Origin of the sequence: Janthinobacterium sp. CG_23.3 (assembly GCF_046115965.1) — a bacterium.
GTDB lineage: Bacteria > Pseudomonadota > Gammaproteobacteria > Burkholderiales > Burkholderiaceae_D > Janthinobacterium.
Genome location: NZ_JBJXIB010000007.1, coordinates 1 through 54,927, shown reverse-complemented (window position 1 = coordinate 54,927; position 54,927 = coordinate 1). Strand labels below are relative to the sequence as shown.

Sequence of the window (54,927 nt, the reverse complement as noted above, 5' to 3'; positions counted from 1 at the left end):
GACCAGGCCGATGTAGATCACGGCGATCAGCGACAGCGTGATCATGAAGCCCGACAGGTTGCGGCTGGCGTCGGGGGCGATCGGCAGCGAGAAGCGCAGGAAGCCGTAGGCGCCCAGTTTCAGCATGATCGCCGCCAGCACGGCCGAGCCGCCGGTTGGCGCCTCGACGTGGACGTCCGGCAGCCAGGTGTGGACCGGGAACATCGGCACCTTGACGGCAAACGCCATCAGGAAGGCCAGGAAGATGAAGGTTTGCTCTTTCATCGTCAACGGCAGTTTGTGCCAGGTCTGGATGTCGAAGCTGCCGCCGGAGACGTTGTACAGGTAGATGATGGCGACCAGCGTCAGCAGCGAGCCGAAGAAGGTGTACAGGAAGAACTTGAACGAGGCGTACACGCGGTTCTCGCCGCCCCACACGCCGATGATGATGAACATCGGGATCAGGGTCGCTTCGAAGAAAAAGTAGAACAGCAGGCCGTCCATCGCGGCGAACACGCCGATCATCAGGCCGGACAGGATCAGGAAGGCGCCCATGTACTGCGCGACGCGCTTCTCGATGACCTGCCAGGCCGAGATCACGACGATCACGGTGATGAAGGCCGTCAGCGGCACGAACCACAGCGACAGGCCGTCGATGCCGAGCGAGTACAGGATGTTGAAGCGGCCGATCCACGGCGTTTTTTCGACGAACTGCATGCCGTGGGCGGCGTTGTCGAAGTGCTGGACCAGCGGCAGCGTGACGAGGAAGCTGACGCCGGCGCCGATCAGCGACAGCACGCGGGTGAAGCCGGCTTTTTCATCGCGGCCCAGCGCCAGGACCAGGATCCCGAACAGGACCGGAACCCAGATAGCCAGGCTCAGGTATGGAGGAAGTGTAGAAATCGTAGACTGCATCATGGTTCTCAGTATTCTTTTATCAGGTCAGCTTACTTAGCGGGCCAGAATGGCAGGAAGTAGATCAAGGCACCCAGCACGCCAAGAATCATCACGAACGCGTAGTGGTAGATGTAACCGGTCTGCAGCAAGCGCGACAAGCCCGATATCCATCCCACCAGTTTGGCGCTGCCGTTGACGACGAGGCCGTCGATCAGGGTCTTGTCGCCGACATTCCACAAACCGTTGCCCAACACGCGGGCGCCGCCGGCGAAGACGACTTCGTTGAACTTGTCCAGGTAGTACTTGTTGTCGAGCAGCGTGTGCACGGCGTGGAACTTCTGGAAGAACCAGGCCGGAACCCGCGGGTTGATCATGTAGCAGTAGTAAGCCGCCGCCACGCCAGCGGCCGCCAGCATCAGCGGCAAGGTGCTGATCGAGTGCAACGCCATCGCCAGCGCGCCGTGGAACTCTTCCTTCAGTTCGTGCATCGCGTGGTGGTGTTCGCCGACCGCGATGACGCCCTTGAAGAAGTCGCCGTGCAGCATCGGCTCGATCGTCAGGTAGCCGATGATGACCGAAGGGATCGCCAGCATGACCAGCGGGAACCACACCACGAACGGGGATTCGTGCGGTTTCTGTCCCGGCTCCAGGCCGTGGTGGTGCTCTTCCTCGTCGTGCTCGTCGTGGGCGGCGTGGCCGTCGTCGTGGGCGCCGTGGGCGGCCTTCGGTGCGTGGTGGGCGTCATGGGCGTCGTGGGCGTGGGCCTTGCCGAAACGCTCTTCGCCGTGGAACACCAGGAAGTACATGCGGAAGGAGTAGAACGCCGTGACGAACACGCCGGCCAGCACCGCGAAGTTGGCGAAGCCGGCGCCCCAGATATGCGTGGCGTGGACCGCTTCGATGATGCTGTCCTTCGAATAGAAACCAGAGAAGAACGGCGTGCCGATCAGCGCCAGGGAACCGAGCAGCGAGGTGATCCAGGTGATCGGCATGTACTTGCGCAGGCCGCCCATGTTGCGGATGTCCTGGTCGTGGTGCATGCCGATGATGACCGAACCGGCGCCAAGGAACAGCAGCGCTTTGAAGAAGGCGTGGGTCATCAGGTGGAACACGGCGACCGAGTAGGCCGAGCAACCCAGCGCCACCGTCATGTAGCCCAGTTGCGACAGGGTCGAATAGGCGACGACGCGCTTGATGTCGGTCTGGATGATGCCGAGGAAACCCATGAACAGCGCCGTGATCGAACCGATCACCAGCATGAAGGACAAGGCGGTGTCGGTCAGCTCGAACAGCGGCGACATGCGGGTGACCATGAAGATACCGGCGGTGACCATCGTCGCGGCGTGGATCAGCGCGGAAATCGGGGTCGGGCCTTCCATCGAATCGGGCAGCCAGACGTGCAGCGGGAACTGCGCCGATTTACCCATCGCGCCGATGAACAGGCAGATGCAGGCGACGCTGAGCAGCGCCCAGTCGGTGCCCGGCAGCGTCAGCAGGGCCAGCGCCTCTTTCTTGGCGAACACTTCCTGGTAGTTCATCGTGCCGCCGTAGGCCAGCAATAGGCCGATACCGAGGATGAAGCCGAAGTCGCCGACCCGGTTCACCAGGAAGGCCTTCATGTTGGCGACGATCGCGGTCGGGCGGGTGTACCAGAAACCAATCAGCAGGTAGGAGACCAGGCCGACCGCTTCCCAACCGAAGAACAGTTGCAGGAAGTTGTTGGCCATGACCAGCATCAGCATCGAGAACGTGAACAGCGAAATGTAGGCGAAGAAGCGGTTGTAGCCCTCGTCGTCCTTCATGTAGCCGATCGTGTAGATGTGCACCATCAGCGAGACGAACGTCACCACGCACATCATCATCGCCGACAGGCTGTCGATCTGGAACCCGACTTCGAGTTTCAGTGTGCCGACCGTCATCCAGTTGTAGACGGTGCCGTTGTAGCTGGCGCCGTCGAGTACGCCCATGAGCGTCTGGACCGACAAAATGAATGCAATCAGTACGCCCAAAATCGTCGCGGTATGCGACGTTTTGCGTCCGACCAAATTACCCAGGAACTGGGTGCCAAGCAAGCCCGCAATCGCAGCGCCAGCCAGCGGCGCCAGAGGTACGGCAAGAAGGAGGTTAGGGTTAAGAAGTTGCCCCGCCATGATGAACCTTAATCGTTATTATTCGAGTGTTTCGAGATGAACCGCTTAGCCTTTGAGGCTGTCGAGGTCTTCAACGTTGATGGTGTCCAGATTGCGGAACATGACCACCAAAATAGCCAGGCCGATCGCCGATTCGGCGGCCGCCACTGTCAGGATGAAGAAGACAAAGATCTGCCCGGCCGCATTGTCCAAGTAGTGCGAGAACGCGATGAAGTTCATGTTCACCGCCAACAGCATCAACTCGATGGCCATCAGCAGGACGATGACGTTCTTGCGGTTCAGGAAAATCCCGATGATCGAAATCGCGAACAGGATCGCGCCCAGGACCAGGTAGTGTGCGAGCGATAATGTCATGGTGCCTCCTTGGCTTCTGGCGTTGCCGCCGGACGCTCGACCACCGCGTCCATTTTGACGATGCGCAGACGGTCGTTGCGCTTGACCCGCACCGCTTGGCCCGGATCGAAGTGTTTGGTGTCCTTGCGCTTGCGCAAGGTCAGCGCGACGGCGGCGACGATGGCCACCAGCAGGATGGCGGCGGCGACCTCGAAGGCGAACACATATTGCGTGTAGATCAGCATGCCCAGTTCCTTGGTGCCGCCGATGTTCTTGGTCGGATCGGACGGCAGCTTCGGCTCGACGTTCAGGTAGGCGCGCCACAGCACGGCGGCCATTTCCAGCACGATCACCGCGCCGATGGTGCTGGCCAGCGGCAGGTAGCCCCAGAACCCCTCGCGCATTTTATCCAGGTTAATGTCGAGCATCATCACGACGAACAGGAACAGCACCATCACGGCGCCGACATACACCAGCACCAGCACGATGGCCAGGAACTCGGCCTTCAACAGCATCCACAGGCCGGCGGCCGAAAAGAACGACAGCACCAGGAACAGCGCGGCGTGGACCGGATTGCGGGCCGTGATAACGCGGGTCGCGGCCAATATCAATATGGCCGAGAACGCGTAAAACAAAGCAGTTTTAAATTCCATAACAAACCCAGGAGACGTAGAGATTAACGATCATCGCGCCCTTGCCGTCGGCAGGGGCGCGTGCATCAGCGATATGGTGCATCGGCGGCGCGCGCGGCGGCGATTTCGTCTTCGTAACGATCGCCCACGGCCAGCAACATCTCTTTGGTGTAGTACAGATCGCCGCGTTTCTCGCCGTGGTATTCCAGCACGTGGGTCTCGACGATCGAATCGACCGGGCAAGACTCTTCGCAGAAACCGCAGAAAATGCACTTGGTCAGATCGATGTCGTAACGCGTGGTGCGGCGCGAACCGTCCTCGCGCTGCTCCGATTCGATCGTGATGGCCATGGCCGGGCACACCGCTTCGCACAACTTACAGGCGATGCAACGCTCTTCGCCGTTCGGATAGCGGCGCAGCGCGTGCAGGCCGCGGAAACGCGGCGACATCGGCGTCTTCTCTTCCGGGAATTGCACGGTGATCTTGCGGGCGAACATATATTTGCCCGTCAGCGCCATCCCTTTGAATAACTCGGTCAGCATCAGGCTGCCGAAAAAATCTTTTACTCTGTCCATTTGAATTTCGCTCTCTTACTTCCAAATATTCCAGGATGTCTGCATCCAGGCGGCAACGAAGACCAAATAAGCCAATGTCAGCGGGATAAACACTTTCCAGCCCAGGCGCATGATCTGGTCATAGCGATAGCGCGGGAAGGTGCCGCGGGTCCAGATAAACAGGGACACCACCAGGAACGCCTTGCCGAACAACCAGCACCAGCCGGGAATGAAGTTCAGCGCTTCGATCGGCGAAGCCCAGCCGCCCATGAACATCAACGCAGCCAGCACGCCGATCAGTATCATGTTGGCGTATTCGGCCAGGAAGAACATCGCGTACGACATGCCGGAGTATTCGACCATGTGGCCGCCGACGATTTCCGACTCGCCCTCGACGACGTCGAATGGATGGCGGTTGCACTCGGCCAGGCCGGACACCAGGTAGACCACGAACACCGGCAGCAGCGGCAGCCAGTTCCACGACAGGAAGTTGACGCCCTTGGAGGCGAAGTAACCCTGGTTTTGGCCGTTAACGATGTCGATGAAGTTCAGGCTGCCCGAGACCATCAGCACGATGACCAGCACGAAGCCCATGGCGATTTCGTAGGAAACCATCTGCGCCGAGGCGCGCATGGCGCCCATGAACGAGTACTTCGAGTTCGAGGCCCAACCGGCGATGATAATGCCGTAGACTTCCATCGAGGTGATCGCCAGCAGCAGCAGCAAGCCGGCGTTGACGTTGGCCAACACCACTTCCGGGCCGAAGGGGATCACCGACCAGGCCGCCAGCGCTGGCATGATGGTCATGATCGGACCGATCACGAACAGCGCCTTGCTCGACTTCGCCGGGATGATGATTTCCTTGAACAGCAACTTGAGCGCGTCGGCGATCGGTTGCAGCAAGCCCATCGGACCGACCCGGTTCGGGCCGATACGGATCTGGATCCAGCCCAGCAATTTACGTTCCCACAGCGTCAGGTAGGCAACCGCGCCCATCAAAGGCAGGGTCACGCACAAGATCTTCGCCAGCGTCCAGAAGAACGGCCAGGCGCCGCCGACCAGGTGCTGGCCGGTGGTATTGATGGTGGTGATGATTTCAGGCAGAGCCATTAGATACCCTCTCCTGCTTTTTCAACGGTGATGGGACCGAACATGCCGCCCAGGGTGGCCGTCGACGGGTGGGCCGCCGAAACGCGCACCACATTGGCCGGCAGGCCGGCTTGGATGGCCGCGACCAGGATGGCGCTGCCGGAGCCTTGCGCAACCTTGACCTTGTCGCCGGACTTGACGCCCAGTTGCCGCGCCAGCGCGGCCGACAGGCCGGCTTGCGGCGCGGCCGCGTCGGTCGTGCGTTGCAGCGGCTCGGAGCGGCGCACCAGCGCGTCGGCGAAGTAAATCGGCACGTCGGTAACGCGTTCCAGCGCGCCGGACGCCGGCGCGAAGGTGGCGCCCTGCAAGGCTTGCTTGCTGACGTTGCTCAGCTTGGCCGACAGGTCGGTGACGCCCTTGCCGAAAGCTTCGTCGCGGATCGCTTCGGCGGTGTCGTAGTCGAAACCGGACAGGCCGAGGATGTTGCCGAGTACGCGCAACACTTTCCAGCCCGGACGGGTTTCGCCCAGCGGCTTGACGGTGCCGTTGAAACTTTGCGCGCGGCCTTCGCAATTGACGAAGGTGCCGGCGGTTTCGGCGAACGGCGCGATCGGCAGCAAGACGTCGGCGTAGTCCATGCCGTGCTGGAAGGCCGACAAGGCGATGACCATCTCGGCCTTGCCCAGGGCGGCCGTGGCCGCCTGCGGGTTAAAGCTGTCGAGTTCCGGTTCGGCGTTCAACAGGATGTAGGCTTTTTTCGGCGCGGCAAAAGCCGGCGCCGCGTTTTTCGCCGTGGCGTTGACCAAATAAGCGCCGACGGTGTTGGCGGCCTCGGTCAGGTAGCCCAGCTTGGCGCCGGTTTGCGCGGCGATCCACTGCGCGGCGGCGTGCAGCGCGGCCGCTTGCGGGTGCTGCGTCGCCGCGTTGCCCAGCAAGACGGCGCCATGGTCGCCGGCCATCAACGACGCCGCGATGCTGCTGGCGACGGCCGATGGTTCGATGTGTTCAAAGCCCGCCGGCGCCGCGACTTCCTTGGCTTTCGCCACCGCGGCAACCACTTCGGACAAGGCCGCCAGCCAGTCGGACGGCGCGGCGATCATTTTGTTGGCGATCTTGATCAGTTGCTCGTCGTCGGAGGCGTGCAGGATCGACAGCTTGGCGCCGGCCTTGACGGAGGCGCGCAGGCGCGTCGCCAGCAATGGATGGTCCTTGCGCAGGAACGAGCCGATGACGAAGGCGCGCTTGATCTGGCCGAATTCGGCGATCGACATGCCCAGCCACGGCTTGACGTCGGCGTCCAGCGCGAAGTCGGTCTGGCGCAGGCGGAAGTCGACGTTCTCGGAACCGAGGCCGCGCACCAGCTTTTGCAGCAGCACCAGTTCTTCCACCGTCGAATGCGGCGTGGCCAGGGCGGCGATGGCGTCGGCGCCGTGTTCGTGCTTGATGTTTTTCAGGCCGTGGGCGACGTATTCCAGCGCCGTCTGCCAGTCGACTTCCTTCCACTCGTTGCCCTGCTTGAGCATCGGATTGGTCAGGCGCTGGGCGCTGTCGAGGCCGTTGTACGAGAAGCGGTCCTTGTCGGAAATCCAGCATTCGTTGATGTCGTCGTTTTCCAGCGGCAGCACGCGCTTGACCTTGCCACCCTTGACCTGAACGATCAGGTTGGTGCCCAGGCCGTCATGCGGGCTGACCGATTTGCGGCGCGACAGTTCCCAGGTACGGGCGCTGTAGCGGAACGGTTTCGAGGTCAGCGCGCCGACCGGGCACAGGTCGATCATGTTGCCCGACAGTTCGGAGTCGACCGACTGGCCGACGAAGGACACGATTTCCGAGTGTTCGCCGCGGCCGATCATGCCCAGCTCCATCACGCCGGCCACTTCCTGGCCGAAACGCACGCAGCGGGTGCACTGGATGCAGCGCGACATCTCTTGCATCGACACCAGCGGACCGGCTTCCTTCGGCGTGACGACGCGCTTGTCTTCCTGGTAGCGCGACTCGCCCTGGCCGTAGCCGACCGCCAGATCCTGCAACTGGCATTCGCCGCCCTGATCGCAGATCGGGCAGTCGAGCGGGTGGTTAATCAACAGGAATTCCATCACGCTCTTCTGTGCCTGGACCGCCTTGTCGCTGTTCGAGCGCACGATCATGCCGGCCGAAACCGGTGTCGCGCACGCTGGCAAAGGCTTCGGCGCCTTTTCCACTTCAACCAGACACATGCGGCAGTTCGCGGCGATCGACAATTTCTTGTGATAGCAGAAGTGCGGGATGTAGGTCCCTAATTTATTGGCGGCGTCCATCACCATGCTACCAGCAGGGACTTCGACTTTTTTGCCGTCTATTTCGATTTCAACCATGGTGATCGTTACCTGACGCAGCTTAGATGTAAGCGGGCACTAAGCAATGCTTGTGCTCGATGTGATATTCAAATTCTTCACGGAAATTCTTAATGAAGGCCCGTACCGGCATCGCCGCCGCGTCGCCCAGCGCGCAAATGGTGCGGCCTTGGATGTTGTCGGCGATCGAGTTCAGCATGTCCAGATCGTCAGGCCGGCCCTGGCCCTGCTCGATACGGTGGACCATGCGGTACATCCAACCCGTGCCTTCGCGGCAAGGGGTGCACTGGCCGCAGGACTCTTCAAAATAGAAGTAGGACAGACGCTCAAGCGCCTTGACCATGCAGCGGGTTTCGTCCATGACGATAACGGCGCCCGAACCGAGCATCGAACCGGCCTTGGCGATCGAGTCGTAGTCCAGGTCGGTGTTCATCATGACGTCGCCGCGGATCACCGGGGCGGACGAGCCGCCCGGGATCACGGCCTTGATCTTTTTGCCGCCGCGCATGCCGCCGGCCAGCTCCAGCAGCTTGGCAAACGGCGTGCCGAGCGGCACTTCGTAATTGCCCGGCAGTTCGACGTCGCCGGAGATCGAGAAGATCTTGCTGCCGCCGTTGTTCGGCCGGCCCATCGCCAGGTATTTCTCCGGGCCGATGTTGAGCACGAACGGCACCGCCGCGAAGGTCTCGGTGTTGTTGATCGTGGTGGGCTTGCCGTACAGGCCGAACGAGGCCGGGAACGGCGGCTTGAAGCGCGGCTGGCCTTTTTTGCCTTCCAGCGATTCGAGCAGCGCGGTTTCTTCGCCGCAGATGTAGGCGCCGTAGCCGTGGTGGGCGTGCAACTGGAACGAGAATTCGCTGCCCATGATCTTGTCGCCAAGGAAACCGGCGGCGCGCGCCTCTTCCAGCGCTTCCTCGAAGCGGTCGTACTCGGCGAAGATTTCACCGTGGATATAGTTGTAGCCGACCGTGATGCCCATCGCGTAGGCGCCAATCGCCATGCCTTCGATCAAGGCGTGCGGATTGTAACGAATGATGTCGCGGTCCTTGAAAGTGCCGGGTTCGCCTTCATCTGTATTGCAGACCAGGTATTTCTGGCCCGGGAACTGGCGCGGCATGAAGCTCCACTTCAAGCCGGTCGGGAAACCCGCGCCGCCGCGGCCGCGCAACGACGACGCCTTCAAGTCGGCGATGATCTGCTCGGGCGTGATTTTCTCGTCGAGGATGCGGCGCAGCGCGCTGTAGCCGCCGCGGGCGACGTAGTCTTCCAGGTGCCAGTTCTTGCCGTCCAGACCCTTCAGGATCAATGGATCGATATGCCGATTATGGAGTGACGTCATTTCTTAAGTTCCTCGACCAAAGCGTCGATCTTGTCGTTCGACATCCAGCTGCACATGCGCTTGTTATTCACCAGCATGACCGGTGCGTCGCCGCACGCGCCCATGCACTCGCCTTCGACCAGCGTGAACTGGCCGTCGGCCGAGGTTTCGCGGTAGTCGATGCCGAGCTTGGCTTTCAGGTGCTGGGCGGCGCGCTCGCCGCCCGACAAGGCGCACGGCAGGTTGGTGCAGACCGAGATCTTGTACTTGCCGACCGGCTTGGTGTTGTACATATTGTAAAACGTGGCGACTTCTTGCACGGCAATGGCCGGCATGCCGATGTAATCGGCCAGGACCTGCATGGTTTCCGGCGCCAGCCAGCCCAGTTCGTCCTGGGCAATGGCGAGCGCGGCCATGACGGCCGACTGACGCTGGTCGGCCGGATACTTGGCCAACTCGCGGTCGATTTTTTTGTATGACTGCTCTGATAACAACATGTGTATGCCTCTAGGACTTATCTGTCGATTTCGCCGAAGACGATATCTTGTGTACCAATAATCGTGACCGCGTCGGCAATCATGTGCCCGCGCGCCATTTCATCCAGACCCTGCAGATGCGCATAGCCGGGGGCACGAATCTTCATCCGGTACGGCTTGTTGGCGCCGTCCGAGACCAGGTAGATACCGAATTCGCCCTTCGGATGCTCCACCGCGCTGTACGCTTCGCCAGGCGGCACGTGGAAGCCTTCGGTGAACAGTTTGAAGTGGTGAATCAGCGATTCCATATTGGTTTTCATGTCGACGCGGCCCGGAGGCGCCACCTTGCGGTTGTCGGTCATAACCGGACCCGGGTTGTTGCGCAGCCATTCCACGCATTGTTTGATGATGCGGTTGGACTGGCGCATTTCCTCGATGCGCACCAGGTAGCGGTCGTAGCAATCGCCGTTGGTGCCGACCGGAATATCGAAATCCATCAGGTCGTAGACTTCGTAGGGTTGCTTCTTGCGCAGATCCCATTCGACGCCCGAACCGCGCAACATGGCGCCGGTGAAGCCCATCGCCAGCGCCGCTTCCGGCGAGACCACGCCGATGCCGACGGTGCGCTGTTTCCAGATGCGGTTGTCGGTCAGCAGCGTTTCGTATTCGTCGACATAGGTCGGGAAACGGCGGGTGAAGTCTTCGATGAAGTCCAGCAGCGAGCCCTGGCGGTTCTCGTTCAACTGCGAAATCGCCTTGGCGTTGCGGATGATCGAGGCCTTGTGCTGCGGCATCGCGTCCGGCAGGTCGCGGTAGACCCCGCCCGGGCGGTAATAGGCGGCGTGCATACGGGCGCCGGAGACAGCCTCGTAGCAATCCATCAAGTCTTCGCGGTCGCGGAAGGCGTACAGGAACGGCCCCATCGCGCCGACGTCGAGCGCGTGCGCGCCCAGCCACAGCAGGTGGTTCAGCAGGCGCGTGATCTCGTCGAACATGACGCGGATGTATTGCGCGCGCAGCGGCACGTCCAGCTGCAGCAGCTTTTCAATCGCCATCACGTAGGCGTGCTCGTTGCACATCATCGACACGTAGTCGAGACGGTCCATGTACGGCACCGATTGCAGATAGGTCTTTTGCTCCGCCAGCTTTTCGGTGGCGCGGTGCAGCAGACCGATATGCGGGTCGGCGCGCTGGATCACTTCGCCGTCCAGCTCCAGCACCAGGCGCAACACACCATGGGCCGCGGGATGCTGGGGACCAAAGTTGAGGGTGTAATTCTTAATTTCAGCCATTATTTCATCCCGTAATGTTCTTCGCGGATCACACGCGGCACGTTTTCCCGCGGCTCGATCGTCACGGGCTGGTAGATCACGCGCTTCTGCTCGGGATCGTAGCGCATCTCGACATAGCCGGAGACCGGGAAGTCCTTGCGGAACGGATGGCCGATGAAACCGTAGTCGGTCAGCAGGCGGCGCAAGTCGTTGTGGCCGTCGAACAGGATGCCGTACAGGTCGAACGCTTCGCGCTCGAACCAGTTGGCGGCGCGCCAGACGCCGACGATCGAGGCCACCAGCGGCATGTCGTCGTCGGGCGCGAACACGCGCACGCGCAGGCGCCAGTTGTGCTTGACCGACATCAGGTGGGTAACGGCGGCGAAACGCAAACCATCCCATGTGCCTTCGCCATAGGTTTGGTAGTCGACGCCGCACAAGTCAATCAACTGCTCAAAATGCAAAGCTGCGTCGTCGCGCAGCGTTTGCATCGCTTCCAGGTAATCAGCCGACTTCAGCACCAGGGTAACTTCACCCAGCGCGACGGTGATGCTTGCGCGCTCGCCCAGCGCAGCGCGCAAAGCGATTTCCAAGGCTTCTAATTTTGTTGTCATAGTAAAAAGCTGCCGGTTAGCGTGCGATCGTGTTGGTGCGTTTGATCTTGTTATGCAGTTGCAAGATGCCGTACAGCAGCGCTTCCGCCGTCGGCGGGCAGCCTGGCACATAGACGTCGACCGGTACGATGCGGTCGCAACCGCGCACCACAGAGTAGGAATAGTGATAGTAGCCGCCGCCGTTGGCGCACGAGCCCATCGAAATCACCCAGCGCGGCTCCGGCATCTGGTCGTAGACCTTACGCAGCGCCGGCGCCATCTTGTTGCACAGCGTGCCGGCCACGATCATCACGTCGGACTGACGCGGCGACGGGCGGAACATGAAACCGAAACGTTCGAGATCGTAACGTGCGGCACCTGCATGCATCATCTCCACCGCGCAGCAAGCCAGACCGAACGACATCGGGTACATGGACCCGGTGCGTGCCCAGTTGATCAGCTTGTCGGCTGTGGTGGTGATGAAACCTTCGTTTAATACGCCTTCAATAGACATGGCTTATTCCCAATCAAGGGCACCTTTCTTCCAGATATACCAAAATCCGACCACGAATTCAGCGATGAACACCATCATCGTAACGAAACCGGCCCAACCGAGGTCGCGCATTGCCACGCCCCACGGGAAGAAGAACGCCGTTTCCAGATCGAACAAAATAAAGAGAATTGCGACCAGATAGTAGCGGACGTCGAACTTCATGCGCGCATCTTCGAAAGCTTCGAAGCCGCACTCATACGGGGACAGTTTAGCTACATCAGGATTGTTGGGAGCCAAGAGGCGACCCAGCACTTGCGGGACGATACCCACGCCGAGACCGACGAGGATAAACAACAGGACGGGGAAATAATTTTCGAGGTTCACGATTGATGAGCTTATGTTGAACGATCGGTTAAATGAGGAAACCGCGTTGGACTGCGGGACACTTAACGTTGCGACCCTAATCTAAGCTTGGACCAGGATCGAACGACAATTATCCTCGTAAAAAAGCCAGCTCAGGCACAGCCCTTGCTGGCTTCTAATTTCTGGTGCCGACGACGAGACTCGAACTCGTACAGCTTTCGCCACTACCCCCTCAAGATAGCGTGTCTACCAATTTCACCACGTCGGCGGTAAGGCCCGTATTCTACAGCGACTTGCGCATTTTGTTAATACTCAATTTCAGCAAAACAAGAAGAAATACGATAAATCTCTACACCCGCTTCCGCCACACCGTCTTTTCAGCCTGGGCTGCCAAAACAATGGGCAGATTGCCGCTCGCATACTGCGCTGGCTCGCGGGCTCGCTACTGTTTGCTACGCTGTTACTGCCGGCCACAGCCGATTACCGCCCGCCACTGCCCGCCACTGCTTGCGAGCGGCGGTATTACTTCGGAATCTGCGCCGCTGGCGCGCTCGACGGTGCGACGGGAGCCGGCGCCGGGACCGCCGCGGCGGGCGCTGGCGCGACCGGAGCGGTGGTCGGGATCGCTGCCGAACCCGAGACCGGCGCGGTCTTCACGGCCCGCTCCATGACGCTGTTGCCGACCGCCGCGGTGCGGTTGCTCGACATGTACGACAAGCCCAGGGTGGCGCTGAAGAAAATCGCCGCCGCCACACCCGTCGACTTGGACATGAAGTTCGACGAGCCGGTGGCGCCGAACAAACTACCCGAAGCACCGGAACCGAAGGCGGCGCCCATATCGGCACCCTTACCATGTTGCAGCAACACCAAAGCGATAATGGCCAAAGCCGACAACACCTGCACAACTACAACCAAATTGAACAACATGTTTATTCCATTCTCTGTTTAAATTTAACTCAATCGGCGGCGCGAATAATAGCCAGGAAATCTGCCGCCTTCAATGCCGCCCCGCCGATCAAACCGCCATCGATATCCGGCATCGCCATCAATTCTTTCGCGTTGTCCGGCTTCATGCTGCCGCCGTACAGAATCTGTACGCCGGCCGCCGCTACTGCATTCTTTTTCGCCACCTGCGCGCGCAACACCTGGTGCACCTCTTGCGCCATCTGCGGGGTGGCGGTCTTGCCGGTGCCAATCGCCCAGACCGGCTCGTAAGCGAGCACGATCCTGGCGACGTCGTCGGCGCCGATCGCGTCGAGCACGGTGCCCAGTTGCTGGCCAACCACGGCGTCGGTCTGGCCGGCTTCGCGCTGCTCCAGCGTTTCGCCGATGCAAACGATCGGGGTCAGGCCAGCGGCCAGCGCGGCCACGGTTTTCCGCGCCACCAACTGGTCGCTTTCGGCGTGGTAGGCGCGCCGCTCGGAGTGGCCGAGGATGACGTAGCTGCAAGCGAAATCGAGCAGCATGCCGGCGGCCACTTCGCCGGTGTAGGCGCCATTGGCGTGGGCCGACATGTCTTGCGCCCCCCAAGCCAGCGGCGAGCCGGACAGCTCGGCTTCGCACTGCGCCAGGTACGGCGCCGGCACGCACACGGCGCACGCGGCGCCAGCCGGCGTCAAGCCAGCGACCACCCCCGACAGCAACACCGAATTTGCGGTGCGGGTGCCGTTCATCTTCCAGTTTCCGACAACGAGTTTGCGACGCATATTAGCCTAAATTCTATTAACCCGCTATTTTAACGCGCCCCGCCAACGGCGGTCAAACAAGCGGGCGCGAAAGCTTAGATAACTTGCAACATGATTTTGCCGACGTGGGCGCTGCTCTCCATCAGCGCGTGCGCCTGGGCCGCCTGCGCCAGCGGGAACGTCTGGTAAATCACCGGCTTAATCCTGCCCGCCTCCAGCAAAGGCCAGACCGTGGCGCGCAACTGCGCCGCGATGGCGGCCTTGAAGGCGACCGGGCGCGGCCGCAGCGTCGAGCCGCTGATGGTCAGGCGCCGGCGCAGCACCTGGCCCAGGTCGATGTTCGCCTTGGCGCCGCCCAGCAAAGCGATCAGGGCGATGCGGCCATCGTCGGCCAGGCAACTGATTTCGCGCTGCAAATAGTCGCCGCCGACCATGTCGAGGATCACGTCGACGCCGCGCCCGCCCGTCAGCGCCTTGGCCGACTCGGCAAAATCCTCGGCGCGGTAATTGATGGCGCGCTCGGCGCCCAGCGCTTCGCAGGCGCGGCATTTGTCGTCGCTGCCGGCGGTCGCGAAGACGCGGTGGCCGAGCGCCGCGGCGATCTGGATCGCCGTCACGCCGATGCCGGACGAGCCGCCCTGCACCAGCAGCGTTTCGCCGGCGGTCAAACCGGCGCGGTCGAAGACATTGCTCCAGACCGTGAAATAATTCTCCGGCAACGCGGCCGCCTCCAGCGCGCTCAAGCCCTCCGGCATCGGCAGGCACTGCTGGTACGGCGCGGCGCAATATTCGGCGTAACCGCCGCCCTGCACCAAGGCGCACACCATGTCGCCCAGCTGGAACGGCGTGCCCGCCAGGTCGCCGCCGACGACTTCGCCTGCCACCTCCAGGCCCGGCAAATCGGAGGCGCCCGGCGGCGGCGCGTACTGGCCCAGGCGCTGGAACACGTCGGGCCGGTTGATGCCGGCCGCGTGCACTTTGATCAGCAGCTCGCCCGGCTTGAGTGTCGGAACTGGCCGCTCGGCAAGTCGTAAAACATCGGCTGGGCCGGGCTGGCTGATTTCGATTGCGCGCATGGCTGGAGTCCCTCGGATTGAAAGGGCGATTGTACGACAGCGGCGCCGGGCGCGTAGCGCGCCGCGGCGACGGGGTACTTACTTCCAGCTTACCTTGCCCAGGCCGTCGACGCTGACATTGCGTCCCTGCGGCCGGCCAAACACCGTGACCGAACCGAGTCCGCTCAAGCTCAGCGTGGCGTTTTGCCTGGCGTTCACGGTGGCGTTGCCCAGGCCGCTCAATTCCAACGTCACGTTTTCAACTTGAAACTGCTGGGCGTTCAAGCTACCCAGGCCGCCCATGCTCGCCTTCAGCGCCTTGCTGCGACCGCCCAAGGTAACGTAACCGGCACCACGCAAATCCACGTCGGCGCGGTCGTTGTCGTTGACCCAGATCTGCATGCTGCCGACGCCGCCCAGACTGGCGCTCAGCTTCTTGTAATCACCCACGACCTTCATCGTGCCGGCGCCGTCCAGCGACAGGCTCAGCTCGTCCCCGGTGAAGCCGCTCACATCGCTGGTGCCCAAGCCCTCCGAACTCAGCTGGCGCAGCGCCGGCAGGACCACGTCGACGCGCACCAAGTTGTTGCCGCTGAATTTGAAACCGCCGCCCTCGCTGGCGATATGCAGCGTGTCGCCGGCTTGCACGGTGGTGACTTTTGACAGCAGACGCTTCTCGGCGAAGATGGTCAGCGACGCCGCACTGCCCTGGCGCAGCCGGATGCTGACAGCGCCGTCGAGCTTGACTCGCTCGACGCGCGCGCTCACCGGCCGCGACTCACTGAGCAACTCGTCGGCGCCGGCGCCGCGCGCGATGGCAATGGCGGCCACCACGGCCAGTCCAAGCTGAAGTATTTTCCTCATCCGATCCCTGTTATGGTTTTATTTTCCGCTGGCAGCTACCGGCCAAGCCGCTCGCGCCATCGGCCAGCGTGGCCACTTTAGCATTTTAATGTGCTTTTGAGCAACTCATGCATGCGCCTTACTATGTCCCCACTCTAAGCTCGGGTGGCGCCCGGTCCCGTCCGAATGCGACGAACTGCGGTTTTCGCCTGCCAGCCGAGCTATGTCGAGGGCTGGGCGAGCTGGATTCATCAAGACGTCATATTCCTGCGGCACCATACCGGACGATCCAATCTGTCGCCTGAAGAACGAATCTCGTCGCTTGAAGAACGGCCGGGCCGCAGGGCGATGTTATCTTTTAAATAAAACCAATATTACCCTGTGCTTCCGGCTTCCCGCCAGAGCCAGGCCGCCCCCCCCCCCCCCCTCTAGAAAGCCGCACATTTATGACCGCTCGAAAAATCGACATCGCCCTCATCATTGCCGCAAGCTTCGGCCTGGCCGCCTGCGGCGACAACGCCGTCGAAACGCCGCTGCCAACCCTGGACGGCAAGGCGCCGCTGGTGATCGGGCATCGCGGTCTGCCGGGGCTGTATCCGGAACAAACCCGCCCTTCCTACGAGGGCGCGGCCGACGCCGGCGCCGATTCCTTGGAACTGGATGTGCACCTATCGAAAGACTGCGTGCTGGTGGCGCGCCACAATCCCTGGCTGAGCGACAACACCGACATCGCCACCGTCGCCCTGAGCAACCCCGCCGTCGCCGCGCGCAAACGCACCGTGCCGGGCGTGCTGGTCAACGTCGGCTATTCGCTCGCCACCTACGGCGGGCCGGCGCAATACCTGAGCGACCGCGGCAACCCGGCCGACCCGGCTTCGGTCCTGAAATCGCTGGTGGTCGACGGCGAGGACCACACCGGCGACTGGTCGATCAGCGACTTCACCGCCGCCGAATTGCAGCAGTGGATACACGGCACCACCTACGACGCCCGTAATGAACGCCCGACTGCGCTCAACGGCAAGCATCCGGTGTTGACGATGCAGCAAGTGCTCGACATCGCCAAAGCCAAGAGCGCGGCGACCGGACGCAACATCTCGGTCTACCCGGAGGCCAAAAATCCATACTGGAACAACGCCCAGGCCATCGCCAACGGCTGCGGCAGCGGCAGCCACCCCTTTGAAGACGCCATCATCAAGATCATCAAAGACAACAATCTGAACAGCAAAAGCGCCCCGGTCTTCGTGCAAAGCTTCGACCCGGCCAGCTTGAAATACATGCGCGCGGCCGGCCTCGCCGCCAAGCTGGTGCAACTGGTCGACGGCAACGACGTCAACTACAAGACGGGCGAGATGGTCTACAAGACCGACGACGCCTACAACTTCGTCAGCGCGCGTCCCTACAGCTGGACCCTGGCCGGCGACGGCCGCTATTTCGGCACGATGCTGACGCCGGCCGGACTGGCTGAAATCAAGACCTACGCGGACGGCATCGGCCCGTGGAAACCGCAAGTGGTAAAGCTGACGATCGCGCCGTTCAAGGCCAGCAACGCCGACGGCACGCCCTACACCGGCTCGCTGGCCGAGGTGAACAGCGTCGTGCCGACCAGCCTGATCGCCGACGCCCACAAGGCCGGGCTGCTGGTGCACACCTTCACCTTCCGCAACGAACAGAAATATCTGGCCGGTTTTTACAAGGGTGATCCGGGCGCCGAATACCTGACGTTCTTCCGCGCCGGCATTGACGGTGTGTTCAGCGACTTCGCCGGCAGCGGCGTCGCCGCGCGCGCCGCCTACCTGAAGGAAACCGGGCGCTGATTGCCGGTCCGATGGATGCCGGGCGGCGCGGTCATATGACGTTCCGTGCGGCGCCGGCATCGGATGATCGGCGCGCCTGACTGTAGGAGTGCTTCGGAAGCGTTACTGCCCTGCTTGGTATTCACGGTAACGCTACCGCGTTAATCGCTCGCTCAAGCGCTGCGCGCGCAAGCAGGCGCGTTGAGTCCAGCGTTGGCAGCGGCGAATTGGCGTCGTTCACGATCAGCGGGATCTCAGTGCAGCCGAGTATGACCGCCTGGCAGCCCTGCTCCCCGAAGTTTTGAATGAGCGATTGAAAGTAAGCAAGGCCGTCAGGCGTCGCCACACCGCCAACAAGCTCATCCATGATAATACGGTTGATGTCATCGCGTTCGCGCGGACCGGGCCGGACACATTGGATACCCCGCGCAAGCAGTTTCTGGGGATAGACCTCGCTATCGACAAGCCAACGGGTGCCCGTGAGCCCCACGCGCCGGTAGCCGCGCCTTGCCGCCTCGGCGGCGACTACCTCGGCGATGTGGAGCCAGGGCAGCGGGGATTTAGCCTGAACGTACGAGAACGCCCGGTGGATCGTGTTGTCCGGGCAAATCAAGAAGTCGGCGCCAATGCTGGCCAGCTTACGCGCCGAGGTGAGCATCAACTCGCCAACGCCCGCCAGGTCGCCACGATCCAGGCATTGGACGTACTCGGCCAACGAAGGGGTGTGCATCGAAATTTCCGGATGCGCGTGCTTGCCTAGCAGGGTAGCCGCTTCCGCGCAGATGGTGCGATAGCAGAGCGACGCGCCCTCGGCCGAACAGCCGACGATTCCAATATGTAATGGCATAGATGACAAGAGCGTCCTTGTGTGATGTGGAGGTTGGCAACGAGCGCCGGCAATTCGCCACAAGTATAGCAATTTAGTCAAGTTTGGTTCAGCTCACTTGAGCACGTTGGCGCGCCCTCCGCGCCAACAAAAAACCGCCAGGCTTGCGCGCTGGCGGTGTCGATGGCTGGCTATGACCAATCCAAGGGGTAGACCTTAAAACTCTTCCCAATCGTCGTTGCCGCCTTGAGCGGGGGTGGCGATCTTCTTCGGCGCCGCGGCCGCTCTGGCCGGTGTGGCCGGGCGCGCCGGCGCGCTGCGCGGTGCCAACGGGCGGACGGCGACGGCAGCGTGCTGGCGCGCCGCCGGCGCCGCCGGGGCGTCCTCGCCCAGGCGGAACACGCCGACCATCTGCGCCAGCGTCACGGCCTGCTCCTGCAGGCTCTCGGCGGCCGCGGCGGCCTGCTCCACCAGCGCGGCGTTCTGCTGCGTCATTTCGTCCATGTGGGTGATGGCGGTGTTGACTTCCTCGATGCCGGCGCTCTGCTCCTGGCTGGCGACGGTGATCTCGCCCATGATGGTGGCGACCTGCTTGACCGAGTCGACGATCAAGCCCATGGTTTGGCCGGCCTCGTCGACCAGCTTGCCGCCGGCGTCGACTTTGTCGACCGAATCGCCGATCAATTCCTTGATTTCCCTGGCGGCGCCGGCCGAGCGCTGCGCCAGGTTGCGCACTTCGGAGGCGACCACGGCGAAGCCGCGGCCCTGCTCGCCGGCCCGTGCCGCTTCCACCGCCGCGTTCAGCGCCAGGATGTTGGTCTGGAAGGCGATGCTGTCGATGACGCCGATAATGTCGACGATCTTGCGCGAGCTTTCCTTGATCGACGCCATGGTGCCGACCACTTGGCCGACGACGTCGCCGCCCTTGACCGCGACGACCGAGGCCGATACCGCCAGTTGGTTGGCGATGCGCGCGTTGTCGGCGTTTTGCTTGACGGTCGAGGTCAACTCTTCCATCGAGCTGGCGGTCTCTTCCAGCGAGCCGGCCTGCGCTTCGGTGCGCGCCGACAGGTCGGCGTTGCCGGCGGCGATTTCGCTCGAGGCGATCCGCACCGAACCGCTGATCTGGCGGATTTCCACCAGCACCGAGGCGATCTTGTCGACGAACAGGTTGAAGGCGCTGGCGATCTGCGCCAACTCGTCGCCGCCGTCGGCGTCAAGGCGGCGCGTCAGGTCGCCGTCGCCGGTGGCGATGTCGGCCATGGCGTCGCGCACCACGCTGAGGCGGCGCAGCGCGCGCGCCACCAACAGCGTCAGCGTGAAGGCCGCCAGCGCGATCACCAGCGCCGCCGTCACCGCCGAGCTGGCCAGCATCGCGCTCAGCGCCTCGGTCGCCTCTGCGCGGTCCAGCACGGTGGCCAGCAGCCAGTCGCTACCCTCGACCTTGGTCACGTGCAGCATGCCGTCGCGGCCGTTCAGGCGGATCGCCCCGCTTTGCTTGGAGCGCTCGATCTCTTCCAGCACTTGCTGCGTCAAACCGGCGTCGAGTTGCGTCACCGGCTTCAGGGTCAGGCTCTGGTCGGGATGGGCGATGATCTTGCCGCTGCCGTCAAGCAGGAAGGCAAAGCTGCTGGGAGTTGGCTTGATCGAGGCGACGTTGCGCACCACCACGTCGACCATGACGTCGGCGGCCGCCACGGCGGTCGGACTGCCTTTGGGGCCGATCGGCTCGGCGAACGTCACCAGCATCTTGCCGCTGCTGGCGCCGATGTAGGGCGCGGTGATGATCGGGCCGCCGACCTGGCTGGCCTTGGCGTACCACGGACGGGCCGTGGGGTCGTAGTCGGCGGCGCGCTTGCGCTCCTGCGAAAAGACGGCGTGCTTGTCGGCGTAGCCGATATAGGCCATGTCGAAGCTACCGGCCTGCTCGGCCGCCTTCAGGCTGGCCAGCGGCTCGGGCAACTCGGCCGACTGCTTGATCGACGCCACCACCGCCTGCTTCGAACGCATCCAGTCGGCGATCGCCGCGGAATGGCTCTGCGACAGTTGCAACATCTGGCTGTTGAGCGACTCCAGCGTGCGCGAGCGGGTGGTCAGGAAGTTGGCGACGACCACCGCCAGCATGGCCAGCACGATGATCGATACGGAAATGGCAATAAGGCGCCTGCGAAGCGATGAAAACATGGCGATATTCCCCAAATGAAACATAAATTTTACCATGCGGCAATATGTCATGGGTAGTAAGCCAGCGGGAAGACCGCGGACTGTCAAATTGAAGCGCAGCGGATAGGGAACGGGCGCGCGGCGCGTATCGCACCAGAAACGCTCTCGGTTCCCGCTTTTTTTAACTGGCAGCTTCCTGCCAATTTCTTAAAAAAAAACCGCCGGGCTTGCGCACCGGCGGTTTTTTATTTAGCCGAAGCTAAGGGAATTACTGTGCGGCTGCCGCTTCGTTGCCTTCGGCGGCTTTCATCGACAACTTCAAACGACCGCGGTCGTCGGTTTCCAGCACTTTGACGCGCACGACCTGGCCTTCTTTCAGGTAGTCGGCAACGGCGTTGACGCGCTCGTTGGCGATCTGGCTGATGTGCAGCAAGCCGTCTTTGCCTGGCATGACTTGGACGATGGCGCCGAAGTCCAGCAATTTCAGCACGGTGCCTTCGTAGGTCTTGCCCACTTCAACCGAAGCGGTCAATTCCTCGATGCGACGCTTGGCTTCCTGGCCGGCGGCGGCGTCGACGGAAGCGATGGTGACCACGCCTTCGTCGCTGATGTCGATCTGGGTGCCGGTCTCTTCGGTCAGCGCGCGGATGACGGCGCCGCCCTTGCCGATGACGTCACGGATCTTTTCCGGGTTGATCTTGATGCTGATCAGACGCGGCGCGAAATCGGACAATTCGGTTTTGACGTGCGGCATGGCTTTTTGCATTTCGCCCAGGATATGGTCGCGGCCCTCTTTGGCTTGCGCCAGTGCCACTTGCATAATTTCCTTGGTGATGCCCATGATCTTGATGTCCATCTGCAAAGCGGTGATACCGACTGCGGTACCGGCCACTTTGAAGTCCATGTCGCCGAGATGGTCTTCGTCGCCCAGGATGTCGGACAGAACGGCGAACTTGCCGCCTTCTTTGATCAGGCCCATGGCGATACCGGCCACGTGCGATTTCATCGGCACGCCGGCGTCCATCAGCGCCAGGCAACCGCCGCAGACCGAAGCCATCGACGAGGAACCGTTCGACTCAGTTATTTCCGATACCAGGCGTACCGAGTAGCTGAAATCTTCCGGTGCGGGCAGCGCAGCCAGCAGCGCGCGCTTGGCCAGGCGGCCATGGCCGATTTCGCGGCGTTTAGGCGTACCGACACGGCCGGTTTCGCCGGTGGCGAACGGAGGCATGTTGTAATGCAGCATGAAGCTGTCGGTGAACTCGCCCATCAGCGCGTCGATCTTCTGGCTGTCGCGCGCGGTGCCCAGGGTGGCAACAACCAAAGCCTGGGTTTCGCCGCGGGTGAACAGGGCCGAACCGTGGGTGCGTGGCAGCACGCTGGTGCGGATCGAGATCGGGCGCACGGTGCGGGTGTCGCGGCCATCGATACGTGGCTCGCCGTCGAGGATCTGCGAACGGACGATCTTCGCTTCCATGTCGAACAGGATGTTGTTGACTTCGGCCGAATCGACCGAACCGTTGCCGGCGGCGGCGGACTCGGCGTTCAGGTCGGCCAGCACGGCGGCGGTGGCCGACTTCAGCTTGGCGGTACGCTCCTGCTTGTCTTTGGTCTGGTAGGCATCGCGCACTTTGGCGCCGCCGAAATGCTCAACGCGGGCGATCAGCGCTTCGTTTTTCGGCGCAGGCGCCCATTCCACTTCCGGCTTGCCGCCGTCGCGCACCAGTTCGTGGATCGCGTCGATGACTGCTTTCATCTGATCGTGGCCGAACACGACCGCGCCCAGCATGATTTCTTCGGACAGTTGCTTGGCTTCCGATTCGACCATCAGCACGGCGGTTTCGGTACCGGCGACAACCAGGTCCATTTCCGAGGTTTTCAGCTGCGTGGTGGTCGGGTTCAGGATGTACTGGCCGTTGGCGTAACCGACGCGGGCGGCGCCGATCGGGCCGCTGAACGGCACGCCGGAGACGCACAGGGCGGCCGAAGCGCCGATCATCGCGGCGATGTCGGGATCGATTTCTGGGTTGACCGACAACACGTGAATGATGATTTGCACTTCATTCAAGTAGCCTTCCGGGAACAGAGGGCGGATTGGACGGTCGATCAGGCGGGATGTCAGTGTTTCTTTTTCGGAAGGACGACCTTCGCGTTTGAAAAAACCGCCCGGGATTTTACCGGCAGCGTAGGTTTTTTCAACATAGTCCACGGTCAACGGGAAGAAATCCTGGCCTGGCTTGGCGTCTTTGCGCGCGACGACGGTTGCCAGAACGACGGTATCTTCGATCGATACCAGCACTGCGCCGGAAGCCTGGCGCGCGATTTCGCCGGTTTCCAGCGTTACTTGGTGTTGACCGTACTGGAAGGTTTTCGTAACTTTATTAAACATGGGTAATCCCTTTCTAATTGCCGACAGATTTTCAGGAGCTGTCGTTCACCTCACCACAGGCGGCGCCCCACGCGTGAGGCGCCGCCTTTACTGCTGATCGGGGATGGCCAATCCGTCTTGCCGGCCGGGCCGGCGGCGTATTGCCGCGCCAGCATATCTCTTGCAAAATAGAATCAAAAAAGCAATTTCAAATGACAAAAATGCCCGCGTCAGCGAACTGGCGCAGGCATTTCTGTATAAACCGTGTGCGGCAAAAATTACTTGCGCAGGCCGAGTTTAGCGATCAGTTCGCGATAACGGGTAGCGTCTTTCGCCTTCAGGTACGACAGCAGGCTCTTACGACGGTTAACCATCATGATCAGACCGCGACGGGAGTGGTGATCCTTCGAGTGTGCCTTGAAGTGGCCGTTCAGTTCGTTGATACGAGCTGTCAGCAGCGCAACTTGCACTTCCGGGGAGCCAGTGTCGTTCTGACCACGTGCGTTGTCCGCGATGATGGCGGTTTTGTTGATGTTTTCTACAGTCATGATAAACCTTTCACATGCGGTGCAGCGAGTCTGAACCCAAAGCACCGTGAACTACGATTAAAAAATTCCAGCCAAAAGACCAGACGCGCAAGTATATCGGAAAAACCCGCCCGTGTATCCAATCGTGTCGCCTTTTCTTGGTGCAGAATAGGCATGTGCGGCTTTTAAGGATGATCCGATGAATAAAGTAATGAAGTTGGCAACGCTTGGGCTGGCAATCTGCCTGGGCGCCTGCGCCGGATTCGGCGGCCCGCCGCCCATGCCGGGCGAGCCGCGCGCCGCCGTCGAGGCGAAACAGGGCCGGCCCACCGCCGTCTACCCGGCCGGCGAGGACACCTTGCTCGAGTACGCCACCGGCCCCTTCGGCCAATACACGTATATGGCGAGGATCGGCCCGGACGGCTTGCTGAAGTCCTACGGGCAAGTACTGACGGCGGAAAAATACGCCGCCATCAAGGTTGGCGTCGCCACCAAGCAAGACGTGCTGCGCATCATCGGAGGCCCGGCCGAAACCTCCTACCTGTCGTGGCAAAAGCTGGAGGTATGGTCGTATCGCTACAAGGAGTCGGGCGTGTGGGATTCGATGATGCACGTGCACTTCGACGGCAACGGAGTGGTGCATTCGCTGATGAACGGCCCTGATCCGCTGAAGGAGGAGCGGCGCGGTTTTTTCAGGTGACGTCAACCAAAAGCGAGGGGACAGACCACGATTTCCGGCGGAAGTTGCTCGGAAAACGTGGTCTGTCCCCGGTTTTACTATCTACAGCTGCGGATTGACCTTTTCAATCTTCGAATGCAGTTTGTTGAGCGCAGACAGGTAGGCTTTGGCCGAGGCGACGATGATGTCCGGGTCGGCGCCGACGCCGTTGACGATGCGCCCGGTCTTGGACAGGCGCATCGTCACTTCGCCCTGCGACTGCGTGCCGGTGCTGATGGCGTTGACGGAGAACAGCACCAGTTCGGCGCCGCTGGCCACTTCGCTTTCAATCGCGTTGACGGTGGCGTCGACCGGGCCGTCGCCCTTGCCTTCGCAGTGGTATTCCTTGCCGTCCATCGAGAACACCACGCTGGCGGCCGGCGTCTCGCCCGTTTCCGAGCGCTGCGACAGCGACACGAAGCGGTAGAACTCGCGGTCCTGGGCCTGTTGCTCGTCGGTCACCAGGGCCATGATGTCTTCGTCGAAGATTTCCGATTTGCGGTCGGCCAGTTCCTTGAAGCGCACGAAGGCGGCGTTGATCTCGGCCTCGGACTCGAGCGCGATGCCCAGTTCCAGCAGGCGCTGCTTGAAGGCGTTGCGCCCCGACAGCTTGCCCAGCACGATTTTGTTGGCCGACCAGCCGACGTCTTCGGCGCGCATGATTTCATAGGTCTCGCGCGACTTCAGGATGCCGTCCTGGTGGATGCCGGACGCGTGCGCGAAGGCGTTCGCGCCCACCACCGCCTTGTTCGGCTGCACCGCGAAACCGGTGATTTGCGACACCATCTTCGAGGCGGCGACAATTTGCGTGGTGTCGATGCCCACTTCCAGATTGTAATAGCCGGCGCGGGTGCGCAGCGCCATCACCACCTCTTCCAGCGCGGTGTTGCCGGCGCGCTCGCCCAGGCCGTTGATGGTGCATTCGATCTGGCGCGCGCCGCCTATCATCACGCCGGCCAGCGAGTTGGCCACGGCCAGCCCCAGGTCGTTGTGGCAGTGCACCGACCAGACCGCCTTATCGGAGTTGGGAATGCGCTCGCGCAGGCGGCGGATGGTCTCGCCGAAGATTTCCGGCACGGCGTAGCCGACGGTGTCGGGGAAGTTGATGGTGGTGGCGCCCTCGGCGATGACGCCCTCGAGCACGCGGCACAGGAAGTCCTCGTCCGAGCGGCTGCCGTCTTCCGGGCTGAACTCGATGTCGTCGGTGAACTGGCGCGCGTAGCGCACCGCGTGGCGCGCCTGCAGCAGCACCTCCTCCGGCAGCATGCGCAACTTCATTTCCATGTGCAGCGGCGAGGTGGCGATGAAGGTGTGGATGCGCTTGCGCTCGGCCGGCGCCAGCGCCTCGGCCGCGCGCGAGATGTCGCGGTCGTTGGCGCGCGACAAGGAGCAGATAGTCGACTCGCGCACCGCCGTGGCGATCGCCTTGATCGCTTCGAAGTCGCCCTGCGAGGCGGCGGCGAAGCCGGCCTCGATGACGTCGACCTTCATCCGCTCCAATTGCTTGGCAATGCGCAGCTTCTCCTCTTTGGTCATCGATGCGCCGGGCGATTGCTCGCCGTCGCGCAAGGTGGTGTCAAAAATGATGAGTCGGTTGGCATTGCTCATGGCTGCTCCTGATGGCATGAAAAGAAATTAGCTCACCGACTGCGCCGCCTTCGCGGCAGTCCAGCCTAGCGACGCTCGCTGCGGTCGACGGACTCCTTGTCGGTCTGGATGATGCTGACGGGCTTGCCCTTTGCCATGCGCCAGAAATAGACCGCGTAACCGGACAGGCCGTACGCAACAAATATGGGAAACAGCACTTTCGGCGGATCGATCGACACCAGCGCGAAGGCCAGCGCGATCAAAAACACCGCAATGAAGGGCACCGACTTGCGGAAGTTGACGTCCTTGAAGCTGTAGAACGGCACGTTGCTGACCATGGTCAGGCCGGCGAACAGGGCGATGCACCAGGACACCCAGGCCAGTTGCACGCCGGACACTTGCACGTCTTCCATCAACAGGATGTAGCCGGCCACCATGGCGGCCGCGGCCGGGCTGGGCAGCCCCTGGAAGAAGCGCTTGTCGACCACTTCGATATTCGTGTTGAAACGGGCCAGGCGCAGGGCGCCGCCGGCGCAATAGACGAAGGCCGCCAGCCAGCCCATCTTGCCCATGCCGCGCAGCGACCATTCATAGATCACCAGCGCCGGCGCGGCGCCGAAGGACACCATGTCCGACAGGCTGTCGTACTGGGCGCCGAATTCGCTTTGGGTGTTGGTCAGGCGGGCGATACGCCCGTCCAGGCCGTCGAGGATCATGGCAATGAAAATCGCCCAGGCGGCGTGCTCGAACTTCAGGTTCATCGCCATGACAATCGCGTAGAAGCCGCAAAACAGGGCCGCCGTCGTGAACGCGTTCGGCAGCAGGTAAATCCCGCGCCGGCGCAGGGATTTCTTGCCGGCCGCCTCGCCCACTGGCTGGCGCGCGAATTTGCTGAAGCGCGAAGCCTTCGGCGCCGACGGCACGCCGTTCTTGGCTCTACGACGGGGAAAGTTTGCCATATGATTCCATTTCAATGTACTACGGGCTAATCAAATACAGTCGCTGTATCGCTTTAACCGGCGGCAGCGCCGCCGGCGTTCGCCCCCATTATAGAGGAGCGAACAGCAAAGAAAAGCGCTCAAACAGCTTACTTGATTAAGGCAACGCTTACTTGAACTTCAGCTTGCCAACCAGGCGCATTTCCAGCGTGGTCTCGCCCGGCTCGAAGCTCGGCTCTTCGACCTGGGCCGAATCCTTCATCATCGCCCGCATCGCCATCGGCGCCGCCTGGCCGCCCTCGCGCTGGGCGTAATTGCCCGAGCCTTCGAAGTCAACCGTGTCGAGCACGGCGTCGGACACCTTGCGGCCCATCGCCGCGGCGATCGAGGCGACGCGCTCGTTCAGGTTTTGATAGGTGGCGGCAATGCGCTGGTCGTCCAGCTTGCGCGTGGTGGCCGGCGTCAGGCCGAACTGCAGGCCGTTCAAGGTCAGCACGTTTTGCGCGGCGGCCACGGTTTTCGGCAAGGCGGCCAGGTTGCTGGTGGTTACTTGCAGGTATTGGCCGACGCGCCACGAGGTCGGCACGCGCGTCTTGGCGACCGCGCCAGGCGGCAGCGGACGGTCTTCCGGGTAGACCGGATAGGTGTAATAGCCCTGGGTTTTCAGAACGGCCTGCGGATCTTCCTTCTTGACGATCGCCATGCCCTTGTTCATTTTTTGATTCACCCGCGACGCCGCCGCGGCTTTGTCCTTGTCCTGCTCTTCAATCGCCAACGTCGCCACGACCTGGTCGTTGGCATGCTTGACTTCGCCGTATGCGGGCACCACCACCAGCGTGCCGGCGGTCGGCAGGGATTGGGCGTGCACCTGGGCGCTCAGCGCGGCGGCTGCGACGAGAACGGTCTTAAATACGGTCATAAAACACTCCTTGGTTGATGAAACGCAAATGGGGCACGTATGCCCCATTGTTTGCGCGAGACCAGCAAAACTGGCAGTAATTTCAACTTTACCTGAATTTACAACAATCCGGCCCATATTCACAAATAGTTGCAAAGTAGCCAGAATGTCCCGCCATCAACCGAATTCTCGGGACCGGCATGGCGCCGGCCCGTTGAACCCTGTTTACTTCTTAGTTCTTGGTCTGGTCGACCAGTTTGTTTTTAGCGATCCAAGGCATCATCGAACGCAGCTTCGCGCCGACTTCTTCAATCTGGTGCTCGGAGGTCAGGCGACGACGCGAGATCAGGGTGGGCGCGCCGGCCTTGTTTTCCAGGATGAAGCTCTTGGCGTATTCGCCGGTCTGGATGTCTTTCAGGCATTGGCGCATCGCGTTTTTGGTGTCTTCGGTAACGATCCGTGGACCGGTCACGTATTCGCCGTATTCCGCGTTGTTCGAGATCGAGTAGTTCATGTTGGCGATACCGCCTTCATAGATCAGGTCGACGATCAGTTTCAATTCGTGCAGGCACTCGAAGTACGCCATTTCTGGAGCGTAACCGCCTTCGACCAGGGTTTCGAAGCCGGCCTTGATCAGTTCGACGGCGCCGCCGCACAGAACAGCTTGCTCGCCGAACAAGTCGGTTTCGGTTTCTTCGCGGAAGTTCGTTTCGATGATGCCGGCGCGGCCGCCGCCGTTCGCCATGGCGTACGACAGGGCGATGTTGCGGGCGTTGCCCGATTTATCCTGGTACACGGCGATCAGGTGGGGCACGCCGCCGCCTTGGGCGTAGGTGCCGCGCACGGTGTGGCCCGGCGCCTTAGGGGCGATCATGATGACGTCCAGGTCGGCGCGCGGCACGACTTGGCCGTAATGCACGTTGAAACCGTGGGCGAAGGCCAAGACGGCGCCCTGCTTGGCGTTCGGCGCGATGTTGTCGTTGTAAACCTGGGCGATGTTCTCGTCCGGCAGCAACACCATGATGACGTCGGCGGCTTTGACCGCGTCGTTTACTTCCGCCACTTTCAGACCGGCGTTCTTGACTTTGTTCCACGAAGCGCCATCCTTGCGCAGGCCGACGGTGACGTCGATGCCCGAATCGTTCAAGTTTTGCGCGTGGGCGTGGCCTTGCGAACCGTAGCCGATGATGGCAACTTTCTTACCGGCGATGAGGGAGAGGTCGCAATCTTTGTCGTAAAAAACGTTCATGGTATATCCTGATTTAAATTTTTGTTATGTGCCCGCAAGGGGCACGAAATGATTCGATGCTACTGGATCAAACTTTGAGGATGCGTTCGCCGCGTCCAATGCCGGAACCGCCGGTGCGCACGGTTTCCAAAATCGAGGCGCGGTCGATCGAATCGATGAACGCGTCGAGCTTGACCTTGTTGCCGGTCAGTTCGATCGTGTAAGTCTTTTCGGTGACGTCGATGATGCGGCCGCGGAAGATGTCGGCGGTGCGTTTCATTTCCTCACGCTCCTTGCCGACCGCGCGCACCTTAATCAGCATCAACTCGCGCTCGATATGCGCGCCCTCGGTCAGGTCGACCACCTTGACGACTTCAATCAGCCGGTTCAAGTGCTTGGTGATCTGCTCGATGATGTCGTCCGAGCCGCTGGTGACGATGGTCATGCGCGACAGCGTCGGATCTTCGGTTGGCGCAACGGTCAAGGTTTCGATGTTGTAGCCGCGGGCCGAGAACAGACCGACCACGCGCGACAGGGCGCCGGCTTCGTTTTCCAGCAAGACAGAAATAATGTGTCTCATCTTATAAGTCCTCCGAACCCAGCATCATTTCGGAGAGGCCCTTGCCCGCCTTCACCATCGGCCACACGTTCTCCGATTGATCGGTGATAAAGTTCATGAACACCAGCCTGTCTTTCATGGCGAACGCCTCTTGCAAGGCGCCATCCACATCGCCGGGTTTTTCAATTTTCATGCCGACGTGGCCATAGGCCTCGGCCAGCTTCTCGAAGTTCGGCAGCGAATCCATGTACGACTCGGAATAGCGCGAGCCGTAATCGATCTGTTGCCACTGGCGCACCATGCCGAGGAAACGGTTGTTGAGCATGATGATCTTCGGCGTCAGATGGTATTGCTTGCAGGTCGCCAGTTCCTGGATGCACATCTGGATCGAGCCCTCGCCGGTGATGCAGGCAACGGTCGCGTCCGGGTTGGCCATCTGCACGCCCATGGCGTACGGCAAGCCCACGCCCATCGTGCCCAGGCCGCCGGAATTGATCCAGCGCCGCGGCTTGTCGAAGCGGTAATACTGCGCCGCCCACATCTGGTGCTGGCCGACGTCGGAGGTAATGAAGGCGTCGCCCTTGGTGATCTGGAACACTTTCTCGACCACGGACTGCGGCTTGATGACCAGGTCCGAGGTGGCGAACTTCAGGCAATCCTTGCCGCGCCACTCTTCGATCTGCTTCCACCAGGTTTTCAGCGCCGGCGTGTTGACCTTGGCCTCGGCCGCGTCCAACTGCGCCAGGAACTCGATCAGCACGTCCTTGACGTTGCCGACGATGGGAATGTCGACCTTGACGCGCTTCGAGATCGACGAAGGGTCGATGTCGACGTGGATGATTTTGCGCGGATGCGAGGCGAAATGCTTCGGGTTGCCGATCACGCGGTCGTCGAAGCGGGCGCCGATGGCGATCAGGACGTCGCAGTTTTGCATCGCCATGTTCGCTTCGTAGGTGCCGTGCATACCCGGCATGCCGAGGTACTGCTCGCTCGACGCGCGATAGGCGCCCAGGCCCATCAGCGTGTTGGTGACCGGGAAGCCGAGCTTGTCGACCAGCTTGTTCAGCTCGGGCGAAGCGTTGGCCAGGATCACGCCGCCGCCGGTGTAGATCATCGGCCTTTCGGCTTGCAGCAGCAATTGCACCGCCTTGCGGATCTGTCCCGAATGGCCCTTGTCGACCGGACGGTAGGAGCGCATCTCGACCTCTTTCGGGTACGAGAACAGGCACTTGTGCATGCTGATGTCTTTAGGGATGTCGACCAGGACGGGGCCCGGACGGCCGGTTTTGGCGATGAAGAAGGCTTTCTTGATCGTTTCGGCCAGATCCTTGACATCCTTGACGAGGAAGTTGTGCTTGACCACCGGACGGGTGATGCCGACGGTGTCGCATTCCTGGAAGGCATCCTGGCCGATGGCGTGGCTCGGCACCTGGCCGGAGATGACCACCATCGGAATCGAATCCATGTACGCGGTCGACAGGCCCGTGACGGCATTGGTGACGCCGGGGCCGGAGGTGACCAGGGCGACGCCAACCTTGTTCGAGCTGCGCGAATAGGCGTCGGCGGCGTGCACGGCGGCCTGTTCGTGGCGCACCAGGATATGCTGGAATTTGTTTTGCTGGAAAATCGCGTCATAGATATACAGGACCGCTCCGCCCGGATAGCCGAAGACGTGCTCGACGCCCTCTTCCGCCAGACAGCGCACCAGTATTTCCGCGCCTGTGATGGGTAATGCTGCTTCGGTATTCATGAAACATTCCTTTCAAGGTCCATTGGGAGATTGATCGGATGCTCTTTCCTGACGAAATACACGGTACGCAACAGTGCTCCCTGCTTCCCTTCTCTCTGCGGTCACGACGTTTCTTTGGGCACCCGTAGATGCCTTACAAAACGACGCTTAACGCAACTCGTTCGGCTGGAGTTTCTGTAGCGCTTTACACGTACCTCTCGCGCTTGTGGCGCGGGTTAGAGCAAACTGCCTACATATGAAAGCGCGTCTTGCCGCTGTTGGCGTTGTGTGCCGAGCGCGACCAGACCATAGAGCTTCGGGATGTTCAAAGCGTTCCATACGTTACTGCGTCGCACCATTCTGGTCAAGATAAATTGTTGGGAAAGTGCTTTTCTGGTAGCGAACGTCGTAAAAATCATGCAAGAACAGGCGTTTTTTGCTAGCATGCGCTCAGTTCGCAAAACGCCGCCAGCCGGGAGGCTTCCGGGCACCGCCGCCAGGCGCGCCGCCGCCTTCCAGACCAGTGTCCCTACCACCCCGTATCCCCGGCAGCCCGCTCCAGATTGCATGGCAACAGATAAAGAACTATCCAACTTTCTCGAGCATGTCGAGCGGCGCGCCTTCAAGCAAGCCGCCTACGCCGTTCGCAAAGACGAGTCCGCGCTCGACATCGTGCAAGACGCGATGATTAAACTCGCCGAAAAATACGGCGACAAGCCGGCCGCCGAGCTGCCGATGCTGTTCCAGCGCATCCTCCAGAACACCATCCTCGACTATTTCCGCAGAGAAAAAGTGCGCAACGCCTGGGTCAGCCTGTTTTCGGGCATGAAGGGAGCCGGCGACGAACACGAGGACTTTGATATACTGGAGTCGTACGAGGCCGAGCAGGGCTCGCAGGCGTCCGAGTCGAGCGCCGACAAGGTGGAGCGGGCACAAACGCTCGATTTGATCGACGAAGCGGTACAAAAGCTGCCGGCGCGTCAACGGGAAGCCTTCCTCATGCGTTACTGGCAAGATATGGACGTGGCTGAAACAGCCGAAGCGATGGGCTGCTCCGAGGGCAGCGTAAAAACGCATTGTTCGCGCGCAACGCACACCCTCGCAGAATCGCTCAAAGCCAAAGGAATAACACTATGAATACCGAGGACCTGAATTTCGCTTACAAGGTGCGGCACGCGCTGAACGAAAAACTGGACAACTTGCCGCCGTCGACAAGCGAGCGGCTGGCCGCCGCGCGCGCGCAGGCGATGGCGCGCAAGAAGGCGCACGCGCCGGCGCCGCTAGCGCACAGCGTTGCGGCGGGCACCATCGGACGCTTCTTCTCGCAACCCTTCGCCCTGTTGGGCCGCATGTCGCTGGTGCTGCCGCTGCTGGCCATGGGCGCCGGCGTGGTGGGCATCTACCAGTACGAGCAAGACCAGCAAATCGCCGAACTGGCCGAACTCGACGCCGAAGTGCTGTCCGACGAGTTGCCGCTGTCGGCCTACCTTGACCACGGCTTCAACGCCTACCTGACGACGAAACGCGAGCAATAAGGATGGCGAGCAACAAGGTTCGGATCGCATTGATCGGTTTGGGCGCGGCGGCGTTGGCCGGCGCGTCGTGGGTCAGCGCCACTGCGCCGGCCGCCGCGCCGGCCGCGGCCGCGCCGGTGGCGGCCCCGGCCATGCCGACGGCTACGCTCGGCGGCCTCACCGGCGGGCGCGCCGCCGCGCCCAAGACGGCGCAGAAAGCCCTCGTCAAACCGCTCTGGACCGAGCTGAGCCGCCCGCAGCAGGCGGCGCTGCTGCCGCTGGCGGCCGAATGGGACACCCTGGAAACGCTGCGCAAGCAAAAATGGATGGACATCGCCAACCGCTTCGCCTCGATGAATCCGGACGAGCAACAGCGCGTACACGAGCGCATGCGCGAATGGATCAAGATGACGCCCGAACAGCGCCGCCTGGTGCGCGAGAATTTTTCGCGCACCAAGAAAATCGAACCCGCCAAAAAATCTGAGCAGTGGGAGCAATACCAGCAGTTGCCCGAGGACGAAAAGAAAAAGCTCGCCGAGGCGGCCGCCAAAAAGCGCCTGGCCAACGTGCCGAGCGCCACGCCCAACAGGTCCAAAGTCATTCCACCGGCCAAGGCCGGCACCGGCGCAGCGCCTACCGCGCCCGGCGCCGCGCCGGCGGTGGCGCCAACGCCGGCCGGCGGCGCCACTGGCGCGGCACCGGCCGCGGCCGCGCCGCCGCTTGCGCCCGCAGCCAACAGCGCCGTCCCGTCCACCACCACCCCGGCCAGCCCGGTAGCGCCATCCAATGTCAAATAGCAAGCTGAGCATTACCACCCCCACCCTGCCCCGCCGCCTGATCTGCATGATTTACGAAGCGCTGCTGCTGGTGGCGGTGGAACTGGCCGCCGTCTCGGTCTTCCTGCTGCTGACGCAAAACCGCCAGGGGCCGGTCTACGAGCACGCGCTGCAATGCACGCTCTTCCTGGTGACGGCGGCCTACTTCATCCACTTCTGGACCGACAGCGGACATACGCTGGCAATGAAAACCTGGCGCATCAAACTGGTGAAGCCGGGCTACGCCCGCCTGCCGATCAAGGTCGCGGCGGCGCGCTACATGCTGGCGTGGGGCTGGTTCCTGCCGGCGCTGGTGGCGAGCTACGCCTTGCATCTGAGCCGGCCGCAGATGGGCATCGCCTTTGCGCTTGGCATGGCCGCCTGGGCCGGCACCGCCCTCCTCGACAAGAACGGCCAGTTCCTGCACGACAAACTGCTCGGCACCCGCCTGATCGCGCTGCCGAAGCCGGTAAAAACCAAGACCGCCACCACCGCCTGAACTCCGCGGGCCGGCAATAGGCCGCCGGCGCCTTGGCGTCAGAAGCGCTCGAAGCCCTGCAGGTAGCGCCACTGCCCCGACGGCAGCGCCGCCATCGACATGCGGCCAACGCGCAGCCGCTTCATCGCCACCACCGACAAGCCCACCATCCGGCACATATGCTCTATCTGGCCCGGCTGCACGCCCTTCAAGGCGAAGCGCAGCCGCGTCTCGTTCTGCCAGCTCACCTTGATCGGCGCCAGCGGCTTGCCATTGAACGGCAAACCGTGGTTCAGCAGCGCCAGACCGTTCTCGACGATATCGCCGGCCACCTCGACAATGTATTCCTGCTCGATGCGCGCCGCCTCGTCGACCAGCTTGCGCGCCACGCGGAAGTCCTGCGTGAAGATCACCAGCCCGCTGGCCTTGGTGTCGAGCGGATTCGTCAAGGTCAAACCGCCCAGGTGGCGCTTCAGGAAGCGCTGGCCGCTGCGATCGGTTTCAGTCAGCGATTCCTGGCCGAGGCAAGTGAGCGCCGGCGCGCCGTCCCTGCCGATGCCGGCGTTGAAACCCGCCGGCTTGTGCAGCAAAATCGTCACCGGCGGAATCTCCTCCAGCGTCGCGCCGGGCGCCAGCTCGACCGTTTGCTCGGGCGCGACGCGGGCGCCGGCCTCCTCCACCAGTTGACCGTCCACGCTGACCCAGCCGCCCTCGATATACAGCTCGGCCTCGCGGCGCGAACAAGGGAGCGACTCCGCCAGGCGTTTGGCGAGGCGGACGGTGGTATCTATACTGGAGGATGTCATTGAAAGAAAAGAAAAGCTGAGGGAAAGCGCTATTGTAACCGCTCGCGGCGCCCGCTTCTCGCCGGCGCCGCCCTGTAGGCGTCTCTTTTCCCGCCGCTTTTGCTTAGGCTTGCGGCATCTTGAAGTAGTCGGCGACAACGTCGACCAGCCGCTGCAGATCGGCGCGCGACGCGTCCAGGTGCGTGACCAGACGCAAGTGCGGCCCCATCGACACGCGAATGCGCTCGGCCTGCAGCGCGGCGTTCAGCCCGGCGCAGGCGGCCGCCGGCATGTCGACGTAGAGGATATTGGTTTGCGGCGCGCTGACGCTGATGCCATGGATCTGCCCCAACTCCCGCGCCAGGAAGGCGGCGTTGGCGTGGTCGTCCGCCAAGCGCGCGACGTTGTGTTCCAGCGCGTAGTGGCCGGCAGCGGCCAGCCCGCCAGCCTGGCGCATGCCGCCGCCGAGCATCTTGCGCCAGCGTTTGGCTTGGGCGATGAAGGGTTTGCCGCCGCACAGCAGCGAGCCGACCGGCGCGCCCAGCCCTTTCGACAGGCAAACGGAGACGCTGTCGAAGCCGGCCACGGCGGCGCGCAGGCTGACGCCCTGCTTCACGGCGGCGTTGCAGATGCGCGCGCCGTCCAGGTGCGTGGCCAGGCCACGGCTGTGCGCCAGCGCGGTGGCCTGCGCCAGGTAATCGGCGCCCAGAACGCGCCCGCCGATGGTGTTTTCCAAGGCCAGCAGTTTACTGCGGGCGAAGTGAAAGTCGTCCGGTTTGATTTGCGCGGCGATGTCGGCCAGCGCGATGCTGCCGTCGGCTTGGTTGAGGATAGGCTGCGGCTGGATGCTGCCCAGCACGGCGGCGCCGCCGGCCTCGTAGCGGAAGGTGTGCGCTTCCTGGCCAACCAGGTATTCGTCGCCGCGGCCGCAGTGGACCAGCAGGCCGATCAGGTTGCTTTGGGTGCCGGACGGGGCGAACAGCGCGGCTTCGAAGCCGAACAGCTCGGCCGCGTAGTCTTGCAGGCGGTTGACGCTGGGGTCGTCGCCGTAGACGTCGTCGCCCACCGGCGCGGCCCGCATCGCTTCGCGCATTGCCGCGCCGGGGCGGGTGACGGTGTCGCTGCGCAGATCCAGCCATTGCTCGGTCATGCCACTCATGGTTCGCCTCGTTTTTGCGTTTTTCGGGATTGCGGATAGCCGGCGGGCGGCGGCTTGTAGTGTAGCGCAAGACGAGGCGCCAACGAACGTCGGATTAGGCTTCGCTAATCCGACCTACGGGGTAGGCCAGCGTGACGTTATTGCGGCCGTCCGGCTGACTGCGCGGCTTGCGCCTCGGCCACTTTCTCGGCGAAGAAGCGGTGGCCCATTTCTTCCAGGCCCAGCGTTTCAAGCACCTCTTGCAGGCGCTCGGTCGGGCGCTGGCGCGGCAGGTTTTTGTAGCTGGCGACGATCAACTCGTTTTTCATCGAGTGTTCCCAACCGACCAGTTCGGTCACGCTGACCTGGTAGCCGTGCGCTTCCAGTTGCAGGCAACGCAGCACGTTGGTGATCTGGCTGCCGAATTCGCGCGTGTGCAGCGGATGGCGCCACAGTTCGGTCAGCGCGTTCTTGCCCAACGTTTTACCCTTGTTCTTCTTCAGCACGGACGCCACTTCGGCCTGGCAGCACGGCACCAGCACCATGAATTTGGCGCGCTTTTTGAGGGCGAACTGGATGGCGTCGTCGGTCGCCGTGTTGCAGGCGTGCAGAGCGGTGACGACGTCGATTTGCCGCGGCAGCAGGTCCGATTCGGTCGACTCTGCCACCGACAGGTTGAGGAACGACATGCCGGGGAAGTCCAGCTTTTTCGCCAGTTCCTGCGACTTTTGCACCAGCTCTTCGCGCGTTTCGATACCGTAGATGCGCGAGCCGTCGTTCAGCGTCTTGAAGAACAGGTCGTACAGGATGAAGCCCAGATAGGACTTGCCGGCGCCGTGGTCCACCAGCGAGATCGCCGGGTGGTCCTGCTGGATTTCCTTGAGCAGCGGCTCGATGAACTGGTACAGGTGGTAAACCTGCTTCAACTTGCGCCGGCTGTCCTGGTTCATCTTGCCCTCGCGGGTCAGGATGTGCAGCTCTTGCAGCAGGGCGATCGACTGGCCCGGTTTAATCTCGGGCATCGCGGCGAGGTTCGTGGCGGCGTCCGCCACCGGCTTAGCGCGCTTCATCGATCCACGCCGCCTGTATCGCTTCCAGCACTTTTTCGCCGCCGCGGCTGTGGTCGTCGTCGAAACCGTCCAGATCCACCACCCAGTTGTGCAGGTCGGTGAAGCGGATCGTCAGCGGATCGATGTCCGGGAATTTGTCGTACAGCGTTTCCGCGATGACGTTGATGTCACTCCATTTCATGTCGGGCTCCGGTGCATTAGTGGCTGCCTTCGCTGACCTGGTTGATGGTGTACTTCGGAATTTCGATAACCAGGTCGACGTCGGCGACGATGGACTGGCACGACAGGCGCGACACGGCTTCCAAGCCCCAGGCCTTGTCGAGCAAATCCTCTTCCGTTTCGCCGGCTTCGCCGAGCGAGGCGAAGCCTTCGCGCACCAGCACGTGGCAGGTGGTGCAGGCGCACGACTTTTCGCAGGCGTGCTCGATGTTGATGTCGTTCTCGAGCATGATGTCGCACAGCGACTTGCCCGCTGGCGCGTCAATCACGGCGCCTTCAGGGCACAATTTTGGATGGGGCAGGAATACGATTTGTGGCACTTGTTACCTCTACATGTAATGTTCTTGGGGCGCTCGAACAACCAGCCGGGTCGGCCCGTTTATCCGACCTGGTCCAGCGTTTTGCCCTTCAGGGCGCTGCGCACGCTGCGGTCCATGCGGCGTGACGCGAATTCCTCGGTACCGTTGGCCAGCGCCTCGACGGCCAGCTTCAGGCCGGTGTGGTCGAGCGTGCCGGCCAGCGAGGCGGCGATCGCGCCGCGCACGGCGTCCATCAGCGCGTCGACCGCCACGCGCTCGGCGGCGTCGAGCAGGGCGCCGTCCTCGTCCAGCGCGGACTGGGTCGCCAGCAGGATGCGCTCGGCCTCGACCTGCTCTTCGCGCAGCGCGCGCGCGACCATGTCGACGTCGGCCGACTTGTACGAGTCCTGCAGCATGCGCGCGACGTCGTCGTCGCCCAGGCCGTAGGCCGGCTTGACGCTGATCGACGCCTCGACGCCGGAGCGCAACTCGCGCGCCGACACCGATAGCAGGCCGTCGGCGTCGACCTGGTAGGTGATGCGGATGCGCGCCGCGCCGGCCACCATCGGCGGGATGCCGCGCAGCTCGAAGCGGGCCAGCGAGCGGCAGTCCGACACCAGCTCGCGCTCGCCCTGCAGCACGTGCACGGCCAGGGCGGTCTGGCCGTCCTTGAAGGTGGTGAATTCCTGGGCGCGCGCGCACGGTATCGTCGAATTGCGCGGGATGATCTTCTCGACCAGGCCGCCCATGGTTTCGATCCCCAGCGACAGCGGGATCACGTCCAGCAGCAGCCAATCGTCGCCGGCGGCGCGGTTGCCGGCCAGCAGATTGGCCTGGATCGCCGCGCCCAGCGCGACCACCTTGTCGGGGTCGATGTTGGCGTGCGGAATGGTCTTGAAATAGTCGCCGACGGCGCGCCGCACGTGCGGCATGCGCGTGGCGCCGCCGACCATGACGACGCCGTCGATGTCGTCGACGTCGACGCTGGCGTCGCGCAGCGCCTTCTTGATCGCGTTCATGGTCTTGGCGACCAGGTGCTTGGTGATGTCGGTGAAGGTCTCGGCGCTGACGCGCAGGTGCACTTCCTCGCCGGAGTTGAGGACCGCGTCAACCGTCACTTCGGTGTTGGTCGACAGCTGCTCCTTGGCCTCGCGCGCTTTGACCATCAGGATCGCGGTGTCCTCGTCGGACAGCGGCGCCAGCTTTTCCTGCTCGTGTATCCAGCAGAACAGGCGGTGGTCGAAGTCGTCGCCGCCCAGCGCCGAATCGCCGCCGGTGGAGAGCACTTCGAAGACGCCCTTGCTGAGCTTGAGGATCGAGATGTCGAAGGTGCCGCCGCCCAGGTCGTAGACCGCGAAGGTGCCTTCGGAGGCGTTGTCGAGGCCGTAGGCGATGGCCGCGGCGGTCGGCTCGCTCAGCAGGCGCAGCACGTTCAAGCCGGCCAGCTGGGCCGCGTCCTTGGTGGCCTGGCGCTGGGCGTCGTCGAAATACGCCGGCACCGTGATGACGGCGCCGACCAGTTCGTCGCCGAGGGCGTCTTCGGCGCGCTGGCGCAGCGTGGCCAGGATTTGCGCCGAAATCTCGACCGGGCTTTTGACGCCGGCCACGGTTTTCAGCTGCACCATGCCGGGCGTGTCTTGGAAGTCGTAGGGCAGGTTTTCCGCGTAGGCGATGTCGTGCAGGCCGCGCCCCATGAAGCGCTTGACCGAGACGATGGTGTTCTTCGGGTCGGTGGTCTGGGCCGCCTGGGCCTTGTGGCCGATGTTGGCGTGGCCGTTGGCCAGGTAGCGCACCACGGACGGCAGCAAGGTGCGGCCCTCCTCGTCGGCCAGCACCTCGGGGATGCTGTTGCGCACGGTGGCGACCAGCGAATTGGTGGTGCCAAGGTCGATGCCGACGGCCAGGCGATGCTGGTGCGGCGCGGTCGACATGCCCGGTTCGGAAATTTGCAGAAGTGCCATGTGATGTATGCCTTGTGGCTTCTAATTAGTTAATTCGTTAACGCTTGATGCAGCCTGCCGGGGGCCGCCGGCGGTCGCTTCCTACCCGGAGCGACGCTTACGCCTCGATCGCCTCGAACGCGAAGCGCACTTCCTCGCCGAATTTTTCCAGGAACATCAGCGCGCGCACGCCCTGCGCGGCGGCGTCGAAGTGGCCGGCGTCGAGCTGTTCGCCAACCACCGCCAGGCGCGCCTTGCGCTCGGCCTTAAGCTGCGCGTCGAGCGCGTCGAGCGCCTCGACGTTCTTGCCGGCGCGCGCATCGCCGAGTTCCTCGCGCCATTCCATCTGCTGCATCAGGAAGGCCATCGGCATCGCCGTGTTCGACTCCGTCTGCAGGTCGACGCCGTTCAACTCGCACAGGTACTGGGCGCGTTTCTGCGGCTTCTTCAGGGTCTGGTAGGCTTCGTTGGCGCGCGTCGCCCACTGCATCGCGACGCGCTTTTCAGCGTCGGTCGCGTTGACGAAGCGGTCCGGGTGGACCTGGCTCTGGACGTCGCGGTAGGCCGCGTCGAGGGCCTTGGCGTCGAGCGCGAACCGCTGCGGCAGGTGGAATAGTTCGAAGTGGTTTTGCATGGCTACGTCTATCTGTTCGCTACTGGATCAATCAGATGACCGCGGCGCATTAAGGTGTTGGCGTGCTAGATGCGGAAGCTTTCGCCGCAGCCGCAGGCGTCTTTCTCGTTCGGGTTGTGGAACTTGAAGCCTTCGTTCAAGCCCTCGCGCGCGAAGTCGAGTTCGGTGCCGTCGATGTACGGCAGGCTTTTCGGGTCGACGAAGACCTTCACGCCGTGCGACTCGAACACGCTGTCCTCGGCGGCGATTTCATCGACATACTCAAGCTTGTAGGCCAGGCCGGAGCAGCCCGTGGTGCGCACGCCAAAACGCAAGCCGACGCCCTTGCCGCGGCGCTCGATGTAACGGCTGATGTGCTTTGCCGCTTTTTCCGTCAGTGTAATTGCCATTCATTCCTCCGCGCCCGCCGCCGTTGCCGGCGGCGGGTATTAAAAACCAATGCTTAAGCCGCCGCAGGGTGGCGTGTCTTGTAGTCCAGTACCGCCGCCTTGATCGCGTCTTCGGCCAGGATCGAGCAGTGGATTTTCACCGGCGGCAGCGCCAGTTCTTCGGCGATCTGGGTGTTCTTGATCGACAGCGCCTGGTCCAGGGTCTTGCCCTTGACCCATTCGGTCACCAGCGAGCTCGAGGCGATGGCCGAACCGCAGCCGTAGGTCTTGAACTTGGCGTCTTCGATCAGCCCGTCGGCGCCGACCTTGATCTGCAGTTTCATCACGTCGCCGCAGGCGGGCGCGCCGACCATGCCGGTGCCGATGGTGTCGTCGCCCTTGTCAAAGGCGCCGACGTTGCGCGGGTTTTCGTAGTGATCGAGTACTTTTTCCGAGTATGCCATTTTGATGCTCCTAAATTAAAACCGGGGCCGCCGCGCACGCGCCGGCCCGTGAACGCAATTAGTGCGCCGCCCATTGGATCGAATTGATGTCGATCCCTTCTTTGAACATGTCCCACAGCGGCGACAGCTCACGTAATTTGGTCACTTTCGCCTTCAGCAAGTCGATGGCGAAGTCGATGTCGGCCTCGGTCGAAAAACGGCCGATGGTGAAGCGGATCGAGCTGTGCGCCAGTTCGTCGTTGCGGCCCAGGGCGCGCAACACGTACGACGGCTCCAGGCTGGCCGAGGTGCAGGCCGAACCGGACGACACCGCCAGGTCCTTGATCGCCATGATCAGCGACTCGCCTTCGACGTAGTTGAAGCTGACGTTCAGGTTGTGCGGCACGCGCTGGTCCATGTCGCCGTTGACGTAGACTTCCTCGATTTCCCGCAAGCCCTTGGCCAGGCGGTCGCGCAAGCCCTTGATGCGGACGATTTCGCCGTCCATCTCTTCCTTGGCCAGGCGGAAGGCCTCGCCCATGCCGACGATCTGGTGGGTCGGCAAGGTGCCCGAGCGCAGGCCGCGCTCGTGGCCGCCGCCGTGCATTTGCGCTTCGATGCGCACGCGCGGTTTGCGGCAGACGTACAAGGCGCCCACGCCCTTCGGGCCGTAGGTTTTGTGGGCGGTGAAGGTCATCAGGTCGACCTTGCTCTTTTGCAGGTCGATGACCAGCTTGCCGGTCGCCTGGGCGGCGTCGCAGTGGAAAATGATGCCCTTCGAGCGGCACAGCGCGCCGATCTCGTCGATCGGCTGGATCACGCCGATTTCATTGTTGACCAGCATCACGGACACCAGGATGGTGTCCGGGCGAATCGCCGCGGTCAGCTGCTCGATGGTGATCAGGCCGTTGTCTTGCGGTTCCAGGTAGGTGGCGTCGAAACCGACGCGTTCCAGTTCGCGCACGGTGTCCAGCACGGCCTTGTGCTCGGTCTTGACGGTGATGATGTGCTTGCCCTTGGTCTTGTAGAACTGGGCCGCGCCCTTGATCGCCAGGTTGTTGCTCTCGGTCGCGCCGGAGGTCCAGATGATCTCGCGCGGATCGGCGTTGACCAGGGCGGCGACGTGGCCGCGCGCCTCTTCCACCGCTTTTTCGGCGGTCCAGCCGTACATGTGGCTGCGCGAAGCCGGATTGCCGAACTGCTCGCGCAGGTAGGGAATCATCTTGTCGGCGACGCGCGGATCGATCGGCGTCGTCGCCGAGTAATCCATATAGATCGGAAAATGCGGCGCGGTTTCAAAGCGCACTACCGGGGCTGGACCAACGTTTTTTTCAGGGGCATTCATCAAATCACTCCATGCAATCAAGCAGACTATATATTCTCTTAACCCAGCGCAACGTGGTTGCGGTGCATCACCATCACGTTTTGATCGGCGTTCTTTTGTCTCTGTTGGTCGACCAGGTCCTGCAGCGACACAGAATCCAGGTAATCGACCATTTTTTCATTCAAAGTGGCCCACAGCTCGTGCGTCATGCAACGCGCGCCGGTGGCCGCGTCGGCGCCGTGGCAATGCTCCTTGCCGCCGCACTGGGTCGCGTCGAGCGGCTCGTCGACGGCGATGATGATGTCGGCCACCGTCACCTTGTCGGCGCGGCGCGCCAGGCTGTAGCCGCCGCCCGGGCCGCGGATCGATTCGACGATCTCGTGGCGGCGCAGCTTGCCGAACAATTGTTCCAGGTACGACAGGGAGATCGATTGGCGCTGGCTAATGCCGGACAGCGTGACCGGACCCTTGCCCTGGCGCAGGGCAAGATCGATCATCGCGGTCACGGCAAAACGGCCTTTAGTAGTCAGACGCATACCACCTCGGTTCAACTCGGTTAAAATGTCGCTTGTTCAAAAAACGGGCCAGCTACAACCTGATTAGTTGAACGATTTAGTCAAGTATAACAAATCTCGCGCAGGTTTGCCGGAGAGCCCCCAAAAGCCGGCGGATGATGCTCTCGGCATCGGCGCCGCCGCCGGTTAACGTTGTCGGCTTACGCCGTCCCGGCTAAGCCGGCCAACGCACATCGCGCTGCCTCACAGGCTGGCGCGCAGGGCCGCCCGTACGTTCATCAGCGCAAACCCCAGCAAATTCAAACCCTTCCAACTGCCGGGCGAGCCGATCGCGGCGTCGTCGGCGGCCATGCCGACGCCCCAGATCGGATCGACCGGGCTGGCTTCGACGATTACGCTGTTGGCGCTGGACAACAAAAACTTGCGCAGCGGCGGGTTTTGCGCAAACTTCGCCAAGTTGCCGTCGAACACGACGGCTTCGCGCTCGCGCGCCCACCGGGCCGAATCGAAATGGGCCACCTCGCGGCCGAGCTTTTTGACTTCGGCGGGCAGCTTGGCGGCGATGATGCGGCCGGCGATGGCGGCGTCGCCGAACAGCGCCGCCTTGCGCGCCATCATGTAATGCTCGGCGGTCGGATAGCGCACGCCGTCGACGCTGAAGGGGGCCATATACCATTGGCTCAGGCAACTCTTGTCGACCGTCTGCGCATGGCTTGGCGTGTGGCCCCAGAAGCACAGATAGTCGGGTGTGGCGCCGGCGGCGATGGCGGCCAGCAGGTCTTGCGTGTTGTTGATCTTCATAGCGGCCTAGTGAATAGCTTTTTTCAAACCAAGAGCGTAACCCTGGGGGGGGGCATACCCCTGACGTGGCGTGCCCGGAGCCTCGGCGTCGGACCACGCGGTCACTTATCCGACGTGTCCCGCCCCGGCGCGCAGCAGGCGCATCGGCCCGAACAGCGCCAGCATCGCGTCGTTGCCGATGAACGTCAGGTTGTACGGGTGCTCGCATTGCACCCGCGGCAGCAGCGAAGTCACCGGCAGGCGCTTGAGTTGCTCGGCGATTTTACCCCACAGCACCAGCGTCGGCGCCGGCGGCCCGGCGCGTTCGGCCAGCGCCGCCAGCACCACTTGCAGGAACGGCAGCCAAGCCTTGGCGTCCTGTACCGGCGGCACATGGGCGCGGAACACCAGCGCCGCGTTCAGCAGCAGGAAGCCGCGCCGCGTCAGGTTGGCCTGCAATTCGGCCAGGGTCTGGATCGAGCCGTTGCCGCGCGCGTTCGCCGCCACCGGCGCCAGCGCCACGCCGGAGGTATCGGCCAGCGCCAGTTGGCCGTCGGCCACCAGCAGCATTTTCATGAAGTTGCGCAGCGAGGTGGCACGGTTCACCGGCTTCGACAGCCCGGCCTCCGACCACAGGCTACCGACGGCGCCGTCCATGAAGCACACCCCGGTGGCGCTGGCGGCGCGCGGGTACGGCCCCTCCCCCACCAGCACATAGCGCACCGCGCCCAGCGGCAGCGCGAAGGCGGCGAACAGCCGGCCTTCGGTCGGCAGGAAGGCGTCGACGGCCAGCGCCGGCAAATAAGCCGGGTCGGCGGCGGCGAGCGCCTCCAGCCCGCGCAACAGAATCGGGCGCCAGGAGGCGTCGGCTAGCGACAGCGCGTCGAGGATCGGGGCGGGAATGGTGGCGGTTTTCATCGGCGGGAAGGGGGAAAAGAGAAATTGTAGCGCAGCGGCGGCCATAGGCGCGCCGCGTAAAAAGCGAAAAACCAAAGGCCCAGGTCCGGGGTCGGCCCCCAAGGAGCCGACCCCGGCTCTACGCCGTTGGTTTTATGTGAAGCAAGCGGCACTCAGGGAGTGCCACACTTTAGAACGCGTGCGTGATACCGACGTTGAACAGCGTCGAGTAGTCGAACGCGGCGCCGTCGTGGTTGTCGTAGCCGTCGATGCCGAAGGCCGCTTTGCCCTTGTTTTTGATCTTCGCCGCCGACGTGTAGAACGTGGTGCGCTTGGACATCGAGTACAGGTAGCCGACGCCGAACTGGTCGGCGCTGTTGACGGTCGAGTTCTTGCCCTTCGAGCGGTTGAAGCTGGCCAGCACTTGGCCGGATTGGCCCACCGGCGCGCTCAGGCCCAGCAGAAAGTAGTCGGCCTTGTCGACCACGCCGGAGGAAACCGCTTTCTTGGCGGCGACCAGACCGTGGACTTTGACGGCGCCAAAGTCGTAGGTGGCGCCCAGCGCGTCGCTCTTTTGCTTGCTCTTCGGCACGAACGCGTTGGCGCTGTTGTCGTCGATGTGGACATAGCCGACGAACAGCGGGCCCTGGTTGTAGTTGGCGGCGGCGATGCCGAGACGGCCTTCGCTTGCCGATGCCTTTTCACCGGCGCCGTACAGCAGGCTGCCGCTGAAGCCCTGGATGGTCGGGGTATCGTAACGCACGCTGTTGTCGGCGCGGAAGGCGGCCAGGCTCATCCAGCCTTGTTGCACCGCGCCGCCCAGGCGGCCGATCGGGAAGATGCCCTTGTTGCCGGCGTGGATGTTGGCGGACGAACCGGCCAGGCCCACGCCCATCGGATCCACGGTGCCCAGCAGTTCGAAGCCCGGGGTGTCCTGGCGGCCAAGGTGCACGGAACCGAAGCCGCCGTTCAGGCCGACGCGGGCGGCGCGGCCGAACAGGCGACCGCCCTGCTCCGATTTGCCGGTGTCGAGCAACATACCCATTTCCAGCTTGAAGTCGGCGCTCAGGCCGTTGCCCAGATCTTCCTTGCCCTTGAAGCCGAGACGGCTGCCGGCCAGGTTGTTGCCGGCGCTGGAGTCGATGCGGGTTGACGAGCCGTTGTCCTGCAAGCCGCCGTTGTGGCCGCTGAAATGGTTCACCGAAATGTCGGCGATACCGTAGATCGTCACGTTCGATTGCGCCGCCGCGAACGCCGGAATGCTCAGTACTGCCAGTGCTAACAGTGTTTTTTTCATTTTATTGTCGTCTCGTAATGGTCGGTTAGGTGGTGCAGGGCAATGATAACGTCGATTGTTCAGGTCGCCTATACGACTTGGTTCGGGTGTGGCGTTGCTGCAACGCGGCTATAGGGCCGCGCACGACGAAAAAAACCGACGGCGCGACACCGTTGGTTTTGCTTGGGGCTGGCGGCACCGGGGCGCCGCCCGCCGTTACAACTCGGTGCGTACTTCAAACAGCTCGGGGAACAGCACCACGTCGAGCATTTTGCGCAGGTAGCCGACGCCGTCGGTGCCGCCGGTGCCGGCCTTGAAGCCGATCACCCGCTCCACCGTGGTGGCGTGGCGGAAGCGCCAGAAGCGGAACGAGGTTTCCAGGTCGACCAGTTTCTCGGCCAGTTCGTAGAGCGACCAGTACTGCTCGGTGTTGCGGTACACCGTGGTCCAGGCGGCCTTGACGGAGGCGTTCGAGACGGTCGGCTGGCGCCAGTCGGCTTGCAGCCGCGCGGCGTCGACCGGCAAGCCGGCGCGCGCCATCACCATGACGGCTTCGTCGTAGATCGACGGCGCGTTCAAGGCGCCGTCGAGCGCCGCGAGGGCGTCCGGCTTGTGCTGGTGCACTTGCAGGTGGGTCGCGTTTTTGTTGCCGAGCAGGAATTCGATTTCCCGGTACTGGTGCGACTGGAAGCCCGACGAGGCGCCCAGGTAGGGCCGGAACGCGCTGTATTCCGGCGGCGTCAACGTGGCCAGCACGTCCCAGGCGTGGACCAGCTGGTTCATGATGCAGGCCACCCGCGCCAGCATCTTGAAGGTCGCCGGCAACTGGTCGTTCTGGATCGCCGCGCGCACCGCGTGCAGTTCGTGCAGCATCAGCTTCATCCACAGCTCGCTGGTCTGGTGCTGCACGATGAACAGCATTTCATTGTGCTCGGGCGACTTCGGATGCTGCGCCGACAGGATCGTGTCGAGCGACAGGTAGTCGCCGTAGCTCATGGCGTCGCTGAAGTCGAGCTTGGCGCCGTGGTAGTGGCCCGGCGGCGGTTTGTTGAATGGGCATTCCATGTCGGTCTCCTCGTTCTGTTTCAGGTCACCGCGCCGCGGGCGGCGTCGATCTCGTAATCGCCCTCGTCGAGGATGCGTTTCAGCGTCTGCACGGCGCCCCACACTTCGCCATAGCTGGTGTACAGCGGCGTGAAGCCGAAGCGCATCACCTGCGGTTCGCGGTAGTCGCCGATGACGCCGTGGGCGATCAGCGACTGCATCACGGCGTAGCCTTGCGGGTGGCTGAAGCTGACGTGGCTGCCGCGCTGCGCGTGCTCGCGCGGCGTCACCAGTTCCAGGCCGTGGCCGCCGCAGTGCTGCTCGACGAGGGCGATGAACAGGTCGGTCAGCGCCAGCGACTTGCGGCGCAGCGCCGCCATCGACACTTGTTCGTAGACGTCCAGGCCGCATTCCACCAGCGCCAGCGAGGTGATCGGCTGGGTGCCGCACAGCGCCCGGCGGACGCCGGCGGTCGGCGCGAACGACGGTTGCATGGCGAACGGCTGGCGGTGCCCCCACCAGCCCGACAGCGGCTGGCTGAAGTCGCCCTGGTGGCGCCGCGGCACCCAGATGAAGGCCGGCGAGCCGGGCCCGCCGTTCAGGTATTTATAGGTGCAGCCGACGGCGAAATCGGCCTTGGCCGCGTTCAGGTCGACCTCGACCGCGCCGGCCGAATGGGCCAGGTCCCAAATCATCAAGGCGCCGGCCTCGTGCGCCAGGGCGGTGACGGACGCCATGTCGAACATGCGCCCGGTGCGGTAGTTGACGTGCGTGAGCATGAGCACGGCGACGTCGTCGTGCAGCGCGGCCGGCAACTGGTCCCACGCGTCGACCAGCTCCAGGCGGTAGCCGCGGTCCAGCCACTCGATCAAGCCCTGCGCCATGTAGATGTCGGTCGGAAAACTGTCGCGTTCGGTGACGATGGTGCGGCGCTGCGCGCGCGCCGGATCGGCCGCCTGCAACTTGATGGCCGCCGCCAGCGCCTTGAACAGGTTCACCGAGGTCGAGTCGGTGATCACGACCTCGTCCTTGTCGGCGCCGACCAGCGGCGCCAGCTTGTCGCCCAGGCGCGACGGCAGCGCGAACCAGCCGGCGCTGTTCCAACTGCGGATCAAGCCGTCGCCCCACTCCGCCTCCAGCACCTGTTGGGCGCGCTTCAGCGCCGCCTTCGGACGCGCGCCCAGCGAGTTGCCGTCGAGGTAGGTGACGCCGGCGGGCAGCGCAAACTGCTCGCGCAGGGCGGCCAGGGGATCGGCGGCGTCGAGCGCCAGGCAGTCGTGTTGTGTCGTCATGGGAAAAACTCCTGTGGGGCCGGGTGGCTGGTTGGATTTGGTAGGAGTATTTTAGGGGAAGGCGGCGCATTTTTTTCTGCAAAATCGGGCGCTTTTGCGGGCCGATTCGCTATATTATTCGAGTATTACCAGATAAATTAGCGAATAATTCGAATGAACGTCGACGTCATCGATTTAAAAATCCTCAAGGCGCTGCAGCGGGACGGCCGCATCAGCAACCTGAAGCTGGCCGAGACGGTCTGCCTGTCGCCGTCGGCCTGCCTGCGCCGCGTCGGCCTGCTGGAGGAGTCCGGCATCATCCGCGGCTACACGGCGCAGCTCGACGCCGGCATGCTGGGGCTGGAGGTGGAGGCCTTCGTGATGATCACGATGCGCCGCGACGCCGACCGCTGGCACGAGCAATTCGCCGCCGCGCTGCAACACCTCGACGAGGTGATCGGCTCCTACGTGGTGACGGGCGAGGCCAACTACCTGCTGCGCGTGCGCACCCGCAATCTGAAGCACTATTCCGACTTCGTGCTGGAGAAGATCTACAAGATACCGGGCGTGCTCGACATCCGCTCCTATATGGTGTTGCAAACCATGCGGGAAAACGCCGTGATCGGCGAGCCGCCGGCGTCCACCAAGGGGTAAGCGGCGCGGCCGCTCACGCCCGGCTACGCTATACTGTTTCTATCTTTACAACTAAGCAAGGCGTTCAGTGATGAACAAGGATCTCAACCGGCCGCTCGAACCCATACTGGGAATCGCCCTGTACGGTCTGTTTTGGCCTGTCTTCAACGCCATGGCGGTCGGGGTGCTGTCCGAACTGGGCTATGAACTCAAGCTCGGCGGCGGTTTGCTGTGGATGTTGTTCAGCGCGCTCTCGCTGTTAATGGGCGTGCTGTTCCTGGTGATTTTCCTGGTCGGCTTGCGCAAGCCGCACCCGCCATTGCCGTTGAACACCATCGCCGGATGGACGCTGGTGGCGATCCTGGCGAGCAGCGCTTGCCTCAACGCGTCGTGGCTGCGCGGCGATTACTTTTGCCAGAGCGGCGCATGTCCGAGCATGAATTAGCCAAGCGGATGTAACAGCAAGAAGCGGATAGCGCCCGCGGCGCTGACGCGTGAAGATGGCACCGTCCATCCCGCACGAAAGACGCCGCCATGCCAAACCAGAGCGAGTATCGGATTACCCCCGTCAACAGCACCTTCCTGGACCGGGCCAGGCGCGACGGCCTGGACGACCAGGGCCAGGCCGTGGAACGGCAATTCGCCGCCGGAGGCGAGCCGTGCCGGGACGTCCTGCGCGGTGCGCTGCCGGATTTCGTGCTGGCCAGATTCGCCGCGTACGGTTGTTATGGCTGCCGAATCGAGCGATTTTCGTAGGTCGGCTTACGCTACTCGGCGTCCGGCTGGCGCGCCGGGTGCGCGGCGGCGAAGGCCGGGTGCGCGGCGCAGCGCGCGTGGATGCGCGCCACCGTCGGGTAGGCCGCCAGGTCGACTTCGAAGCGCTCGGCGTTGAACGCTTGCGGCTCCAGGCAGCAGTCGGCCAGCGTCGGCGCGTCGCCGTGGCAAAACGCGCCGGTGTGCGGGTCGCGCGCCAGCAGCGCCTCCAGCGTCGCCAGGCCGTCGCGCAGCCAGTGGCGATACCATTCCATCTTCGCCTCCTCCGACACGCCCAAGGTCTGCTTTAGGTATTTCAGCACGCGCAGGTTGGTCAGCGGATGGGTGTCGGCGGCCACCGTCAGCGCCAGCGCCCGCACGCGCGCCCGTCCCAGCGCGTCGGCCGGCAGCAGCGGCACGCCCGGATGGGTCTCGTCGAGGTACTCGAGGATCGCCAGCGACTGGGTCAGCGTGGCGCCGTCGTCGTCCAGCGACGGGATCAGCGCGGCCGGATTGACGCTGCGGTAGCCGTCCTGCAGGTGCTCGCCGCCGCTGCGCAGCAGGTGCACCGGAACCGCCTGGTAAGGCAGCCCCTTCAGGTTCAGCGCGATCCGCACCCGGTAGGCGGCGGAGCTGCGGAAGTAGGTGTAGAGCTTCATGTCAGCGGCGGCCCGGGTACGGCGCGACGCTCTGGTCGATGGCGCCGAAGATGCTGGCGCCGGCCGCGTCGAACATTTCAATGCGCACGCTGTCGCCGAACTTCAGGTAGCCGGTCCTCGGCGCACCTTCCTCGATGGTTTCGTACATGCGCACCTCGGCCAGGCAACAGTAGCCGACGCCGCCGTTTTCAATGCTGGAACCGTGCAGGTTGCCCTGCTTGTTCGACACCGTGCCGGAGCCGATGATGGTGCCGGCGGCCAGTTCGCGCGTCTTGGCGGCGTGTGCCACCAGTTGGCCGAAGTTGAAGGTCATGTCCTCGCCGGCGTTCGGCTTGCCGAACGGGCGCTGGTTCAATGTCACCGTCAGCGGCAGGTGCAACTTGCTGTCGGCCCAGTGCGCGCCCAGCTCGTCCGGCGTCACCGCCACCGGCGAGAAGGCGCTGGCGGCCTTCGACTGGAAGAAGCCGAAGCCCTTGGCCAGCTCGTTGGGAATCAGGTTGCGCAGCGAGACGTCGTTTACCAGCAGCACCAGGCGGACCGCCCGCGCCGCCTGCTCCGCGCTGGCGCCCATCGCCACGTCGGCGGTGATGACGGCCACCTCGGCCTCCAGGTCGATGCCCCATTCTTCCGACTCGGCGTAGATCGGGTCGTGCGGGCCGATGAAGCTGTCCGAGCCGCCCTGGTACATCAGCGGGTCGGTGTAGAACGAGGCCGGCACCTCGGCGTGGCGCGCCTTGCGCACCAGCTCGACGTGGTTGATATAGGCCGAGCCGTCGGCCCACTGGTAGGCGCGCGGCAGCGGCGAATGGCACAGGCGCTCGTCGAACGGCACGGCGTCGGCGGCGGCGCCGGCGTTCAGGGCGGCGTACAACTGCTCCAGTTGCGGCGCCAGCGCGTCCCAGTTGTCGAGCGCCGTTTGCAGGTTGGGCGCGACGGCGGCCGCGCTCGCGTAGCGGGTCAGGTCGCGGCTGACCACGATCAGCGCGCCATCGCGGCTAGCGGTTTTTAATGTTGCGAGTTTCATCGTTATCCTTGTGTTTTCTGGTGGTGTATCCGGCGGCCGGGGCGTACACCGTGGCGGCGGGCTCGCCGCATCGTTTGCACCATTAGAAGCCAGTTCCAGCTATCATACAAACAATTTTTTTCAATCGATTTATCGGATTACCTTATGAGTCCCAGCCTGCGCCAAATGCGCGCCTTCGTCGCCCTCGCCAAAACCGGCAGTTTCACGCTCGCCGCCGAGTACCTGCACGTGACCCAGTCGGCGCTCAGCGGCCTGATCAAGGAACTCGAGCAAGTGCTGGGCGTGCGCGTGGTCGAGCGCAGCACCCGCAAGACCCAGTTGTCGGAACTGGGCCGCGAACTGTACCCGCTGTTCGACAAGATGATCCAGGACCTCGACGGCGCCATGCTCGACATCGCCAACCGCAAGGCCTTGAAAACCGGCGCGGTGCGCATCGCCGCGCCGCAGATGATGTCGTGCACCCTGTTGCCGGAGGTGATCGCGGCGTACCGGCTGGCCCATCCCGCGGTGCAGGTGAAGCTGGTCGACTGCCCGGTCGAGAACGTCTCGGGCCGGGTCTTCAGCGGCGAAGTCGACTTCGGCATCGGCCCGGAGCGCGACGCCACCGCCGAGATCGCCGCGCAAGTCTTGTTCGAGATGCCCTTCGTGCTGGTGTTCCCCACCGGCCATCCGCTCGAAGGCAAGCAGCGCGTCACCTGGGCCGACGTCAACGACTACCCGTTCATCGCGCTGCAGGGCCAGTTCACCGAACGGCTGCTGCGCGACATGCACATCTCGTTTCGCGAACTCTCGCTCAAGCCCTACAACGAGGTGACGTTCATGACGACGGCGCTGGCGATGGTCAGCGCCAAGCTCGGCGTCACCGCCTGCCTGCCCTACGCCGAGCCGATGGTCAAATTGTACGGCCTGCAGATGCGCCGGTTGTACGAGCCGGCGCTGACGCGCCGCTTCTTCGTCTACACCAAGACGGCGCGCTCGCCGTCGCCGGCGGCCGAGAGTTTCATTGCCTTCCTGGTCAAGTTCGTCGACACCCACGAGTGGAACGTGCCGGCGCCGCGCGCCGCCTGATCCCGGCGCGGGCGCCCCGGCCCGCGCCGCCGGTCCGCCATGCCTATCCGCCATCCGCCATCCGACCAACTTAATGCGAATCATTATCATTTGTATTGACATTCATTATGGTAGCGACTAAGCTGCCAGCCTGACTTACATCGCACCATTTCAAACAATCTAGACGGGCCGCCAGTGTCGAACAATCTCTCATTCCTAGCGTATTATCCCGCCGCGAAAGACCGCACGCTGCGCCAATTCATCGAGGCGTTCTGGTGCGAGGGTTTCCTCCAGGGCGAACGCGACGGTGCCACCCTGCGCCTGCGCGGCCGCTCCGACGACGGCCTGGCGCGCGACTACGCCATCGACGTCGGCGGCGCCAGCGCCTTCCAGCGCCTGCGCCTGGTGGGCGCGGTGCGCGGCGCCGACGACAGCGCCGGCGCCGACCTGAGCATTTCCAATGTGGTCAGGGACCTGGTGCGCCACTTGGAGCCGGCGCCACAGGCGCTGGAGCGGTTCGTGGCGGAACTGCAGAACACGGCGCTCAAGCAAGCCTACGCTGGCACCGCCCGGCTCGACGTCACGCTGCAATCGCCCTACCCCTGGCAGGAAGCGCAACTGGGCGGCGGCCACCTGTACCACCCCTGCTTCCGTTCGCGCATGGGTTTTGACGTCGACGACAACCTCGCTTACGGCCCGGAATTTTCCCAGCCGATACAATTGACTTGGCTGGCCATCGACGCGCGCCTGTGCGCGGTGCACGCGCTGGCCGGACTCGACTACACCGATTTCCTCATCGACCAGCTCGGCCGCGCCGAATACGCGCGCCTGCAACGGCGGATCGAGGCGCAGGGCCACGCGCCGGCGGGTTTCCGCCTCATGCCGGCCCACCCGTGGCACTGGCAGCACTGCATCCGCCTGCACTATGCCGACTGGCTGGTCGACGGCCGCCTGCTGTTCCTCGGCGACGGCAACGGCGCGTGGCTGGCGCAGCAGTCGATCCGCTCGCTCAGTTCGCTCGACGGCGAACTGCGCCACAACATCAAACTGCCGCTGGGCATCGCCAACAGCTCGGCCGACCGCATCCTGTCGGACCACCACGTGCACAACGCGCCCATCATTTCCCGCTGGCTCGACGGCATCTGCCGCAAGGACCCGTTTTTCGCCGATGGCGCCCGCCTGGCGATCCTGTCCGAGCCGATCGGCATCACGCTCGCCCCCGCCCAGGCGCGGCCCGGCGCCTACGGCCTGCTGGGGGCGATCTGGCGCACCGCGCCGGAAGCGCTGCTGGCCCCCGGCGAACAGATCTTTCCGATGACCGGCCTGTGCGACCTGGCCGACGACGGCGCGCTGCGCATCGCGCCGTGGCTGGCGCAACACGGCGCCGAGCGCTGGGTCGACGCCCTGCTCGAAGCGGTGGCGCCGCCCTTCCTGCACCTGATGATGGCGCACGGCGTGCTGCTTGAAGGCCACGCGCAAAACACCCTGCTGATCCTGCGCGACGGCCTGCCCTGCCGCATCGCCGTGCGCGACCTGCCGGGCGGCTTGCACTACCTGCCGGGCGATTGCACCGACGAGGCGATGCTGGCCGGCCTGCGCGGCGCGCCGGCCTATCGCAACGCCCTCAACGCCAGCGCCGGCTTCGCCTTCGACCGCATCGAAGCGCGCGACTACCTGCTGGAAGTGCTGTTCTTCATCAACCTGGGCGAGCTGGCGTACCGCCTCGACCGGTACCACGGCTATGCCGAGGCGCAGTTCTGGCGCCAGGCCGCGCGCACCGTCGCGCACTACCAGGCGGCACAGCCGGCGATGGCGCCGCGGCACCGGCGCTTCGACCTGCTGGGGCCGACGCTGCAGATGGAATGCCTGGCGGCGCGGCGCCTGCTGGGCTGGAGCGCGGCGCGCTATCGGAGCGTCGCCAATCCACTCTGCGCGGCGCAATGAGCTTGCTGACCCGGCCGGTCGTGGTGACGGTGGCGGGGCACTTCGGCGCCGCCTTCGCCGCGCTGTGCATGCCGCCGTTCTACGCCTACATCCTGCAAGCGAATTTCTCCTCGCAGTCGCTGGCGCTGGCGGGCTGGTACTTTACCCTGCCGACGCTGGCCGCAGCCGTCGCCAACCCCTTGTGGGGCCGGCTGGGCGACCGCATCGGCCGGCGCGCCTCGCTGATCCGCGCCCACGCCGGCCTGTGCCTGAGCTTTATCCTCACCGGCCTGGCCAGGACGCCGCTTGAGTTCGCGCTGGGCCTGACCTTGCAGGGCTTGTTGGGCGGCACCTTCTCCGCCTCCAACGCCTTCCTGGCGGAACAAGTGTCCGCCTCGCGCCTGTCGACCCTGCTTGGCGTGATGCAAGCGTCGGCCAGGACCGCGCTGTTCGCCGGGCCGGCGCTGATCGGCTTGCTGAGCGGACGCGCCAACCTGCTGCACCTGTTCTTCTACCTCGCCGTGTTTCCGGCCGCCGCCAGCCTGATCCTGTGCTTGCTGCCGGACCCGCCCGCGCGGGCGGCGGGGGAGGGGGGAAAGAGGAACGGGGGGAACGCAGGATGAGAGCGAAGGGAAAAGACACGGGCAGCGACAACCCCAAGCCACCCGGGGGAAAGAATG

The 54,927-nt window shown here is 63.3% G+C and carries 57 protein-coding genes and 1 tRNA gene (1 of these 58 only partly in view); 12 read left to right on the top strand and 46 right to left on the bottom strand.

Annotated features, from left to right (window positions below):
• From ACFDR9_RS03920 to ACFDR9_RS03835, 18 genes are all read right to left on the bottom strand, one after another.
• Positions 1–897, bottom strand: partial view of an NADH-quinone oxidoreductase subunit M gene (locus tag ACFDR9_RS03920; protein WP_409030135.1) — the 5' portion only. It extends 627 nt beyond the left edge of the window; only the first 897 of its 1,524 coding nucleotides appear in the window; its start codon is at positions 895–897; the stop codon falls past the left edge of the window.
• 29 nt (positions 898–926) lie between these two features.
• Positions 927–3,026: an NADH-quinone oxidoreductase subunit L gene (nuoL, locus tag ACFDR9_RS03915; RefSeq protein ID WP_409030134.1), complete on the bottom strand. Its 2,100-nt coding sequence runs from the start codon at positions 3,024–3,026 to the stop codon at positions 927–929.
• 45 nt (positions 3,027–3,071) lie between these two features.
• Positions 3,072–3,380, bottom strand: coding sequence for an NADH-quinone oxidoreductase subunit NuoK (gene nuoK, locus ACFDR9_RS03910; protein ID WP_017874744.1), 309 nt, complete (start codon positions 3,378–3,380; stop codon positions 3,072–3,074).
• Entirely contained in the window at positions 3,377–4,012 is a 636-nt protein-coding gene (locus ACFDR9_RS03905) for an NADH-quinone oxidoreductase subunit J (protein WP_026132414.1), read from the bottom strand. Before ACFDR9_RS03905 ends, nuoK begins: the two co-directional genes overlap by 4 nt.
• Positions 4,013–4,077: 65 nt before the next feature.
• Positions 4,078–4,566, bottom strand: a complete 489-nt coding sequence (gene nuoI, locus ACFDR9_RS03900; protein ID WP_017874742.1) for an NADH-quinone oxidoreductase subunit NuoI — start codon at positions 4,564–4,566, stop codon at positions 4,078–4,080.
• 15 nt (positions 4,567–4,581) lie between these two features.
• The gene (nuoH, locus tag ACFDR9_RS03895; protein WP_017874741.1) at positions 4,582–5,655 is read right to left on the bottom strand and encodes an NADH-quinone oxidoreductase subunit NuoH; all 1,074 of its coding nucleotides are present in this window, start codon (positions 5,653–5,655) and stop codon (positions 4,582–4,584) included.
• The gene (gene nuoG, locus ACFDR9_RS03890) at positions 5,655–7,988 is read right to left on the bottom strand and encodes an NADH-quinone oxidoreductase subunit NuoG (RefSeq protein ID WP_409030133.1); all 2,334 of its coding nucleotides are present in this window, start codon (positions 7,986–7,988) and stop codon (positions 5,655–5,657) included. Before nuoG ends, nuoH begins: the two co-directional genes overlap by 1 nt.
• 22 nt (positions 7,989–8,010) lie before the next feature.
• Complete coding sequence (gene nuoF / locus ACFDR9_RS03885) at positions 8,011–9,306, bottom strand: NADH-quinone oxidoreductase subunit NuoF (RefSeq protein ID WP_409030132.1); 1,296 nt, start codon at positions 9,304–9,306, stop codon at positions 8,011–8,013.
• Entirely contained in the window at positions 9,303–9,782 is a 480-nt protein-coding gene (nuoE, locus tag ACFDR9_RS03880; protein WP_017874738.1) for an NADH-quinone oxidoreductase subunit NuoE, read from the bottom strand. Before nuoE ends, nuoF begins: the two co-directional genes overlap by 4 nt.
• Positions 9,783–9,799: 17 nt before the next feature.
• Positions 9,800–11,053 (bottom strand): NADH-quinone oxidoreductase subunit D, encoded by a 1,254-nt coding sequence (locus tag ACFDR9_RS03875; RefSeq protein ID WP_017874737.1) that lies wholly within the window; start codon positions 11,051–11,053, stop codon positions 9,800–9,802.
• Entirely contained in the window at positions 11,053–11,646 is a 594-nt protein-coding gene (locus tag ACFDR9_RS03870) for an NADH-quinone oxidoreductase subunit C (protein WP_026132412.1), read from the bottom strand. Before ACFDR9_RS03870 ends, ACFDR9_RS03875 begins: the two co-directional genes overlap by 1 nt.
• A gap of 16 nt (positions 11,647–11,662) precedes the next feature.
• Positions 11,663–12,139: an NADH-quinone oxidoreductase subunit B family protein gene (locus ACFDR9_RS03865; RefSeq protein ID WP_017874735.1), complete on the bottom strand. Its 477-nt coding sequence runs from the start codon at positions 12,137–12,139 to the stop codon at positions 11,663–11,665.
• 3 nt (positions 12,140–12,142) lie between these two features.
• The gene (locus ACFDR9_RS03860) at positions 12,143–12,502 is read right to left on the bottom strand and encodes an NADH-quinone oxidoreductase subunit A (protein ID WP_017874734.1); all 360 of its coding nucleotides are present in this window, start codon (positions 12,500–12,502) and stop codon (positions 12,143–12,145) included.
• 162 nt (positions 12,503–12,664) lie between these two features.
• Positions 12,665–12,749 (bottom strand) — tRNA-Leu (locus tag ACFDR9_RS03855).
• Between the two features lie 254 nt (positions 12,750–13,003).
• Complete coding sequence (gene secG / locus ACFDR9_RS03850; RefSeq protein WP_409030156.1) at positions 13,004–13,414, bottom strand: preprotein translocase subunit SecG; 411 nt, start codon at positions 13,412–13,414, stop codon at positions 13,004–13,006.
• Between the two features lie 23 nt (positions 13,415–13,437).
• Positions 13,438–14,187 (bottom strand): triose-phosphate isomerase, encoded by a 750-nt coding sequence (tpiA, locus tag ACFDR9_RS03845; RefSeq protein WP_409030131.1) that lies wholly within the window; start codon positions 14,185–14,187, stop codon positions 13,438–13,440.
• A 74-nt stretch (positions 14,188–14,261) separates the two neighbouring features.
• A complete protein-coding gene (locus ACFDR9_RS03840; RefSeq protein WP_017874731.1) occupies positions 14,262–15,242 on the bottom strand; it encodes an NAD(P)H-quinone oxidoreductase in 981 nt (326 codons plus the stop codon).
• 78 nt (positions 15,243–15,320) lie between these two features.
• Positions 15,321–16,085: a GIN domain-containing protein gene (locus ACFDR9_RS03835; RefSeq protein ID WP_409030130.1), complete on the bottom strand. Its 765-nt coding sequence runs from the start codon at positions 16,083–16,085 to the stop codon at positions 15,321–15,323.
• A 425-nt stretch (positions 16,086–16,510) separates the two neighbouring features.
• Here ACFDR9_RS03835 and ACFDR9_RS03830 point away from each other — a divergent pair, with 425 nt between their 5' ends.
• A complete protein-coding gene (locus ACFDR9_RS03830) occupies positions 16,511–17,878 on the top strand; it encodes a glycerophosphodiester phosphodiesterase family protein (RefSeq protein ID WP_409030129.1) in 1,368 nt (455 codons plus the stop codon).
• Positions 17,879–17,999: 121 nt separating this feature from the next.
• On the opposite strand, the gene ACFDR9_RS03825 is transcribed toward ACFDR9_RS03830, so the two are convergent.
• The 4 genes from ACFDR9_RS03825 to rpsO all read right to left on the bottom strand — a co-directional run bounded on the left by ACFDR9_RS03825 (position 18,000) and on the right by rpsO (position 23,762).
• A complete protein-coding gene (locus tag ACFDR9_RS03825) occupies positions 18,000–18,704 on the bottom strand; it encodes an aspartate/glutamate racemase family protein (RefSeq protein ID WP_409030128.1) in 705 nt (234 codons plus the stop codon).
• Between the two features lie 195 nt (positions 18,705–18,899).
• The gene (locus ACFDR9_RS03820; RefSeq protein ID WP_409030127.1) at positions 18,900–20,867 is read right to left on the bottom strand and encodes a methyl-accepting chemotaxis protein; all 1,968 of its coding nucleotides are present in this window, start codon (positions 20,865–20,867) and stop codon (positions 18,900–18,902) included.
• A 247-nt stretch (positions 20,868–21,114) separates the two neighbouring features.
• A complete protein-coding gene (pnp, locus tag ACFDR9_RS03815) occupies positions 21,115–23,235 on the bottom strand; it encodes a polyribonucleotide nucleotidyltransferase (protein WP_409030126.1) in 2,121 nt (706 codons plus the stop codon).
• A gap of 257 nt (positions 23,236–23,492) precedes the next feature.
• Positions 23,493–23,762: a 30S ribosomal protein S15 gene (rpsO, locus tag ACFDR9_RS03810; protein WP_017874723.1), complete on the bottom strand. Its 270-nt coding sequence runs from the start codon at positions 23,760–23,762 to the stop codon at positions 23,493–23,495.
• A gap of 178 nt (positions 23,763–23,940) precedes the next feature.
• Between rpsO and bamE the strand changes: the two genes are divergently transcribed.
• A complete protein-coding gene (bamE, locus tag ACFDR9_RS03805) occupies positions 23,941–24,441 on the top strand; it encodes an outer membrane protein assembly factor BamE (protein WP_409030125.1) in 501 nt (166 codons plus the stop codon).
• Between the two features lie 81 nt (positions 24,442–24,522).
• Here bamE and ACFDR9_RS03800 read toward each other — a convergent pair whose 3' ends face one another.
• The 6 genes from ACFDR9_RS03800 to ACFDR9_RS03775 form a co-directional block, all read right to left on the bottom strand.
• On the bottom strand, positions 24,523–26,067 hold the full coding sequence (locus tag ACFDR9_RS03800) for a 2-isopropylmalate synthase (RefSeq protein ID WP_017874721.1): 1,545 nt from the start codon (positions 26,065–26,067) through the stop codon (positions 24,523–24,525).
• A 65-nt stretch (positions 26,068–26,132) separates the two neighbouring features.
• Positions 26,133–27,005 (bottom strand): CDP-diacylglycerol--serine O-phosphatidyltransferase, encoded by an 873-nt coding sequence (gene pssA / locus ACFDR9_RS03795; RefSeq protein ID WP_026132406.1) that lies wholly within the window; start codon positions 27,003–27,005, stop codon positions 26,133–26,135.
• Positions 27,006–27,153: 148 nt separating this feature from the next.
• The gene (locus tag ACFDR9_RS03790) at positions 27,154–27,903 is read right to left on the bottom strand and encodes an SIMPL domain-containing protein (RefSeq protein WP_017874719.1); all 750 of its coding nucleotides are present in this window, start codon (positions 27,901–27,903) and stop codon (positions 27,154–27,156) included.
• 211 nt (positions 27,904–28,114) lie between these two features.
• Complete coding sequence (gene ilvC, locus ACFDR9_RS03785) at positions 28,115–29,131, bottom strand: ketol-acid reductoisomerase (RefSeq protein WP_017874718.1); 1,017 nt, start codon at positions 29,129–29,131, stop codon at positions 28,115–28,117.
• Positions 29,132–29,198: 67 nt separating this feature from the next.
• The gene (gene ilvN, locus ACFDR9_RS03780; RefSeq protein WP_026132405.1) at positions 29,199–29,690 is read right to left on the bottom strand and encodes an acetolactate synthase small subunit; all 492 of its coding nucleotides are present in this window, start codon (positions 29,688–29,690) and stop codon (positions 29,199–29,201) included.
• 1 nt (position 29,691) lies between these two features.
• Positions 29,692–31,419, bottom strand: coding sequence for an acetolactate synthase 3 catalytic subunit (locus ACFDR9_RS03775; protein ID WP_026132404.1), 1,728 nt, complete (start codon positions 31,417–31,419; stop codon positions 29,692–29,694).
• 546 nt (positions 31,420–31,965) lie between these two features.
• Between ACFDR9_RS03775 and ACFDR9_RS03770 the strand changes: the two genes are divergently transcribed.
• Genes ACFDR9_RS03770 through ACFDR9_RS03755 form a run of 4 tightly spaced genes read left to right on the top strand, consistent with a single transcriptional unit; the run spans position 31,966 to position 34,226 of the window.
• A complete protein-coding gene (locus ACFDR9_RS03770; RefSeq protein WP_017874715.1) occupies positions 31,966–32,535 on the top strand; it encodes an RNA polymerase sigma factor in 570 nt (189 codons plus the stop codon).
• On the top strand, positions 32,532–32,933 hold the full coding sequence (locus ACFDR9_RS03765; RefSeq protein ID WP_017874714.1) for a DUF3619 family protein: 402 nt from the start codon (positions 32,532–32,534) through the stop codon (positions 32,931–32,933). Before ACFDR9_RS03770 ends, ACFDR9_RS03765 begins: the two co-directional genes overlap by 4 nt.
• 29 nt (positions 32,934–32,962) lie before the next feature.
• Entirely contained in the window at positions 32,963–33,709 is a 747-nt protein-coding gene (locus ACFDR9_RS03760; protein WP_409030124.1) for a DUF3106 domain-containing protein, read from the top strand.
• Positions 33,699–34,226 carry an RDD family protein gene (locus ACFDR9_RS03755; RefSeq protein ID WP_409030123.1) on the top strand — a complete coding sequence of 176 codons (528 nt, stop codon included), beginning with the start codon at positions 33,699–33,701 and terminating at the stop codon, positions 34,224–34,226. Before ACFDR9_RS03760 ends, ACFDR9_RS03755 begins: the two co-directional genes overlap by 11 nt.
• Before the next feature lie 38 nt (positions 34,227–34,264).
• Here the strand turns inward: ACFDR9_RS03755 and ACFDR9_RS03750 are convergent, their stop codons facing one another.
• From ACFDR9_RS03750 to kynU, 16 genes are all read right to left on the bottom strand, one after another.
• Complete coding sequence (locus ACFDR9_RS03750; RefSeq protein WP_409030122.1) at positions 34,265–35,011, bottom strand: rRNA pseudouridine synthase; 747 nt, start codon at positions 35,009–35,011, stop codon at positions 34,265–34,267.
• 103 nt (positions 35,012–35,114) lie between these two features.
• Positions 35,115–36,149, bottom strand: coding sequence for a low-specificity L-threonine aldolase (gene ltaE / locus ACFDR9_RS03745; protein ID WP_409030121.1), 1,035 nt, complete (start codon positions 36,147–36,149; stop codon positions 35,115–35,117).
• A 137-nt stretch (positions 36,150–36,286) separates the two neighbouring features.
• The gene (locus ACFDR9_RS03740) at positions 36,287–37,198 is read right to left on the bottom strand and encodes a class I SAM-dependent methyltransferase (protein WP_409030120.1); all 912 of its coding nucleotides are present in this window, start codon (positions 37,196–37,198) and stop codon (positions 36,287–36,289) included.
• Positions 37,185–37,379: a Fe-S cluster assembly protein IscX gene (gene iscX / locus ACFDR9_RS03735; protein ID WP_409030119.1), complete on the bottom strand. Its 195-nt coding sequence runs from the start codon at positions 37,377–37,379 to the stop codon at positions 37,185–37,187. The genes ACFDR9_RS03740 and iscX overlap by 14 nt, the downstream gene beginning before the upstream one ends.
• 16 nt (positions 37,380–37,395) lie before the next feature.
• The gene (gene fdx / locus ACFDR9_RS03730) at positions 37,396–37,737 is read right to left on the bottom strand and encodes an ISC system 2Fe-2S type ferredoxin (RefSeq protein WP_409030118.1); all 342 of its coding nucleotides are present in this window, start codon (positions 37,735–37,737) and stop codon (positions 37,396–37,398) included.
• Between the two features lie 59 nt (positions 37,738–37,796).
• The gene (gene hscA / locus ACFDR9_RS03725) at positions 37,797–39,677 is read right to left on the bottom strand and encodes a Fe-S protein assembly chaperone HscA (protein WP_409030117.1); all 1,881 of its coding nucleotides are present in this window, start codon (positions 39,675–39,677) and stop codon (positions 37,797–37,799) included.
• Between the two features lie 97 nt (positions 39,678–39,774).
• The gene (hscB, locus tag ACFDR9_RS03720; RefSeq protein ID WP_409030116.1) at positions 39,775–40,290 is read right to left on the bottom strand and encodes a Fe-S protein assembly co-chaperone HscB; all 516 of its coding nucleotides are present in this window, start codon (positions 40,288–40,290) and stop codon (positions 39,775–39,777) included.
• 65 nt (positions 40,291–40,355) lie between these two features.
• On the bottom strand, positions 40,356–40,679 hold the full coding sequence (iscA, locus tag ACFDR9_RS03715; protein WP_017874702.1) for an iron-sulfur cluster assembly protein IscA: 324 nt from the start codon (positions 40,677–40,679) through the stop codon (positions 40,356–40,358).
• A 53-nt stretch (positions 40,680–40,732) separates the two neighbouring features.
• Positions 40,733–41,122 carry a Fe-S cluster assembly scaffold IscU gene (gene iscU, locus ACFDR9_RS03710; RefSeq protein WP_017874701.1) on the bottom strand — a complete coding sequence of 130 codons (390 nt, stop codon included), beginning with the start codon at positions 41,120–41,122 and terminating at the stop codon, positions 40,733–40,735.
• 58 nt (positions 41,123–41,180) lie between these two features.
• Entirely contained in the window at positions 41,181–42,446 is a 1,266-nt protein-coding gene (locus ACFDR9_RS03705; protein ID WP_409030115.1) for an IscS subfamily cysteine desulfurase, read from the bottom strand.
• A 38-nt stretch (positions 42,447–42,484) separates the two neighbouring features.
• Positions 42,485–42,961: a Fe-S cluster assembly transcriptional regulator IscR gene (gene iscR, locus ACFDR9_RS03700; RefSeq protein ID WP_026132400.1), complete on the bottom strand. Its 477-nt coding sequence runs from the start codon at positions 42,959–42,961 to the stop codon at positions 42,485–42,487.
• Between the two features lie 222 nt (positions 42,962–43,183).
• Positions 43,184–43,741: an NADAR family protein gene (locus ACFDR9_RS03695; protein WP_409030114.1), complete on the bottom strand. Its 558-nt coding sequence runs from the start codon at positions 43,739–43,741 to the stop codon at positions 43,184–43,186.
• A gap of 105 nt (positions 43,742–43,846) precedes the next feature.
• Positions 43,847–44,638 carry a uracil-DNA glycosylase gene (locus ACFDR9_RS03690; protein WP_409030155.1) on the bottom strand — a complete coding sequence of 264 codons (792 nt, stop codon included), beginning with the start codon at positions 44,636–44,638 and terminating at the stop codon, positions 43,847–43,849.
• A gap of 169 nt (positions 44,639–44,807) precedes the next feature.
• Complete coding sequence (locus tag ACFDR9_RS03685; protein ID WP_409030113.1) at positions 44,808–45,914, bottom strand: porin; 1,107 nt, start codon at positions 45,912–45,914, stop codon at positions 44,808–44,810.
• Between the two features lie 195 nt (positions 45,915–46,109).
• On the bottom strand, positions 46,110–46,958 hold the full coding sequence (kynA, locus tag ACFDR9_RS03680) for a tryptophan 2,3-dioxygenase (protein ID WP_409030112.1): 849 nt from the start codon (positions 46,956–46,958) through the stop codon (positions 46,110–46,112).
• Between the two features lie 20 nt (positions 46,959–46,978).
• The gene (gene kynU, locus ACFDR9_RS03675; protein WP_409030111.1) at positions 46,979–48,229 is read right to left on the bottom strand and encodes a kynureninase; all 1,251 of its coding nucleotides are present in this window, start codon (positions 48,227–48,229) and stop codon (positions 46,979–46,981) included.
• A gap of 153 nt (positions 48,230–48,382) precedes the next feature.
• On the opposite strand from kynU, the gene ACFDR9_RS03670 reads away from it, so the two are divergent.
• The 3 genes from ACFDR9_RS03670 to ACFDR9_RS03660 all read left to right on the top strand — a co-directional run bounded on the left by ACFDR9_RS03670 (position 48,383) and on the right by ACFDR9_RS03660 (position 49,597).
• Positions 48,383–48,862 carry an Lrp/AsnC family transcriptional regulator gene (locus tag ACFDR9_RS03670; RefSeq protein WP_017874693.1) on the top strand — a complete coding sequence of 160 codons (480 nt, stop codon included), beginning with the start codon at positions 48,383–48,385 and terminating at the stop codon, positions 48,860–48,862.
• Positions 48,863–48,932: 70 nt separating this feature from the next.
• Complete coding sequence (locus ACFDR9_RS03665; RefSeq protein ID WP_409030110.1) at positions 48,933–49,286, top strand: hypothetical protein; 354 nt, start codon at positions 48,933–48,935, stop codon at positions 49,284–49,286.
• 89 nt (positions 49,287–49,375) lie between these two features.
• Positions 49,376–49,597, top strand: a complete 222-nt coding sequence (locus ACFDR9_RS03660) for a hypothetical protein (protein ID WP_409030109.1) — start codon at positions 49,376–49,378, stop codon at positions 49,595–49,597.
• A gap of 11 nt (positions 49,598–49,608) precedes the next feature.
• On the opposite strand, the gene maiA is transcribed toward ACFDR9_RS03660, so the two are convergent.
• Both maiA and ACFDR9_RS03650 read right to left on the bottom strand, forming a co-directional pair.
• Complete coding sequence (maiA, locus tag ACFDR9_RS03655) at positions 49,609–50,253, bottom strand: maleylacetoacetate isomerase (RefSeq protein WP_409030108.1); 645 nt, start codon at positions 50,251–50,253, stop codon at positions 49,609–49,611.
• Position 50,254: 1 nt separating this feature from the next.
• A complete protein-coding gene (locus ACFDR9_RS03650; RefSeq protein WP_026132398.1) occupies positions 50,255–51,277 on the bottom strand; it encodes a fumarylacetoacetate hydrolase family protein in 1,023 nt (340 codons plus the stop codon).
• 144 nt (positions 51,278–51,421) lie between these two features.
• On the opposite strand from ACFDR9_RS03650, the gene ACFDR9_RS03645 reads away from it, so the two are divergent.
• From ACFDR9_RS03645 to ACFDR9_RS03635, 3 genes are all read left to right on the top strand, one after another.
• On the top strand, positions 51,422–52,345 hold the full coding sequence (locus ACFDR9_RS03645; protein ID WP_017874688.1) for a LysR family transcriptional regulator: 924 nt from the start codon (positions 51,422–51,424) through the stop codon (positions 52,343–52,345).
• 174 nt (positions 52,346–52,519) lie between these two features.
• Positions 52,520–54,268, top strand: a complete 1,749-nt coding sequence (locus ACFDR9_RS03640) for an IucA/IucC family protein (RefSeq protein WP_409030107.1) — start codon at positions 52,520–52,522, stop codon at positions 54,266–54,268.
• Positions 54,265–54,870, top strand: coding sequence for an MFS transporter (locus ACFDR9_RS03635; RefSeq protein WP_409030106.1), 606 nt, complete (start codon positions 54,265–54,267; stop codon positions 54,868–54,870). Before ACFDR9_RS03640 ends, ACFDR9_RS03635 begins: the two co-directional genes overlap by 4 nt.
• Positions 54,871–54,927 lie beyond the last annotated feature (57 nt).

Excerpts from the sequence above, each read along its gene's own strand:
- iscU (WP_017874701.1), bottom strand. The coding sequence starts at position 41,122 with ATGGCATACTCGGAAAAAGTACTCGATCACTACGAAAACCCGCGCAAC.
- ACFDR9_RS03770 (WP_017874715.1), top strand. The coding sequence starts at position 31,966 with ATGGCAACAGATAAAGAACTATCCAACTTTCTCGAGCATGTCGAGCGG.
- ACFDR9_RS03765 (WP_017874714.1), top strand. The coding sequence starts at position 32,532 with ATGAATACCGAGGACCTGAATTTCGCTTACAAGGTGCGGCACGCGCTG.
- ACFDR9_RS03870 (WP_026132412.1), bottom strand. The coding sequence starts at position 11,646 with ATGACAACAAAATTAGAAGCCTTGGAAATCGCTTTGCGCGCTGCGCTG.
- ACFDR9_RS03670 (WP_017874693.1), top strand. The coding sequence starts at position 48,383 with ATGAACGTCGACGTCATCGATTTAAAAATCCTCAAGGCGCTGCAGCGG.
- ilvN (WP_026132405.1), bottom strand. The coding sequence starts at position 29,690 with ATGAGACACATTATTTCTGTCTTGCTGGAAAACGAAGCCGGCGCCCTG.
- nuoH (WP_017874741.1), bottom strand. The coding sequence starts at position 5,655 with ATGGCTCTGCCTGAAATCATCACCACCATCAATACCACCGGCCAGCAC.
- tpiA (WP_409030131.1), bottom strand. The coding sequence starts at position 14,187 with ATGCGTCGCAAACTCGTTGTCGGAAACTGGAAGATGAACGGCACCCGC.
- ACFDR9_RS03690 (WP_409030155.1), bottom strand. The coding sequence starts at position 44,638 with ATGAAAACCGCCACCATTCCCGCCCCGATCCTCGACGCGCTGTCGCTA.
- ilvC (WP_017874718.1), bottom strand. The coding sequence starts at position 29,131 with ATGAACGTTTTTTACGACAAAGATTGCGACCTCTCCCTCATCGCCGGT.
- kynU (WP_409030111.1), bottom strand. The coding sequence starts at position 48,229 with ATGACGACACAACACGACTGCCTGGCGCTCGACGCCGCCGATCCCCTG.
- ACFDR9_RS03660 (WP_409030109.1), top strand. The coding sequence starts at position 49,376 with ATGCCAAACCAGAGCGAGTATCGGATTACCCCCGTCAACAGCACCTTC.
- ACFDR9_RS03905 (WP_026132414.1), bottom strand. The coding sequence starts at position 4,012 with ATGGAATTTAAAACTGCTTTGTTTTACGCGTTCTCGGCCATATTGATA.
- iscA (WP_017874702.1), bottom strand. The coding sequence starts at position 40,679 with ATGGCAATTACACTGACGGAAAAAGCGGCAAAGCACATCAGCCGTTAC.
- ACFDR9_RS03835 (WP_409030130.1), bottom strand. The coding sequence starts at position 16,085 with ATGAGGAAAATACTTCAGCTTGGACTGGCCGTGGTGGCCGCCATTGCC.
- hscB (WP_409030116.1), bottom strand. The coding sequence starts at position 40,290 with ATGCAAAACCACTTCGAACTATTCCACCTGCCGCAGCGGTTCGCGCTC.
- nuoF (WP_409030132.1), bottom strand. The coding sequence starts at position 9,306 with ATGACGTCACTCCATAATCGGCATATCGATCCATTGATCCTGAAGGGT.
- pnp (WP_409030126.1), bottom strand. The coding sequence starts at position 23,235 with ATGTTTAATAAAGTTACGAAAACCTTCCAGTACGGTCAACACCAAGTA.
- rpsO (WP_017874723.1), bottom strand. The coding sequence starts at position 23,762 with ATGACTGTAGAAAACATCAACAAAACCGCCATCATCGCGGACAACGCA.
- pssA (WP_026132406.1), bottom strand. The coding sequence starts at position 27,005 with ATGGCAAACTTTCCCCGTCGTAGAGCCAAGAACGGCGTGCCGTCGGCG.
- ACFDR9_RS03825 (WP_409030128.1), bottom strand. The coding sequence starts at position 18,704 with ATGCCATTACATATTGGAATCGTCGGCTGTTCGGCCGAGGGCGCGTCG.
- ACFDR9_RS03695 (WP_409030114.1), bottom strand. The coding sequence starts at position 43,741 with ATGAAGATCAACAACACGCAAGACCTGCTGGCCGCCATCGCCGCCGGC.
- kynA (WP_409030112.1), bottom strand. The coding sequence starts at position 46,958 with ATGGAATGCCCATTCAACAAACCGCCGCCGGGCCACTACCACGGCGCC.
- nuoG (WP_409030133.1), bottom strand. The coding sequence starts at position 7,988 with ATGGTTGAAATCGAAATAGACGGCAAAAAAGTCGAAGTCCCTGCTGGT.
- ACFDR9_RS03840 (WP_017874731.1), bottom strand. The coding sequence starts at position 15,242 with ATGCGCGCAATCGAAATCAGCCAGCCCGGCCCAGCCGATGTTTTACGA.
- ACFDR9_RS03755 (WP_409030123.1), top strand. The coding sequence starts at position 33,699 with ATGTCAAATAGCAAGCTGAGCATTACCACCCCCACCCTGCCCCGCCGC.
- ltaE (WP_409030121.1), bottom strand. The coding sequence starts at position 36,149 with ATGAGTGGCATGACCGAGCAATGGCTGGATCTGCGCAGCGACACCGTC.
- ACFDR9_RS03820 (WP_409030127.1), bottom strand. The coding sequence starts at position 20,867 with ATGTTTTCATCGCTTCGCAGGCGCCTTATTGCCATTTCCGTATCGATC.
- nuoK (WP_017874744.1), bottom strand. The coding sequence starts at position 3,380 with ATGACATTATCGCTCGCACACTACCTGGTCCTGGGCGCGATCCTGTTC.
- nuoE (WP_017874738.1), bottom strand. The coding sequence starts at position 9,782 with ATGTTGTTATCAGAGCAGTCATACAAAAAAATCGACCGCGAGTTGGCC.
- nuoL (WP_409030134.1), bottom strand. The coding sequence starts at position 3,026 with ATGGCGGGGCAACTTCTTAACCCTAACCTCCTTCTTGCCGTACCTCTG.
- ACFDR9_RS03650 (WP_026132398.1), bottom strand. The coding sequence starts at position 51,277 with ATGAAACTCGCAACATTAAAAACCGCTAGCCGCGATGGCGCGCTGATC.
- ACFDR9_RS03830 (WP_409030129.1), top strand. The coding sequence starts at position 16,511 with ATGACCGCTCGAAAAATCGACATCGCCCTCATCATTGCCGCAAGCTTC.
- ACFDR9_RS03740 (WP_409030120.1), bottom strand. The coding sequence starts at position 37,198 with ATGAAGCGCGCTAAGCCGGTGGCGGACGCCGCCACGAACCTCGCCGCG.
- maiA (WP_409030108.1), bottom strand. The coding sequence starts at position 50,253 with ATGAAGCTCTACACCTACTTCCGCAGCTCCGCCGCCTACCGGGTGCGG.
- ACFDR9_RS03790 (WP_017874719.1), bottom strand. The coding sequence starts at position 27,903 with ATGACCGTATTTAAGACCGTTCTCGTCGCAGCCGCCGCGCTGAGCGCC.
- ACFDR9_RS03865 (WP_017874735.1), bottom strand. The coding sequence starts at position 12,139 with ATGTCTATTGAAGGCGTATTAAACGAAGGTTTCATCACCACCACAGCC.
- hscA (WP_409030117.1), bottom strand. The coding sequence starts at position 39,677 with ATGGCACTTCTGCAAATTTCCGAACCGGGCATGTCGACCGCGCCGCAC.
- ACFDR9_RS03775 (WP_026132404.1), bottom strand. The coding sequence starts at position 31,419 with ATGAATACCGAAGCAGCATTACCCATCACAGGCGCGGAAATACTGGTG.
- ACFDR9_RS03645 (WP_017874688.1), top strand. The coding sequence starts at position 51,422 with ATGAGTCCCAGCCTGCGCCAAATGCGCGCCTTCGTCGCCCTCGCCAAA.
- ACFDR9_RS03705 (WP_409030115.1), bottom strand. The coding sequence starts at position 42,446 with ATGAATGCCCCTGAAAAAAACGTTGGTCCAGCCCCGGTAGTGCGCTTT.
- ACFDR9_RS03685 (WP_409030113.1), bottom strand. The coding sequence starts at position 45,914 with ATGAAAAAAACACTGTTAGCACTGGCAGTACTGAGCATTCCGGCGTTC.
- iscX (WP_409030119.1), bottom strand. The coding sequence starts at position 37,379 with ATGAAATGGAGTGACATCAACGTCATCGCGGAAACGCTGTACGACAAA.
- ACFDR9_RS03750 (WP_409030122.1), bottom strand. The coding sequence starts at position 35,011 with ATGACATCCTCCAGTATAGATACCACCGTCCGCCTCGCCAAACGCCTG.
- ACFDR9_RS03635 (WP_409030106.1), top strand. The coding sequence starts at position 54,265 with ATGAGCTTGCTGACCCGGCCGGTCGTGGTGACGGTGGCGGGGCACTTC.
- ACFDR9_RS03665 (WP_409030110.1), top strand. The coding sequence starts at position 48,933 with ATGAACAAGGATCTCAACCGGCCGCTCGAACCCATACTGGGAATCGCC.
- ACFDR9_RS03800 (WP_017874721.1), bottom strand. The coding sequence starts at position 26,067 with ATGAGCAATGCCAACCGACTCATCATTTTTGACACCACCTTGCGCGAC.
- ACFDR9_RS03875 (WP_017874737.1), bottom strand. The coding sequence starts at position 11,053 with ATGGCTGAAATTAAGAATTACACCCTCAACTTTGGTCCCCAGCATCCC.
- bamE (WP_409030125.1), top strand. The coding sequence starts at position 23,941 with ATGAATAAAGTAATGAAGTTGGCAACGCTTGGGCTGGCAATCTGCCTG.
- iscR (WP_026132400.1), bottom strand. The coding sequence starts at position 42,961 with ATGCGTCTGACTACTAAAGGCCGTTTTGCCGTGACCGCGATGATCGAT.
- nuoI (WP_017874742.1), bottom strand. The coding sequence starts at position 4,566 with ATGGACAGAGTAAAAGATTTTTTCGGCAGCCTGATGCTGACCGAGTTA.